The organism is Amphritea sp., assembly GCF_050300915.1.
Taxonomy (GTDB): domain Bacteria; phylum Pseudomonadota; class Gammaproteobacteria; order Pseudomonadales; family Balneatricaceae; genus Amphritea.
The window spans coordinates 1-57,671 of record NZ_JBNKYN010000023.1 but is presented as its reverse complement, the minus strand read 5'-3'; the positions used below and the strand labels follow the sequence as shown (position 1 = coordinate 57,671).

At 52.7% G+C, this 57,671-nt stretch carries 52 protein-coding genes and 1 pseudogene (1 of these 53 running past the window's edge); 17 read left to right on the top strand and 36 right to left on the bottom strand.

The annotated features are described in order from the left end of the window. Positions 1 to 533: the 3' portion of a phosphate signaling complex protein PhoU gene (gene phoU / locus ACQY8X_RS08430; protein WP_428034710.1), read on the top strand. The gene continues 202 nt to the left of window position 1, outside the view; only the last 533 of its 735 coding nucleotides appear in the window; its start codon lies beyond the left edge, outside the window; it ends in the stop codon at positions 531 to 533. A gap of 94 nt (positions 534 to 627) precedes the next feature. Here the strand turns inward: phoU and ACQY8X_RS08425 are convergent, their stop codons facing one another. Continuing rightward, positions 628 to 915 (bottom strand): hypothetical protein, encoded by a 288-nt coding sequence (locus ACQY8X_RS08425; protein ID WP_428034709.1) that lies wholly within the window; start codon positions 913 to 915, stop codon positions 628 to 630. Positions 916 to 1,143: 228 nt separating this feature from the next. On the opposite strand from ACQY8X_RS08425, the gene ACQY8X_RS08420 reads away from it, so the two are divergent. Further along, complete coding sequence (locus ACQY8X_RS08420; protein ID WP_428034708.1) at positions 1,144 to 2,658, top strand: diguanylate cyclase; 1,515 nt, start codon at positions 1,144 to 1,146, stop codon at positions 2,656 to 2,658. Positions 2,659 to 2,692: 34 nt separating this feature from the next. Here ACQY8X_RS08420 and ACQY8X_RS08415 read toward each other — a convergent pair whose 3' ends face one another. Next, positions 2,693 to 3,268, bottom strand: a complete 576-nt coding sequence (locus tag ACQY8X_RS08415) for a DUF1415 domain-containing protein (RefSeq protein WP_428034707.1) — start codon at positions 3,266 to 3,268, stop codon at positions 2,693 to 2,695. Positions 3,269 to 3,359: 91 nt separating this feature from the next. On the opposite strand from ACQY8X_RS08415, the gene ACQY8X_RS08410 reads away from it, so the two are divergent. The 4 genes from ACQY8X_RS08410 (at position 3,360) to phoR (ending at position 6,926) form a co-directional block, all read left to right on the top strand. After that, positions 3,360 to 3,902: a chorismate--pyruvate lyase family protein gene (locus ACQY8X_RS08410; protein WP_428034706.1), complete on the top strand. Its 543-nt coding sequence runs from the start codon at positions 3,360 to 3,362 to the stop codon at positions 3,900 to 3,902. A gap of 16 nt (positions 3,903 to 3,918) precedes the next feature. After that, positions 3,919 to 4,809: a 4-hydroxybenzoate octaprenyltransferase gene (ubiA, locus tag ACQY8X_RS08405; protein ID WP_428034705.1), complete on the top strand. Its 891-nt coding sequence runs from the start codon at positions 3,919 to 3,921 to the stop codon at positions 4,807 to 4,809. A gap of 104 nt (positions 4,810 to 4,913) precedes the next feature. Next, positions 4,914 to 5,609, top strand: coding sequence for a phosphate regulon transcriptional regulator PhoB (phoB, locus tag ACQY8X_RS08400; protein ID WP_428034704.1), 696 nt, complete (start codon positions 4,914 to 4,916; stop codon positions 5,607 to 5,609). Between the two features lie 9 nt (positions 5,610 to 5,618). Further along, positions 5,619 to 6,926: a phosphate regulon sensor histidine kinase PhoR gene (gene phoR, locus ACQY8X_RS08395; RefSeq protein ID WP_428034703.1), complete on the top strand. Its 1,308-nt coding sequence runs from the start codon at positions 5,619 to 5,621 to the stop codon at positions 6,924 to 6,926. Positions 6,927 to 6,987: 61 nt separating this feature from the next. On the opposite strand, the gene cysZ is transcribed toward phoR, so the two are convergent. Beyond that, complete coding sequence (cysZ, locus tag ACQY8X_RS08390) at positions 6,988 to 7,782, bottom strand: sulfate transporter CysZ (protein WP_428034702.1); 795 nt, start codon at positions 7,780 to 7,782, stop codon at positions 6,988 to 6,990. A 25-nt stretch (positions 7,783 to 7,807) separates the two neighbouring features. After that, positions 7,808 to 8,032, bottom strand: a complete 225-nt coding sequence (locus ACQY8X_RS08385; protein ID WP_428034701.1) for a hypothetical protein — start codon at positions 8,030 to 8,032, stop codon at positions 7,808 to 7,810. Between the two features lie 145 nt (positions 8,033 to 8,177). On the opposite strand from ACQY8X_RS08385, the gene ACQY8X_RS08380 reads away from it, so the two are divergent. After that, positions 8,178 to 9,122 (top strand): NADP-dependent oxidoreductase, encoded by a 945-nt coding sequence (locus ACQY8X_RS08380; protein WP_428034700.1) that lies wholly within the window; start codon positions 8,178 to 8,180, stop codon positions 9,120 to 9,122. 11 nt (positions 9,123 to 9,133) lie between these two features. On the opposite strand, the gene ACQY8X_RS08375 is transcribed toward ACQY8X_RS08380, so the two are convergent. The 9 genes from ACQY8X_RS08375 to ACQY8X_RS08335 all read right to left on the bottom strand — a co-directional run bounded on the left by ACQY8X_RS08375 (position 9,134) and on the right by ACQY8X_RS08335 (position 19,607). After that, positions 9,134 to 9,919 (bottom strand): hypothetical protein, encoded by a 786-nt coding sequence (locus ACQY8X_RS08375; protein WP_428034699.1) that lies wholly within the window; start codon positions 9,917 to 9,919, stop codon positions 9,134 to 9,136. Between the two features lie 13 nt (positions 9,920 to 9,932). Next, a complete protein-coding gene (locus tag ACQY8X_RS08370; RefSeq protein ID WP_428034698.1) occupies positions 9,933 to 13,697 on the bottom strand; it encodes a hybrid sensor histidine kinase/response regulator in 3,765 nt (1,254 codons plus the stop codon). A gap of 21 nt (positions 13,698 to 13,718) precedes the next feature. Continuing rightward, a complete protein-coding gene (locus ACQY8X_RS08365; RefSeq protein ID WP_428034697.1) occupies positions 13,719 to 15,863 on the bottom strand; it encodes a methyl-accepting chemotaxis protein in 2,145 nt (714 codons plus the stop codon). A 41-nt stretch (positions 15,864 to 15,904) separates the two neighbouring features. After that, positions 15,905 to 16,405 (bottom strand): chemotaxis protein CheW, encoded by a 501-nt coding sequence (locus ACQY8X_RS08360; protein ID WP_428034696.1) that lies wholly within the window; start codon positions 16,403 to 16,405, stop codon positions 15,905 to 15,907. A 13-nt stretch (positions 16,406 to 16,418) separates the two neighbouring features. Then, the gene (locus ACQY8X_RS08355; protein WP_428034695.1) at positions 16,419 to 16,781 is read right to left on the bottom strand and encodes a response regulator; all 363 of its coding nucleotides are present in this window, start codon (positions 16,779 to 16,781) and stop codon (positions 16,419 to 16,421) included. Positions 16,782 to 16,830: 49 nt separating this feature from the next. After that, on the bottom strand, positions 16,831 to 17,643 hold the full coding sequence (locus ACQY8X_RS08350; RefSeq protein ID WP_428034694.1) for a response regulator: 813 nt from the start codon (positions 17,641 to 17,643) through the stop codon (positions 16,831 to 16,833). 644 nt (positions 17,644 to 18,287) lie between these two features. After that, positions 18,288 to 18,734 carry a hypothetical protein gene (locus ACQY8X_RS08345; RefSeq protein WP_428034693.1) on the bottom strand — a complete coding sequence of 149 codons (447 nt, stop codon included), beginning with the start codon at positions 18,732 to 18,734 and terminating at the stop codon, positions 18,288 to 18,290. Between the two features lie 16 nt (positions 18,735 to 18,750). Beyond that, on the bottom strand, positions 18,751 to 19,011 hold the full coding sequence (locus ACQY8X_RS08340; protein ID WP_428034692.1) for a hypothetical protein: 261 nt from the start codon (positions 19,009 to 19,011) through the stop codon (positions 18,751 to 18,753). Then, positions 19,011 to 19,607: a YjaG family protein gene (locus ACQY8X_RS08335; protein ID WP_428034691.1), complete on the bottom strand. Its 597-nt coding sequence runs from the start codon at positions 19,605 to 19,607 to the stop codon at positions 19,011 to 19,013. Before ACQY8X_RS08335 ends, ACQY8X_RS08340 begins: the two co-directional genes overlap by 1 nt. 190 nt (positions 19,608 to 19,797) lie before the next feature. On the opposite strand from ACQY8X_RS08335, the gene ACQY8X_RS08330 reads away from it, so the two are divergent. Next, on the top strand, positions 19,798 to 20,352 hold the full coding sequence (locus ACQY8X_RS08330; RefSeq protein ID WP_428034690.1) for a TRAP transporter small permease subunit: 555 nt from the start codon (positions 19,798 to 19,800) through the stop codon (positions 20,350 to 20,352). Continuing rightward, positions 20,349 to 21,728 (top strand): TRAP transporter large permease, encoded by a 1,380-nt coding sequence (locus ACQY8X_RS08325; RefSeq protein ID WP_428034689.1) that lies wholly within the window; start codon positions 20,349 to 20,351, stop codon positions 21,726 to 21,728. The genes ACQY8X_RS08330 and ACQY8X_RS08325 overlap by 4 nt, the downstream gene beginning before the upstream one ends. Before the next feature lie 83 nt (positions 21,729 to 21,811). Here ACQY8X_RS08325 and ACQY8X_RS08320 read toward each other — a convergent pair whose 3' ends face one another. Next, positions 21,812 to 22,948, bottom strand: a complete 1,137-nt coding sequence (locus tag ACQY8X_RS08320) for a TRAP transporter substrate-binding protein (RefSeq protein ID WP_428034688.1) — start codon at positions 22,946 to 22,948, stop codon at positions 21,812 to 21,814. A 241-nt stretch (positions 22,949 to 23,189) separates the two neighbouring features. On the opposite strand from ACQY8X_RS08320, the gene ACQY8X_RS08315 reads away from it, so the two are divergent. Both ACQY8X_RS08315 and ACQY8X_RS08310 read left to right on the top strand, forming a co-directional pair. Next, positions 23,190 to 24,071 carry a MurR/RpiR family transcriptional regulator gene (locus ACQY8X_RS08315; RefSeq protein WP_428034687.1) on the top strand — a complete coding sequence of 294 codons (882 nt, stop codon included), beginning with the start codon at positions 23,190 to 23,192 and terminating at the stop codon, positions 24,069 to 24,071. A 210-nt stretch (positions 24,072 to 24,281) separates the two neighbouring features. Then, positions 24,282 to 24,488, top strand: a complete 207-nt coding sequence (locus ACQY8X_RS08310) for a PA3496 family putative envelope integrity protein (protein WP_428034686.1) — start codon at positions 24,282 to 24,284, stop codon at positions 24,486 to 24,488. A 61-nt stretch (positions 24,489 to 24,549) separates the two neighbouring features. Here the strand turns inward: ACQY8X_RS08310 and ACQY8X_RS08305 are convergent, their stop codons facing one another. The 9 genes from ACQY8X_RS08305 to ACQY8X_RS08265 all read right to left on the bottom strand — a co-directional run bounded on the left by ACQY8X_RS08305 (position 24,550) and on the right by ACQY8X_RS08265 (position 36,280). Further along, complete coding sequence (locus ACQY8X_RS08305) at positions 24,550 to 26,040, bottom strand: FMN-binding glutamate synthase family protein (protein ID WP_428034685.1); 1,491 nt, start codon at positions 26,038 to 26,040, stop codon at positions 24,550 to 24,552. Between the two features lie 132 nt (positions 26,041 to 26,172). Next, the gene (gene codA / locus ACQY8X_RS08300; RefSeq protein ID WP_428034684.1) at positions 26,173 to 27,429 is read right to left on the bottom strand and encodes a cytosine deaminase; all 1,257 of its coding nucleotides are present in this window, start codon (positions 27,427 to 27,429) and stop codon (positions 26,173 to 26,175) included. Between the two features lie 13 nt (positions 27,430 to 27,442). Continuing rightward, positions 27,443 to 28,660, bottom strand: a complete 1,218-nt coding sequence (locus tag ACQY8X_RS08295; protein WP_428034683.1) for a PucR family transcriptional regulator — start codon at positions 28,658 to 28,660, stop codon at positions 27,443 to 27,445. Then, entirely contained in the window at positions 28,660 to 29,916 is a 1,257-nt protein-coding gene (gene codB, locus ACQY8X_RS08290) for a cytosine permease (RefSeq protein WP_428034682.1), read from the bottom strand. Before codB ends, ACQY8X_RS08295 begins: the two co-directional genes overlap by 1 nt. A 372-nt stretch (positions 29,917 to 30,288) precedes the next feature. Then, positions 30,289 to 30,477, bottom strand: a complete 189-nt coding sequence (locus tag ACQY8X_RS08285; RefSeq protein WP_428034681.1) for a hypothetical protein — start codon at positions 30,475 to 30,477, stop codon at positions 30,289 to 30,291. Between the two features lie 120 nt (positions 30,478 to 30,597). Next, positions 30,598 to 31,050, bottom strand: a complete 453-nt coding sequence (gene secB / locus ACQY8X_RS08280) for a protein-export chaperone SecB (protein WP_428034680.1) — start codon at positions 31,048 to 31,050, stop codon at positions 30,598 to 30,600. Between the two features lie 114 nt (positions 31,051 to 31,164). After that, on the bottom strand, positions 31,165 to 31,665 hold the full coding sequence (locus ACQY8X_RS08275) for an acetone carboxylase subunit gamma (protein WP_091354115.1): 501 nt from the start codon (positions 31,663 to 31,665) through the stop codon (positions 31,165 to 31,167). 102 nt (positions 31,666 to 31,767) lie between these two features. After that, on the bottom strand, positions 31,768 to 34,101 hold the full coding sequence (locus ACQY8X_RS08270; RefSeq protein WP_428034679.1) for a hydantoinase B/oxoprolinase family protein: 2,334 nt from the start codon (positions 34,099 to 34,101) through the stop codon (positions 31,768 to 31,770). Between the two features lie 34 nt (positions 34,102 to 34,135). Next, a complete protein-coding gene (locus ACQY8X_RS08265) occupies positions 34,136 to 36,280 on the bottom strand; it encodes a hydantoinase/oxoprolinase family protein (RefSeq protein WP_428034678.1) in 2,145 nt (714 codons plus the stop codon). 348 nt (positions 36,281 to 36,628) lie between these two features. Here ACQY8X_RS08265 and ACQY8X_RS08260 point away from each other — a divergent pair, with 348 nt between their 5' ends. Then, complete coding sequence (locus tag ACQY8X_RS08260; protein WP_428034677.1) at positions 36,629 to 38,671, top strand: sigma-54-dependent Fis family transcriptional regulator; 2,043 nt, start codon at positions 36,629 to 36,631, stop codon at positions 38,669 to 38,671. Between the two features lie 33 nt (positions 38,672 to 38,704). Here the strand turns inward: ACQY8X_RS08260 and ACQY8X_RS08255 are convergent, their stop codons facing one another. The 7 genes and pseudogenes from ACQY8X_RS08255 to glmU all read right to left on the bottom strand — a co-directional run bounded on the left by ACQY8X_RS08255 (position 38,705) and on the right by glmU (position 48,941). Next, positions 38,705 to 39,895, bottom strand: coding sequence for a DUF1501 domain-containing protein (locus ACQY8X_RS08255; RefSeq protein ID WP_428034676.1), 1,191 nt, complete (start codon positions 39,893 to 39,895; stop codon positions 38,705 to 38,707). 2 nt (positions 39,896 to 39,897) lie between these two features. Then, a complete protein-coding gene (locus ACQY8X_RS08250) occupies positions 39,898 to 41,268 on the bottom strand; it encodes a DUF1800 domain-containing protein (protein WP_428034675.1) in 1,371 nt (456 codons plus the stop codon). Positions 41,269 to 41,575: 307 nt separating this feature from the next. Further along, positions 41,576 to 43,534: a methyl-accepting chemotaxis protein gene (locus ACQY8X_RS08245; protein WP_428034674.1), complete on the bottom strand. Its 1,959-nt coding sequence runs from the start codon at positions 43,532 to 43,534 to the stop codon at positions 41,576 to 41,578. 399 nt (positions 43,535 to 43,933) lie between these two features. Continuing rightward, positions 43,934 to 45,184, bottom strand: coding sequence for an ATP-binding protein (locus ACQY8X_RS08240; protein ID WP_428034673.1), 1,251 nt, complete (start codon positions 45,182 to 45,184; stop codon positions 43,934 to 43,936). Between the two features lie 322 nt (positions 45,185 to 45,506). Then, positions 45,507 to 45,716: pseudogene (locus ACQY8X_RS08235) on the bottom strand (Tn7-like element transposition protein TnsE); the annotation flags it as partial. Positions 45,717 to 45,731: 15 nt separating this feature from the next. Continuing rightward, a complete protein-coding gene (glmS, locus tag ACQY8X_RS08230; RefSeq protein ID WP_428034672.1) occupies positions 45,732 to 47,561 on the bottom strand; it encodes a glutamine--fructose-6-phosphate transaminase (isomerizing) in 1,830 nt (609 codons plus the stop codon). A gap of 12 nt (positions 47,562 to 47,573) precedes the next feature. After that, positions 47,574 to 48,941, bottom strand: coding sequence for a bifunctional UDP-N-acetylglucosamine diphosphorylase/glucosamine-1-phosphate N-acetyltransferase GlmU (glmU, locus tag ACQY8X_RS08225; protein ID WP_428034671.1), 1,368 nt, complete (start codon positions 48,939 to 48,941; stop codon positions 47,574 to 47,576). A 137-nt stretch (positions 48,942 to 49,078) separates the two neighbouring features. On the opposite strand from glmU, the gene ACQY8X_RS08220 reads away from it, so the two are divergent. From ACQY8X_RS08220 to ACQY8X_RS08200, 5 genes are all read left to right on the top strand, one after another. After that, the gene (locus ACQY8X_RS08220; RefSeq protein ID WP_428034670.1) at positions 49,079 to 49,822 is read left to right on the top strand and encodes a TrmB family transcriptional regulator; all 744 of its coding nucleotides are present in this window, start codon (positions 49,079 to 49,081) and stop codon (positions 49,820 to 49,822) included. A 95-nt stretch (positions 49,823 to 49,917) separates the two neighbouring features. Continuing rightward, positions 49,918 to 50,412 carry a hypothetical protein gene (locus ACQY8X_RS08215; RefSeq protein ID WP_428034669.1) on the top strand — a complete coding sequence of 165 codons (495 nt, stop codon included), beginning with the start codon at positions 49,918 to 49,920 and terminating at the stop codon, positions 50,410 to 50,412. Then, positions 50,405 to 51,094 carry a PspA/IM30 family protein gene (locus tag ACQY8X_RS08210; protein WP_428034668.1) on the top strand — a complete coding sequence of 230 codons (690 nt, stop codon included), beginning with the start codon at positions 50,405 to 50,407 and terminating at the stop codon, positions 51,092 to 51,094. The genes ACQY8X_RS08215 and ACQY8X_RS08210 overlap by 8 nt, the downstream gene beginning before the upstream one ends. Next, positions 51,087 to 51,749, top strand: coding sequence for a YqiJ family protein (locus ACQY8X_RS08205; RefSeq protein ID WP_428034667.1), 663 nt, complete (start codon positions 51,087 to 51,089; stop codon positions 51,747 to 51,749). Before ACQY8X_RS08210 ends, ACQY8X_RS08205 begins: the two co-directional genes overlap by 8 nt. 17 nt (positions 51,750 to 51,766) lie before the next feature. Beyond that, positions 51,767 to 53,506, top strand: a complete 1,740-nt coding sequence (locus ACQY8X_RS08200) for a flotillin family protein (protein ID WP_428034666.1) — start codon at positions 51,767 to 51,769, stop codon at positions 53,504 to 53,506. 83 nt (positions 53,507 to 53,589) lie between these two features. Here the strand turns inward: ACQY8X_RS08200 and ACQY8X_RS08195 are convergent, their stop codons facing one another. From ACQY8X_RS08195 to ACQY8X_RS08170, 6 genes are all read right to left on the bottom strand, one after another. Further along, on the bottom strand, positions 53,590 to 54,225 hold the full coding sequence (locus ACQY8X_RS08195) for a DUF799 domain-containing protein (RefSeq protein ID WP_428034665.1): 636 nt from the start codon (positions 54,223 to 54,225) through the stop codon (positions 53,590 to 53,592). Further along, positions 54,225 to 54,587: a DUF4810 domain-containing protein gene (locus ACQY8X_RS08190; RefSeq protein ID WP_428034664.1), complete on the bottom strand. Its 363-nt coding sequence runs from the start codon at positions 54,585 to 54,587 to the stop codon at positions 54,225 to 54,227. Before ACQY8X_RS08190 ends, ACQY8X_RS08195 begins: the two co-directional genes overlap by 1 nt. Positions 54,588 to 54,599: 12 nt before the next feature. Further along, positions 54,600 to 55,286, bottom strand: coding sequence for a CsgG/HfaB family protein (locus ACQY8X_RS08185; protein ID WP_428034663.1), 687 nt, complete (start codon positions 55,284 to 55,286; stop codon positions 54,600 to 54,602). 150 nt (positions 55,287 to 55,436) lie between these two features. Beyond that, the gene (locus ACQY8X_RS08180; RefSeq protein WP_428034662.1) at positions 55,437 to 55,862 is read right to left on the bottom strand and encodes a F0F1 ATP synthase subunit epsilon; all 426 of its coding nucleotides are present in this window, start codon (positions 55,860 to 55,862) and stop codon (positions 55,437 to 55,439) included. A 35-nt stretch (positions 55,863 to 55,897) separates the two neighbouring features. After that, positions 55,898 to 57,274, bottom strand: coding sequence for a F0F1 ATP synthase subunit beta (gene atpD / locus ACQY8X_RS08175; protein WP_428034661.1), 1,377 nt, complete (start codon positions 57,272 to 57,274; stop codon positions 55,898 to 55,900). A 37-nt stretch (positions 57,275 to 57,311) separates the two neighbouring features. Next, positions 57,312 to 57,671 (bottom strand): F0F1 ATP synthase subunit gamma (locus ACQY8X_RS08170; RefSeq protein ID WP_428034660.1); only part of this gene is annotated, 360 nt, incomplete at its 5' end.

The window sequence follows — 57,671 nt, the reverse complement described above, 5'->3', positions numbered from 1 at the left end:
TGATGATCGACGAGCAGTGCACACTGATCATCGCTCGGCGTCAGCCCGCCGCTGCCGACCTGCGTCTGATTATCTCAGTCAGTAAAGCGGTCAGCGACCTGGAACGGATCGGCGATGAAACCACCCGCATCTGTCGTTATGCCATTGAGCTGGCTAATGATGGCAAAAACGTCCGCGGTTATCAGGAAGTTCGCCACATCGGTAATCTGGTGCGCGATATGCTGCAAAACTGCCTCACCGCGTTTGCCCGCAGCGATGCCGAGATGGCCTATAAAGTGGCTAAGCAGGACAAAGAGGTAGATTCCGAGTATCGTACCGCGATGCGCTCACTGATGACCTACATGATGGAAGATCCGCGCTATATCACCAGTATCATGAATGTTATGTGGATACTGCGGGGGCTGGAGCGGATTGGTGATCATGCCCGCAATATGGCCGAGCACCTGATCTATCTGGTGAGTGGCACCGATGTTCGCCACAGCAGCCTGAAAGATATTAAGCGCACGGTCCGTGAAGTTGAGCAGAAAAAATAAACGCTTCGGGTAATAATTAAAAAGGCAGCTGAATGGCTGCCTTTTTGTTTTACAGATAGCAAAACCAGATACAGGACTTTTTTTATAATAGCGCTCAATGATCCGCTATACGCAGAGCAATCTTTCCGCCACTGATTGGCTGAGCACTAAGTTCAAGGCCATGCGCCTGATACCGGCCGGTATTTTTCAACTCATCCATAATAGCCTCGGGCAGCTCTCCGCCACACCAGCCCGGCGATATCTGTTTCATCGACAGCAGAAAAGCCGCATCAAGATCCCAGAAATCACCTTTCATATCGCAGACTGCTTCACCCGCTTTACGCGGTTTGCTATTCCGGCCCCCCAGCTTTCCCTGGGGTTGCCTCTTTAGATCAACTGGCACGCTTCCACCCTGTTTTCATTACGTTTCATTCAGCGTACAACTCAGCCCGCCAGCACAAGCTATTCCAGCCTTGTATGCCAGAGATCAATATTAACGCAATTAAAATAGCGGTTGTACTACACATTCAGTGTTTTACAAGAAAACTAACAAATTATTCAGTTCCGGCCGACCTCTGCCGATAGCTATGCAACGCAAATGAAAATCAGAGAGTCATAACGGGAAGCACTGATGGCTGAATATATCGTCTATGGTGATATCAATTGCCCTTTCAGCTATGCATTGCATGAGATGCTACATAGCCATAACCTGATGCACCGGGTTGACTGGCGCATGGTGGAGCACGACGCAATCTCCAACGCTTATCAGGGCAGTGCAGAAAACATGGCCGAACTGGCCAATAATATCTTTAACATTCGTAACCGGGCTCCGGATATAACCATCTCCCTGCCCAGCACCCTGGGCGACAGCCTGTTCCCCTCGCTCTGCATTACCGCCACACAACAGATTGATCCCGACCGCGCCGCAACCTTTCTGCGCACGCTGTACCGGGCACTGTGGATCAAGGGCAAGGATATCGCGTCGCCTGCCGTCATTTATGATGCGCTTGAAGAGGCAGGTCTACCTACTGAGCTGGATATCGACGGGGCCTGTGAAGAGACCCTGCTGTGCCGCCAAAACGAATGGGAAGATAGCCACTTAGGTCTGCAAACACCTGTCATCCAGGCGGAGGACGGTCGTCGCCTGGTGGGCTTTGTGAATCAGCAAGCGATTATCGACTTTATGCAGGGCGCAGAGATTAACCAGGATCTCTGCAGTAACCCCCGTCCGCACAGCCAGATGACGATCGCGATATACGGTGATGAGAAAATCACCGAAATCTGGAGCGCTCTTGCCACGCTGAGAGATGAAAGCAATATTCTGCTACCGCAGTCGATGCAAGCGCTCCAGGAGATGCTGTTATCACAGGAGCGCTGCCCCGATCTGATATTGCTGAATAACTCAGGCCACCTGCAGAACCTGAATGAGGTGTGCCGCGGGATATCCCATCTGATCCGCGAACAACGGGTTCCTATTGCCGTCATCGGTCACCCCATCAGTGATTCAGAGGAGGCTGAACTGTACGACCTGGGGATCTCCGATTACCTGATACAGACACGGGACCCGGTCATTATCCGTGCGCGAATCAATATCCTGCTACAGCTAAAAAGTGCCCACGATATGCTCTCGAAGGCTGCCAGTATTGACGCGCTCACCCAGGTATACAACCGTCGGGAGTTTGAGCGCTGCTTTGAAACAGAGTGGCGTCGGGGGCAGCGATCACGACAACCGATCTCTGTTATTCTGCTGGATATCGACCATTTCAAAGCCTTCAACGACAGCTTCGGTCATCTTGAGGGTGACAGTTGTTTACAACAGGTCGCCTCCACCATCCAGGCATCAGCCCGCCGGGCGCAGGATCTGGTGTGCCGTTATGGCGGCGAGGAGTTTGTCATCTTGTTGCCTGAAACCAATCAGGAGGGCGCCCGGATTCTGGCAGAGAAGGTGCGTCAGAAGATCATTGCCTTAAATATTCAGCACGCCCCTGCCTTTGCTAATCATCCGGTCTCCGCCAGTCTCGGAGTCGCCACCGCGATACCCGCCAATCGGGGGCTGTCTCCCAGACAACTGCTTCAGGAGGCGGATAACGCCCTCTATAAAGCCAAACATAATGGGCGCAATCGGGTCGAACTGTTCAGCCCTTAGGATTAGCGGCTTAATAGTGCCTGGTTTGCGCCGTCTAGCAGTAGTCCGCAAAGGGAGGAAAGCGTTCTATCAGCCCCTCCCGACCCAGTTCCCGCAGTCGTTTAATGTTGCGCTCAGGAATCTGCTCCGGATGCGCATAGTGGGTCAGCGCACGGCCCATCTCCGCCTCCCGGATAATATGGAAGGCGGGCCAGGGCGCACGATTGCTCCAGTGGCTCAGATCATCCTCAGGCACCCCGGCAAACAGATACGCGGGGTGAAAGCTGGCCAGCTGCAGCACACCATCCAGACCTGACTCGACCAGCAGCTCTTCAAACAGGTGCAGGTGATCCAGGTAAACATAAAAATCTTCCAGCCCGACAGGCACGATAAACAAGGTAGTAGAGATGTCAGTCTCACTGGCCGCCAGAATCAGCTCAACCTCAGCCAGAAAAGCCGCGACCAGTGGTTCGCCCTCCTGCGCCTCGGTAACCGCATAACGCAGCGAATTATCTTTCACTACCGGTGCGGCAAATGGGCAGAGGTTTAACCCGACCACCATTGTTTCAACCCACTGCCGGGTTATCTTTTCAACCTGCTCTGCAGAATAGTGTTGCTGTGCATTAACCATAACGTTCTACCTGATTCTGAACGGTGCGAAACCGATACTTTTAACCTCCGGTAGGGTACTATACGGGCAGTTTTTTTGCTGAGAAATTATTGTGCCTGCCGCTCTGACCCGCAACAGTTTGCATACCCGCTGGTATACCCTCAGACGCCCTGCAGCAACCGATGCACCGCTTAACTGGCGCAGATGGTTGCTCGACAGAGGCTCGCTGACACAACATCTGGTGCACGCCAGCCAGGGGCGCTTCCGGGTTGAAGTTGTGCGCCAGCAATGGGGCCGCGCCAGCCGTTCTGAAGCGATGACGCTGAACATTGCCACACGCCAACGGGTCCTCATCCGGGAGGTCCGGTTGATCGGCAATGATCAGCCCTGGGTGTTTGCCCGAACCATCATCCCCGCATCGACCCTGACCGGCAAGCAACGCCAGCTGAGCGCTCTGGGTTGCCGCTCATTGGGCAGCGTGCTGTTTCGCGACCCGACGATGAAACGCGGCCCTCTGCAGGTAAGCCGCCTACAGCTAAGCAGTGGTGAAACCGCCTGGGCGCGCCGTTCACTGTTCTTTCTGGCAAATAAACCACTTCTGGTCGCCGAGGTTTTCCTGCCGGCGCTGCAACAGGTAAACTACCGCAAAAAATGAATACGGACCGTTAACTATGCAACTGGGTAATCTCAAAATCAGCCCCGCCTGGCAACAGAAGCTCAACGCCTGTGGTGAACTGATGCGGGTGAGTAAACCGATCGGCACCTACCTGCTGCTCTGGCCTGCGCTATGGTCCCTGTGGATTGCTTCGGCGGGCATTCCCCCCATCAACTTACTGATTATCTTTGTGCTGGGAACATTTCTGATGCGCTCAGCCGGGTGTGTGATTAACGATTATGCTGACCGCAAGATTGATGGCCATGTGAAGCGAACCGCCCAACGCCCCCTGCCGTCCGGAAGAATCTCCTCTAAAGAGACGCTGATCCTGTTCGCCGGTCTGCTGGCCGCCGCATTTATACTGGTGCTGTTTACCAACCAGCTGACGATCTGGCTGTCCGTCGTTGCGGTGGCACTGGCTGCCTGTTATCCCTTTATGAAACGCTATACCCATCTGCCGCAGGTGGTACTCGGCATGGCATTTTCCTGGGCGATACCCATGGCGTTCAGTGCCACCCTGAATACGGTGCCCAAAATCGCCTGGCTGATCTATATCGCCGCCATTCTCTGGACCATCGCCTATGACACCATGTACGCGATGGTTGACCGGGACGATGATATCCGCATCGGGGTGAAATCCACTGCGGTACTGTTCGGCGATATGGATAAAGCCATTGTCGGCCTGCTGCAACTACTGACCCTGGCCATTCTGGTGATGATAGGTATCGATCTGGGCTTGTCTGTCTGGTTCTATCTGGGTCTGCTGGGGATGAGCGGATTCTTTGTCTACCAGCAATACCTCATCAGAGAGCGTCAGCGAGACGCATGTTTCACTGCATTTCTTAACAACAATTACGCGGGAATGACGGTTTTTATCGGCTTATTTCTCCATTATCTGACAACTTGATGACAAATAGCCTGACAGCGGCTACTTTGTCATATTTATGTAACAGTTTCATAATCTAATATGACCGTCTTAATACATAGAATGAATAGATGAGGTGATTGGTCATGACGTCGGGTAAACGCGTTCTGATTGTTGACGACGAGGCTCCGATTCGCGAGATGATCGCTGTTGCACTCGAAATGGCTGGATATGATTGTATGGAGGCCGATTCCGCTCAGGCTGCGCATCCAATGATCGTTGATTGCAAACCGGATATGGTTCTGCTCGACTGGATGATGCCAGGCATCAGTGGTATCGAATTTGCGCGCCGTCTGCGCAAAGACGAGATGACCTCAGATATCCCGATTATCATGCTGACCGCCAAAACCGATGAAGATAACAAAATTCAGGGGCTGGAAACCGGCATTGATGACTATATCACCAAGCCGTTTTCCCCCCGGGAACTGGTTGCCCGCCTGAAGACCGTGCTGCGTCGCACGACCCCCAAAGGGGTTGAAGAACCGATCACCGTTGATAGCCTCACCCTCGACCCGGTTTCTCACCGGGTCAGCTCTGAGCTGAAACCGCTGGAACTGGGGCCAACCGAATTTCGTCTGTTGCAGTTTTTTATGACTCATCAGGATCGCGCCTACACCCGCAGTCAGTTGCTGGATCTGGTTTGGGGTGGCAACGTTTACGTCGAGGAACGCACCGTTGACGTGCATATCCGTCGTCTGCGAAAAGCACTGGGGGACCGGCATGACTATCTGATCCAGACGGTTCGCGGTACCGGTTATCGTTTCTCTTCCCAGGTAGCCTGAGCCTAGCCTATGTACAACTCCAGTCATACGATAGCTGGCAACCTGCTGCTAACCGTGGCTGGCAGCCTGTTTCTGGGGTTTGTTATCGGTTATCCCGGCTGGACTCTGGCCGTTGCGTTGTTATTCTGGGGGCTGTATCAGGTTAAGCAGTTCAACCGTTTACAACAGTGGCTGATGCGCGAAGATCATACCGATGTTCCTGAAAGTAACGGCTATTGGGGGGAACTGTTTGATGAGATCTCCAGAGATCAGAAGCGCCAGATACAGCGGACGCAGGCGCTGCGCAATGTGATCCACCGCTTTCAGCAATCCTCTGCAGCGCTAAGTGATGCGATCGTCATCATTGATGCCCACAACCACCTGGAGTGGTGGAACCGGGCCGCCGAAAAACTACTGGGGATGAAAACCCAGACGGATCGTGGCCGTTCAGTGATGAACCTGCTGCGTGATCCGCGCTTTGTGCGCTATTACCGTAAAAATCATTATGATGACCCCCTGCAACTCACCTCTCCGGTACAGAAAGATAGGGTACTCGAATACCGTATTACCCGTTTTGGTGCCGGTGACCGCATTCTGGTCGCCCGGGACATCACCCGACTGAAACAGCTGGAGCAGACCCGTCAGGACTTCGTCGCCAACGCCTCTCACGAGCTGCGTACGCCACTGACGGTCATCCGTGGCTACCTTGAGACCTTTCTGGATCAGGAACTACCCCGCCCACTGCTACGGGGCCTGAGTCAGATGGAGAGCCAGTCCCGGCGGATGGAAAACCTGGTCGCCGATCTGCTGCTGCTCTCCCGTCTGGAAACCAGTGCTCATGTCTCCGATGAACTGCCGGTACCGATCCATTCGATGATCGCCCGCATCCGCGAAGATGGTCTGGTATTGGGGCAGGAGAAAAATCAGACGATCGAAACCGATCTGGAAGAGGCAACTTCGCTGCTGGGACAGGAGTCAGAAATATATAGCGCGATCTCCAACCTGGTGTTTAATGCGGTACGCTATACGCCAGCCGGAGGTGCAATCAAGCTGCGCTGGTGGAGCGATAAAGAGGGCGGGCATTTCGCCGTCAAAGATAACGGTCCGGGTATCGACAGCATCCACCTGCCCCGCCTGCAGGAACGTTTCTACCGGGTAGATGAGAGCCGTTCATCCGACAGCGGTGGCACCGGCCTCGGGCTGGCAATCGTCAAACACGTGATGCTGCGCCACGGAGGTAAGCTGACCATCAGTAGCCAGCTGGGCAAAGGCAGCACCTTCACCTGTCACTTTCCCAATGAGCTGGTAATTCCGGCGGCGATCAGAGAACAGGCGTAGCCGGGATAAAAAAACGCACCCTTGACCGGTGCGTTTTGATAACCGCTGAAAGCCTGCTTATCTACTTATGTTCCAGCCGTTCACGATCACTAGCCGCGGTGAGATCGATCTCACTTCCGTCGGTGTATTCCTCCACCCAGAAGATTGTCGCCCCCACCACACCCGCAGGCATAATCAGCAGGTTTAACAATGGAATCATCATGCCAAATGAGATCAGCCCGCCAAAGCCGACCGAGGTCAGCCTGCGCTGCTTCAGGGAGTCCTTCATCACCCGGAAGCTGACGCGGTTATTATCCATAGGATAATCGCAGTACTGAATCGCCATCATCCAGCAGCCAAACAGGAACAACAGCACAGGAGCCACGATCCCCAGCACCGGGATAAAAGTGAGAATCAGCAGAAACACTAAGCGGGGCAGATAGTAGAGCAGTTTAGAGAGCTCCCGGGCAACCGTCCGGGGGATCAGCGCCAGAATCTCCTTCCAGCCGGAATCGGTGACGGTAACCCCTCGTAAACGCTGTTCCACTTTCTCCGACAAGATACCATTGAACGGTGCGGCAATAATGTTGGCGACCACGCTAAAACTGTAATAAACCGAAATCAACACCAGTACCGCTATCAGCGGCCAGAGGATATAACGCAAAAAATCCAGCCATTGCCAGTCCGGCAGTATTGAACTGAGCAGATAGTCAATCCAGTAACCCATCTGATCAAACAGCAACCAGATGGCACCGGTAAACAGAAAAATATTGATTAGCAGAGGCACTATTACAAAGTGCCGAATTCCCTTTTCTGGCAACATCGCCAGACCACGCAAAAAATAGTTTGCGCCGCGTAACGGATTTCCTTTCATCATGTCCTCTATCAGTTAAACATCTGCATCAGGCAAAAAAGTGGTTATAAAACCGTACAATCACCGCGATTAACATCATCGACAACCCTATACGGTTAATCAAAAACTCCCGTTTGGTAAAGGAGATTGTGGCCTGCCAGAATATCAGTATCGATTTGAAATCGCTGGTTCTCAGCACATAGAGTATCAGTGACGCCAGAAATACACCAAGTCCGACCATCATAAACAGCTGTTCCACTACCGCCAGAGTCATTTTTCCATCACCATAAGTTACTTTCGAGAGGCCTAAGATTAACAGAAATAGTCGGCATTAGTGGCTGGTTTAGCCTATAACTTTATGTGAATATAAAAAACATCCTGCTCTTTTTTTCCTCTTCAATTTTTCACCGGAGTTTCTTATGCATGCGATATCAATACATCAGTTTGGCGGTCTTGAAGAGCTAAATTACAATAAACAATCCAGACCTCAGCTGAACACCGGGGAGGTTCTGGTAAAAACCACCGCTGTCGGGGTTAACCCAATAGACTGGAAAACCTGCTCTGGCGGCGGTGCCAGCGGTTTTGTAACCGAGTTTCCATTCATCCCCGGCTGGGAGTTCTCCGGCGTTATCGCCGATCCGGGCGATACCGCTTTTAATGTCGATGACGCCGTGTACGGGATGATCCGTTTCCCTCAGCCGGCCGGTTGTTACGCCGAATATATTGCCGCTCCGGCAGCGCAGATCGCCCGCCTGCCGGACGCGGTTGATCTGACCATGGCGGGAGGCCTGGCGACCGCCAGTCTGACCGCCTGGCAGGCGGTATTTGTTAAAGGGGATCTGCAACCGGGTCAGCAGGTTATGGTGCTGGGGGCTGCCGGTGGGGTGGGTCACTTAGCCGTACAACTGGCCAAATGGGCCGGGGCCCATGTGACCGGCACCGCGTCTCTCCACAATCATGAGTTTCTCGCCGAGCTGGGCTGCGAACGCGCTATTGATTACCATCATCAGAGCCTCGATGAGTTTAACAGCAGTATGGACCTGATTATCGACTGTGTCGGCGGTGAAACGGGTATCAGTGCACTTCCCTGCGTTAAGCCCGGAGGGGTTATGGTCACATTGCCGTCGGTGACCAAAGAGCAGGTCATCGCGGCTGGCGTGGCACAGCGGCGAAGGGTTGAGCCGATCCTCTGCGAACCCTCCGCTGAGCAACTTATAAAGATTGGGGAACTGGTCGCCGATGAGGAGCTGAAACTGCATATCGGCGAGACATTCCCCCTGGCAAAGGCCGCTGAAGCCTTTGCCCTAAGCCAGAGCGGTCATGTCTGCGGCAAACTTATTCTGACATGTGACCAACCAGCGTAATCCACTAAGTATTACGCGTCTGCCAGTGAGAGATAAGCCGACTGCAGCTGCTCCAGTTGCATAATCACTTTGACCACGGAACGGTCCACCAGTGCTGGCAGTAACGCCCCGGGGCGGGCCTTAGCTACGCTAAGAGCCTGCTCCAGCGAGGTGCTGAGCTGCTGTAGCTGAGCATTGATTTCAGCGGTGTTCTGCGGCAGCCCCTGTAACTCCGCCATGTTAGTGCGCAGATCCGCCGATATCGTGTCATAGGAGAGATCCGTCGCTGACGCCACACCCCAGGCGGTCATCGCGTAGATCACGACTAACTGCTGGCAAAGCAACTCCTGCTGTCCCACCAGTGTCAGCGGCTGCGCGCTGCCATCAGCTTTCGTCTGTAGCGCTTTATCCAGTAATAGATCCGCCTGTCTCAGGAGCGCATTATTAGCACTATACAGCTCGTTAAAGTTCTGCTTATTCGCTTTGCGCTGATACTGCTGGCGAACCTGCTGCCAGTTCTGGCTCATACTGGCAACCTGAGCCTGCAGGTCGGCAGCGGCAACCCCGCTCAGTTGCTGCTGTTGTACGGTAAACTGCTGAGCCGCCTGTTGCAGCGCTTCATCCGCTTTACGGGCTCGCACCCCCAGCGCAGACAGCAGATAGTTTTTCATCATCACCTGTGTCAGGGTGCGCTGATTCGCGGTAACACTGATCACTCCGGCCTGAGACGATATATCGGCAGCCCGGGCTACCCCCGCCAGACTGAGACTAATAAGTAGTGTCGAGATTGCTGCTTGGATAATTTTTTTCGTATTCATATCAATACTGTCTTCAGGCTGTTTGGTTGGTTGTTTGTAACAGGGTTTGCACATGGTCCAGCAGTGCATTTTCCGTCCAGGGTTTCGTTAGAAAAACACTCACCCCCGACTGTTCTGCCTCTTCCCGATGACGCTGGGTAGTTCTCGAGGTAATCATCAGCACCGGGATATCACTCATCCCTTCCCGGCCACGAATCATACTGGTCAGTTCCATCCCCCCCATGCGTGGCATTTCCAGATCGGTGAGTACCAGATCCGGACGTTTTTTACGCATCTGATTCATCGCATCCAGCCCATCAATTGCGGTACTGACATCATAGCCAGTATCCCGCAACAGACTGGATAAAGAGGTCCGTGCACTGACAGAGTCGTCCACCACCAGCAGTTTCGGCAGGCTCAGATCACTTTGTAACAACTGCGGAATAAACAGGTTCTGCTGGCCAGCGGATTTGTAACGAATTCTGGCCGGCAGATCGATAACCGCTGCAGTATCACCATTGGCCAGAATGGTTAATCCGGGAATCCCTGGCAGATCCGGCAGATAATCCCCCATCTGCTTAAAGGCCAGCTCCCGGTGGGCGATAACTTCACGCACCATCACCGCAACTCTTTCGCCCTGCCCCAGATTCACCAGCAATACCGGATGCACCTCTCCGGCCTTGTAAGGTATACCATGCTCACCGAGCAGCGCTTCCAGACCATACGCCCGAAATTGCTCTTCGCGGTATTCAAACAGCATTCCCTCAGGGCTTTCATGCAATCGGCCATCCAGTGAGATCAGCGTCTGTTCCAGACCATGACTGGCGAGGGCATAGATCGCTCTGCCTGCCCGCACCAGCAGTGTTTTAATCATCAGCGAACTGGATGGCATCGACAATTCAAATGTGGTGCCCTTACCCGGTTCAGAATGGATATCCAGAATCCCCTGCAAGCGCATGATCTGCTGATGCACAACATCCATGCCGATACCCCGGCCTGACAGCTGGCTGATCTCTTCCCGGGTGGAGAACCCGGGAATCAGAATCAGCCGCTCAGCATCATGCTTGCTTAATTGTGCCTCCGCACTGATCAGGCCCCGCTGGATAGCCACTTGGCGAATCCGGTCAGTATCAATACCGCAGCCATCATCACTGCAGTCAACCCGCACCAGATCCCTGTCCAGCCAGAAACGCAATACTATCTGCCCTTGTGGTGTTTTCCCGCCCGCCAGTCTCTGCTCCGGGGTTTCCAGCCCATGATCGATCGCATTACGAATAATGTGCATCAGCGGGTCAGTCAGCTGATTGAGAATATGGCTATCGACCCGCACCGACTCCCCATGAATCAACAGTTCAGCCTGTTTTCCCGTGCTACGACAGGCCTGCCGCACCACACGGTGCAACCGGGGTGTGATTGATTTCACCTCGACCAGACGGGTACTCAGCACCCGCTCCAGCGTCTCTTTCTGAATCCCACTCTGCGCGAGGTGCAACTCCCCGGTGCGACGGATATGCCGATCCATCAGCTGCTCGACCTCCTGAATATCAGCGGCAGCTTCCTGCAGACGGGAGATGCTGGTATGCATTTCGTTATAACGATCCATCTCCAGCGGATCGAAGCTGCTGCCAGCAACATTATTCGCCGGTTGCAGGGTAAACTGTTCATTCAGTTGCTGTTCCAGCTCAAACATAATGCGCTGCAGGGTCCGCTGACGGTCACGACTGAGACGCACATAACTGCGCAGCTGTGTGATCTGCTCGTGCAGCTGAGTATTCAGGGTGGAGCCTTCACCGGCAAGACGCATCAGACTATCCAGGGTTGCCTGTGGCACCCGGAAGAACGTCTGCTCCCGATTAACATTCTCAGCAGACTCGTCAGCCATTTGCTCCACGGGCTGCGGCAGCGGTTCTGCGAGCGCAGCAGAGGGGGGTGCTGCCGGGGGTAGCATGGGGCTGTCAGAGTTCTCGCTCTCCTGCTGTTGCAACCCCTGACTACGCAGACGGTAGTGCCAGTCCATTAACAACTGCAGCATCGCCTGCGAATTGTCCGGTGATGCGGACTGATTGATCACCGCTTCACACATCATCGCCAGGGTATCGGTAATCGCGGTCAGATCGTCACACAGGGGTTTCGCCGGTGACTGTCCCGCATCGGTAAACAGTTCAAGGATATCTTCCAGACGGTGGGTCAGGTTAGCGATGCCGGTGATACCGGCCATATTCGCCAGGCCTTTAATGGTGTGCGCCGCGCGCTGTGCCTCCCGCATCGCCTCCAGGCTGTGGCTGTCGGCAACCCGCTGCAGCTGCTCAGACAGCTGTTCTGATAACACCGGCAACTCATTAAACAGCATATCCAGCAGCTGAGGGTCCATATCGTCCGCAATACTCAGCTGAATATCGGTCTCGCTTGCCTGCTCCCGCTCGATGTTTTCGGCAGATTGCACCATCGCCATTGCCAGCAGCCCACCAATATAGCTGATCTGCTCCTCTGTCGGACTCGCAGGCAGTTCCAGCACTTCAAGCTGGTCAAGTAATACCTGTTGCCGGGCGCTGTCGTTAATATCCCCCATATAGCTGACCAGATCAGTCAGTAAGGCGCTGAGTTGTAGTAGCATCTGCGGTTGTAACTGCGCCGGATCACGCTGCAGCCAGTCGATATTCAGACTAATGCCCTGGACAATATTCGCCGCCCCTGACAGATGCACGGTGTGCATCGCCCGAATGACCGGCGCTAACAGCTTTTGCGAGCTATGCAGCAGAGCCCCGGCTCCATCAGTATGACTGCCATGCTGCTGCCACAGCGTTTCAAGCTGCTGCAGCGAACCGGTAAGCATCTGTAATACGGCGGGGTCCAGCTGTGGAGCCGGTTGTTGGAGCAGCTCCAGTGCCACCTGACAGAACGGTGGCGGCAACTCAGTTTCTGCTTCAGTCGCCTGCAATCCGGTCAGTACACCAGACTCAGGCTGAAGTGCTGGCTGAGGCTGGTCAGCGCAATCCGCCGGACTGGACGGATTCAGTCGTAACAGATCATCCAGCAACAGCGGTTGTAAAAAGTCCCGGTCATCCTCCGGCAGCGGTGCCTGCCAGCGCGGCTCGCTCATCAGTTGCAACAATGCTTCGACCGACTCAGGGCTTGGGTCTGTCAGCAGTGCTATCATCTGTTGCTGCAGCGTTATCCGCTGCGGATTATCAGATTCAGACTCCCACTGTTCTGCCAACAAGGCAAACAGATCGGCAAAACCGCTATATTCCGCTTCACTGGCATCTTCCACCTGCTGATGCAGCAGGCCAACAGCGCTCTCGGTATCAACCGCTGTCAGCCGCTGGAGCGACTCAATCCAGCCATGTGTCAGAGGGTTAGTCCGGGCAACCTGTTGCTCTTCTGCCGCGTCTGTCACCCTGATACAGGCGTTCAACTGCTGACAATCCTGTTGCAGCAGCTCTGCCAGAAATTCACAGTCCTCAGGTGCCAGCGGTTCCGGCCAGTGGCTGTCACTCAGACAGGCCAGCAGATATTGCCATATGCCAGGCTCCGGAGTATGGATCAGATCATCCAGTGCCTTATAAAAATCCACCAGCAAGACCCGTTGCTCCGAAGGCTCTTCAATCTGATGCAGTTGCTCCAGTTGCTCGGCAAACAGTGCTAAACCATCGGCAATACCGAGCAGTTCGGCCTCACTGAAGGGATCAACCAGCTGTTGCAGCGCGGCAATCAATTCATCAACATTCGGCTGAGCATCGCTCTGTTGCCGGAGTAACGCCAGAAACTGCTCTGCGGCGGTGATACTTTTACGAATCATGCTATCGGCCTGTCAGATTATTCAGGATACGACCGGGGCCGCCAGCTTGAATACACTGACCGACTGTTGCAGCTCCTGCGCAGCACTTACCAGTTCATCAGAGAGTTCTGACTGCTGCTGCATCTCTTTGTTTGTTGCCAGGGTAGACTCATCAATTTTGCCCGCCCGGACCCGCAGATCTTTCGCTACCCGGGCCTGTTTGGCCGAGTTTTGCGCAATCCGCACCACCGATTCAACCAGTGTCTGAGTGGTCGAGCGGGTTTCACTCATCCGCTCACCCGCTTCCTCCGCCAGACGGGTACCTTCAACCACGTCACTGATTACGGTGTTCATAACGTTGATGGTGTCGGCGGTCTCCAGCTGAATATTGTTCACCAGGGATTCAATCTCAGAGGTCGCTTCGCGGGAGTTTTCCGCCAGACGCTGTACCTCATCTACCACCACCATCAACCCGCGCCCGGCCTCACCGGCAGAGGCCGCATGCATACTCGCATTCAGCGACAATACATGGGTTCGCTCGGAGATGTTGTTGATCAGGTTTACAATTCCGCCAATCTCCTGGGAACGTTCACCCAGACGCTTAATCCGTTTTTCCGCTTCGTGAATCGTCTGGCGAATCTTGTTGATACTCTCAATTGTCTGAGATACAGAGCTCATCGCCGTTTCTGAGGTTTTAATCGCCTTCTGCGAGGCATTATTGGTCAGCACTGCCAGCTTTGAAATCAGCTCCATCGCTTTGATGGCCGAATCCAGACCCTGCAAGGTTTCAACGATCTCCTCCTGTTCACGGCTGGCGTAGGTGAGTACGGTTTCAGACTGCGACTTTACCTGTACCGAGGCATTTGCCACCCGGCGGGATACCGCATTTACATCGTTGAGAACCGTCTCAATCGAGGTTGTTAGCTGGTTGATCGAGTCCGCAATCGCCCCGGTAACATCCTCAGCAACCGGAACCCGCACGGTCAGATCCCGCTGGCTAATCTGGAATACGTTTTTAATCAATTCAATGATGGAGTTGTTAAGCTGGCGGTTTTCTTGTTCCTTCACCTGCAGCGCCTGCTCTTTTTCATCCAGCAAGGTATCCAGAACCTGGCCAAACTGCCCCAGTTCATCACGTGACTCCAGTTGACTGCGGGCATCAACATCGCCATCCCGGATGCGGTTAACCGTATCTTTCAGTTTAGTAACCGGGTCAATAACACCGTACTTGATAATTGACATACCAACAGCCATCGCCACGATCATCAGCGCCATCGAGATAAAGAAGTAGCTCACCATCGTCAGTGTTTCATCAGCCTGCAGGGCGCTGTTGTCAGCCTTCTGCTTATCGGCAAGTTTAATAATGCGGATAATCTGTGGGTCCAGTGCAACGACAATCGCAGATAACAGACGGAACAGACCTTCCCGACGTTCAAGACTGTACGACAACTCTTCGAAAAGCTGTTTAATTTCAGTCACCTTAGCCAGCACGTTGCGTCTTTGCGGTAGCTTTTCAGCGACCGCCGTTTCCAGCCCCCTCAGCATCGGCTCAAGCTGTTGCATGATGGTATCTTTGGAATACTGACCACGGCTGAAAATATATTCGTTGATCTCGCCGCTCAGGCTTTCGAACGCCTGAAAAAGAGCGGCATCATGTGTGGCAATCACCACCTTTTTAGTGCTCGCCAGCAGCGCCCTCATCTCACCAGAAAGCCCCTGGTCGGCAGTCAGACCGGAGGTGATGGCGGCTTCAGAAGCATCATAGAAAGCATCCTGGTAGTCATCGACAATTGCCTGCATCGACAGCACCTGCTTCTGAGCGTCGGCGCCGGGCAAGTATTGCTTCAGTTCAAGAAGACCCTGGTCTACGCCAGCCATCGCACCGTTGAACTGCATCAGCTGCATCAGGTCTTCGTTGGTCTGAAAGCTTTTCTCGTAGTAGCGCGCCCGGGTCAGGCTCGTTCCAATCTTATCCACCAGCTGCAAGAACCTATTCACCTGTTCAGAACGTTCCTTGGCCTGCTCATCGATCACGATGGTCTGGTAATAGGAGGCTCCCATGAAGATGAGTCCGATCACCATCAAAGCACCGGCAATCGCAAACTTGAACGGCATCCGCACATTGCGGAACTCCCAACTCCAAACCTGCTGTTCCTGTTCGGTTTTTATCTGCCTGAATGAACTCATACGTCTTGTTTCCCGTTTCTATAACTGCTCAATCCTGCGTGTCAGGCAGGGATAGCGGATTTAGTCTTGATGAAGCGCTGTTTTTGTCTGGAAAAATAGGCCCGGTGATCAAACTCGAACCAGAGGGAGTTACGATAGAGATACTGGCCACTACAGATCCCCTCCAGCAGATCGGGGCGAGGCTGCACTTCAGCAGCAACACTGGGGTTGGTGATCCCCTGAGGCGTCTCCTGCAACAACACTGCTGCGGTGGCTGGCTGTGCATCCAGCAGCAATAGCCAGCCATGCTTCGGATCAGTCACCCCCAGCCCTAATGAGGCGGCCAGGTCATACACGGGCACAACATCGCCACGATGATTGATAAACCCGACAAACCAGTCCGGCGTTTCAGGAATAGCGCAAAAGTGCTCACAGCGCAGTAACTCCGAACGGGTCTGGGCGGGCAGTAGTAACTGCAAAAATCCCACCCGGAAACCATGCCGCAGGTCGTATCTTTCCGCTGATAGCTCAACGCTATCCGAACTGATTGGCGATGGCTGCATCGATCACACTACCTCAGAGAAATGCATTAACCTGATCCATCAGTTCCTGATCAGAAAAAGGCTTGGCCAACATCGCTTTGGCCCCTTGTAACTGAGCCCAGACTTTATCCGCTTCCTGGTTTTTACTGGAGACAATAACCACCGGAATTTCGCGGGTCTCTTCCCCCGTGGTAATCTGTCGACAGGCAGCGAAGCCATCCACCTCAGGCATCACCACATCCATCAGGATAAGATCCGGTTTTTCCGCCAGCGCCCGGGCGACCCCTTGCTGGCCGTTCGCGGCAAGGATTATCTCAGCATCAACCGCACTGAGAACGTTACAAATGTGTTGTTGCTGTACTGGATCATCTTCAACAACCAGAATTTTTTTACTCATGACCGTTCCATTTCCATTAAAATAATCTGATTATCAATTGCGGGGCTGCTTACGCGCAGGCCCGCTTAAACTCATTAACCCAGGCAGACACCCGGCTGATAACCTTCTGAAACTCAACCGGCTCAATCGGCTTAGTCAGATAGGTCGAACATCCCGCCATTATCCCTTTCACTTCATCAAGGGGCGAGGTCTTCGAGGTCAGCATAATTATCGGCGTTTTTTTCAGCGAGGGGATCTCCCGCATCCGGGAACAGGCTTCAAACCCATCAATGCCGGGCATCATCACATCGAGAAAGATAAAGTCGAAATGTCCCTGCACAACTTTCTCCAGCGCCTGCTCACCACTATCCGCATACGCCAGTTCAACTGCTGCCGGAAGCTTTTGTAACTCCAGCGTCAGCGCCTGTTGCATCGCGCTATTGTCATCCACCACCAATACCCGGTAGCGTTCCTCACCAGTCTGTGACGCTGCCTCAACCGTAATCGACTCATACTTACTGAAACGCTGCTCAGCTGCCGCGGCGGCCACCTGTAGCTCTTGCGCATCAGTTTCTTCGTTTTCCGAGGTCATCTCATCCAGCGTGCGGATCACCCGTGAAGACACCAGCGGATAGCGGATATGCCCCAGACCAGCGTCTGTCGGAGCGTCTTTACTCACCTGTATGATGCGTGAGCGATAACCCGCCGACAGCTGCCCGAGCAAGGGGTCTGCCAGCGTTTCAGCACCGAACAACAGCAGCAGATCCGGCGGCGTCTGAGGATCAAAAGCGACCAGTTCATAGCGTTGGTTTCTCGATAGCTCAAGTATCCGTGCCAGCTTTTGCTGCTGATCAGCGGGAAAGCCTAAGGTTCCAATATTCATGGGGTTTCCTGATAAATCACAATACCTGCTCCGCCACAACAGACAGGAAGTTATAAAAAAACAGGATCTGTTAAACAAAAGAATAAAAAACAGCAGCTTGAAGAAGGCGCTGCGGAGGATAACGCTAAAAGCATTGCAAAATCGTTAAACGAATTCAGATCAACACTATCGCGACATAGTCCGCGGCGTTTACAGCAAGCTCACTTGCGACACCCTGAACGCTCCAACATGGCTGCTTTCATTAAAAGCGCATCCTAACGAGGCTTTTAATTCAAAATCCAAGGAAAACCAGCCACCTACTTTTAGTTGTACTTATTCTTTGTAAAACAGTGTTTTTTATATTGTTCAACCGACCATAACAGGCCTGCATCAAACGGTTGTATCAAACTACGGTGAAAGCTAATTGTTGACAAGCCCCAAATCGGGCAAAGGGAATCGAGGAAGCAGATGCAAATGCAGCTAAGCAATCGCTAAGCGGGCGCCATTATCTTCATGGATCACTTAGAAATCAAGCGCTAGACGGATAACAGATAGCACCTCAAGTCAATGACCTGAGGCAAGAATTCAGGCTTTAATAAACTACCCAAATTGGGCAATTATCTGCCAAAGCTGTTGACAATGGCTCCCTGCCACCGGGAGTACGCCTAATTTGCCACTCGGGTTGCGCTACACAACTGCTGTTGCTGTCGCATAATAAAGCGGCACCCTTTAGCCAACAGACCCAGCTCTGTGCACTGCTCTTTAACCCAGGCCTTGTCCTCTTCAGTGGCGGTATCGTGATAGGGAGGAACAGCAACGCACAGGCCTTCCGAAGCCTGGCTGTTCTCCCAGCAGGCTTTGAAGAAAGTACCGCCATCGACCGTGCAGCGATACTCCGACCCTTTACAACTTTCCACCCGCTGCAAGGCCTCCGCCAGGCAGCCGCTCTGGTCCGTTTGCGCACCGGCAGCGAGTCCCGCCTGACGCTGTTGCTCCACCATTACCTGATTCTCTTCGTTCCAGTTTTCCAACCACTCAGGCGCATTCAGCCAGGTGTAGAAAACCCCCACAATAATCGCCAGCAACAGCCCCAGCCAAAAACGTCGCATCATCCTAAAATCCTTTTCTTTAACGGCCCCGGACATAAAGCCCGAAGAGGCAACAACAGAAACCAGCAGCAGAGGCCAGCATCGTTAAATTCACAAACAGAGGGTTACGCATAGCAAACGGTACAAATGGGTGAGAGGTCGTCATATCACAGACCGACTCACCATAGTTAAATGAACCACCTGCAGAGAGACATTCGTTTACCACGCTCTGCTCTGACCAGAACACCCCCATCAATACCACACCAGGCAGTATCAGCAGCAACAAACCCAGGCGTAACATTACTCTTCACTCACCCCGATATTGCTGACACCCTCATTCGCAGCCAGTCGTTTCAGTTCACTGATGAATGAGGCGCTGGCACTCTTCATCCCCGCCAGACGGTTGATCACCTCTTCCTGAAAACTCTCTTCCTGCACCATCATTTCGTGGTGGGCGATGTAATGCAGCAACTCCTCATCGGACATATCCGCATCGGCAGTGACTTCAATAAAGGTGGCAACACACTCCAGCGACAGATTACCAATATTCGCGGCCTCTGTGTGATTGGGTTCCAGCAGGCAGTTAATGGTGGAGTACAGCGCCACCATCGCATCCAGTGCCGGGGAGGCCCCATACATATCAAACGTATCGAGATCTGGCATATTCTCTTCGACATTCGCCAGCTGAACTTCGAAGTTCATCTTCGCACCGGTATTGCCGAGTTTATTCCAGACGCCATCGAGAATACTGCGCACCTGATTGCGATCACCAAACTCAAGCAGCGTTGAAAACAAAGCGAAGTTAGGAAACATCCGCTCGGTCACCGCCACTGAGAAGGCAGCCAGTTGCCAGCCGTCGAGTACTTTCAGCTCTTTTTCCAGTGACCATTGTGACATCAGATAAACTCCCAAACTGTATTTGCCCCTATTGTACAGCGCAGGAATCATTTTGCAGCAGTTATGCACGATTTGCCGGTACCGGCCCGGCGACAATTTAAACTCAGAGCCATTACATTAATCCGCTGATTCGATGTGCTTTTTTACTGTATACTCCAACTGCAAAGTAAGCTCTTATCGGAATCAAACCATGAATAACAAGAATCCTATCGCTATGGTCGTTAGGGGACTGGACGGTTTCAGCGAATGGACCGGGCGTAGTATTGCCTGGTTAACTCTGCTGATGGTGCTGGTTACCTTTGTTGTCGTTGTGATGCGTTATGTCCTCAATACCGGCAATATTCAGTTGCAGGAATCCGTCATCTACATGCACAGTTTCGTCTTTCTGCTCGGGGCGGGTTACACCCTCAAGCATGACGGTCATGTGCGTGTGGATATTTTCTACCGGCCGCTGAGTGAACGGGGCAAAGCGGTGATTAATATCATCGGCACCCTGCTTCTGCTGCTTCCCGTGTCGCTGTTTATCTTCTGGATCTCCTGGGAGTATGTGCTGTTCTCATGGCACACCATGGAGGGCTCTCAGGAAGCCGGCGGTATTGACGCACTCTATCTGCTCAAGACCTCCCTGTTGCTGATGCCGGGGCTGATGATTTTACAGGGTATTGCTGAACTGCTGCGCAATATTCTGGTTCTTACCGGACAGGAACATCTGACTGAAGCCGATATTCAGGAGCACCCGTTATGATCGAGTTTTTACCACTGCTGCTGTTTGCGGGAGCCATCTTTGTTCTGTTGTTAGGTTATTCGGTCGCCTTTTCACTGGCGGGTACCGGCCTTATTTTCGCCGCCATCGGCATAATGACGGGACACTTTGAAGCCAGTTTTCTTGAGGCGGTGCCCAACCGTCTGTTCGGCATCATGAATAACGCTGTTCTGATTGCCGTCCCCTTGTTTGTCTTTATGGGCGTGATGCTGGAAAAATCAAAAGTAGCGGAAGAGTTGCTGGACACCATGGCGGCCCTGTTTGGTCCTATCCGCGGCGGTTTAGGCATCTCGGTTACCGTTGTCGGCATGCTGCTGGCCGCCAGCACCGGTATCGTCGGCGCAACGGTGGTCACCATGGGGCTGCTATCGCTGCCCACCATGCTGCGCCGGGGTTATGACCCCAAGGTCGCCACCGGCGTCATCTGCGCCTCGGGTACGCTGGGGCAGATTATCCCCCCTTCCATTGTTCTGGTACTGCTGGGAGATGTTATCTCCTCGGCATACCAGCAGGCGCAGCTGGATCAGGGCATCTACTCGCCCAAAACAGTCACGGTAGGCGACCTGTTCCTCGGTGCCCTGTTGCCGGGCCTGCTACTGGTGGGTGCCTATATCGTCTACCTGATATTTAAAGCGATCTTCCACCCGGCCACGGTTCCGGCCATCCCCCCGGAAGAGCGGGCGGCCATGGATAACATGTTTAAGCGGGTGATCTTCGCGCTGCTGCCACCGGTATTTCTGGTGGGGCTGGTGCTCGGCTCAATTCTGGGAGGCTGGGCAACACCAACCGAAGCCGCGTCTGTCGGCGCGGTGGGTGCGATGCTGCTGGCCATGGCACGACGCTGCTTCACCCTGCCGATTCTGAAAGAGGTGATGCGCACCACCACTCAGGTCAGCTCAATGGTGTTTATCATTCTTGTCGGCGCATCAATATTTTCACTGGTTTTCCGTGGTTACGGCGGCGATGATCTGGTGCGCAACTTCCTTTCCGACCTGCCCGGTGGTGTCTTTGGTGCCGTCGCGCTGGTGATGCTGGTGATCTTTCTGCTGGGGTTCTTTCTCGACTTTATCGAGATCACCTTTGTGGTGGTGCCGATTGTTGCACCGATTCTGTTGGCGATGGGGCTTGATCCGGTCTGGCTTGGGGTGATGATCGCTCTCAACCTGCAAACGTCGTTCCTCACGCCGCCGTTTGGCTTTGCCCTGTTCTATCTGCGCGGCGTGGCACCGGAAAGCATCTCGACCATGCAGATCTATCGGGGTGTCATACCGTTTATTATGATTCAGCTGGTGGCACTGATCGCATTGGCGCAATGGCCTGCACTGGCGACCTGGCTGCCTAATCTGGTTTATGGTTAAGCGACAACAGAGCAACACAAAAAAACCCGCAAGCGCGGGTTTTTTTTATAATCTGAACTCAGTCTCTAGCGTTGCATTAACGCTTACAGCGTCCGGGCGTTCAGATACGCCTGCTCAGAAACCGCATGCCACTTGATCGCCTGCTCGCGGAACTTAACAAACGACTCAAACACTTTCTGTGACATCGGGTCTTGCGACGCTTCTTCAGAAACCACCTCATCAGACAGCGTTTTAATCTGCTTCAGCACATCGTCAGGGAATGGTCGCAGCTCAACACCATATTCATTCACCAGCTGTTCCAGCGCGCGGTTATTCTTCGCCGTGAAGTCAGCCAGCATATCCTGATTCGCTACCCGCAAGGCATTACGCACAATAACCTGCAGATCTTCCGGTAGTTTCTCAAAGGCTTCCTTATTCATGAAGCACTCCAGCGTGGTACCCGGCTCATGCCAGCCAGGATAGTAGTAGTACTTAGCCGCTTTGTGCAGACCGAACGCCAGGTCGTTATATGGGCCTACCCACTCAGTCGCGTCGATGGCACCAGACTGCAACGATGGGAAGATCTCACCGCCTGGCAGCAACACCGGCGTACCACCGGCACGCTTCAATACCTCACCGCCCAGACCAGGAATCCGCATTTTCAGACCTTTCAGATCTTCAACAGAGTTAATCTCACGGTTGAACCAGCCCCCCATCTGCACACCGGTATTACCGGCAGCACCAGGGATCAGACCAAACTCAGCATAGACCTCTTCCCAGAGTTCCATACCGCCGCCATGATACAGCCAGGAGTTCATCTCCTGTGCGGTCAGACCAAAAGGTACGGCGGCAAAAAACTGCGCGGCGCGGGATTTACCTTTCCAGTAGTAGGAAGCGCCATGACCCATTTCCGCCGTACCTCGGGAAACGGCGTCAAATATTTCCAAAGCGCCAACCAACTCTTTGGCACCATACACTTTTACATGAATCCGGCCGCCGGACATCTGGCCGATCAGGTCAGCCAGGTAGTTAGCACCGGTTCCCAGACCGGGGAAGTTTTTTGGCCAGGTGGTGACCATTTTCCATTCAATCACTTCCGGCTTTTCCGCCACAGCGGGCGCTGCTGGCTGAGGCGCCGCAGGCTTACAATCGGCTACCTCTTTCTTCTCTTCTGTACAGGCTGCAAGGCCCGCAGCGGCAACTCCCAGACCGAGAACTTTGACAATATCACGACGTTTCACAAGGCTTCTCCCTAATCGTCATTTTTAGTTATATAACTGTCTATCTTTGTTGTTTTGTCATTTATAACCCACTGAACATAGCACCAAGTCATAATTGCTGCAATTTCAAATAGTAAGCGCAGACTCTTTGATTGATCCGCAAAACTAAATTGCCCCCGGAATGGGAGACGCATTTATTCTATTGATCAGAATTACTGATATACTCTGTTCCGTTATGCCTAACCTGAAAACGGAAACCAGCTTGCAGCCGCTTAATCTTCTTAAATCGATCGCTGACGCAAAGGCCAGTCTGCGCAAATCAGAGCAAAAAGTTGCCGATTACGTATTGGACAACCCATCCGATGTCATCCATATGCGGATTGTTGATCTGGCGTCTGAAGCGAATGTGAGCGAGCCCACTGTGGTACGTTTCTGTCGTGCGCTGCACTATGACGGGTTTCAGGACTTTAAACTGACTCTGGCTCAGGGGCTGGCGAGCAACGCCAACTTCGAACAGTTCTCCCTGAACAGCAAAGATACAGTCAGCGAGTTCAAGCAGAAAATCTTCGACTCTACGGTCGGTAATATGATGCGGGTTCGGGAAGAGCTGGATGCGAATACGCTGGAAGAAGCGATCAATGCGATAGCCAGTACCAACCGTCTTGAGCTTTATGGTTTTGGCGCATCCGCACCGGTATGTAATGACGCACAACATAAGTTTCACCGTCTGAAAATTGCCGCCTCGGCCTATTCAGACCCGCACATGCAGATGATCTCTGCCACCACGCTGACGGAACAGGATGTCGTCATCGCCATCTCTCAGACCGGGCGTACTAAAGACCTGCTGCATGCGGTCAAGCTGGTCAAGGATGCCGGTGTCACCGTAATATCCCTTTGCCCCAGCAATACACCGCTGTCTGATCTCGCCAGTATCGCCATCCATATCGATCTGGAAGAGGATAAAGACCTCAGCACGCTGATGTCTTCCCGGGTGGTTCACCTGGTGGTTATTGATGTGCTGGCCGTCGGTGTGGCGATGAAGCTGGGGCCGGGACTGCTGGACCATCTGAAGACGATTAAACGCAGCCTGAAAAGCCTGCGCCAGAATGATAAACGCCTGCCACTGCGAAAACCTGACGAATAAAAATCTGCGTAGTTTCCTCTTTCTGTAACATTTTTACGCCACTATCTGCCCCGTTAGCGCCTTTTATAAGGCATTTGACGCATTGAAATTCTCTTTTTTCTGGTATAAAAAAGAGATTCCCTGTTAATCAGAAATGCGAAACGGTCTGTTAGCCTGTCCTGCGTGAAGGCTTTCAGGTGGACTTTTACAGAGGGTATAGGAGTACTTGCTATGCTTATACGGAAAGATCAGGATCTGAACGAACTCCAGACAACGGTCTTCGATATCATCGTCGGTATTGAGGAGCATGAGAAGCAGGCTAAGCAGAAAATAGCCAGCCAGAAAAGCCTGGCGGTCAGACGCGCCATCGAAGAGCGCCGACAGCGCAAAGAGCTCGAATATCAGATTAATGATGAACTCTGGTTTAAAGATATCTGAACCTGAATCATAAAAAAGCCTGCATCCAGATTGCAGGCTCTTTTACTGTCCTTCTACTTTATTACAGCTCTGGATAGAGAATATCCAGGGGTACTGAGCGGCCACTGTCGATCACTATCGCGGCATGTTTACGCTTCAGTTTTCGCGGCTCCGGCACGCCACAGGAGTGCGCAATCATCTCCACCTCATGTACCAGATTATCATGGTAATGAGTGACTCTGACCGCTTTATCTTCTGGTACCAGCCCCCGCTGCAGATCCTTATCGTGGGTGGTAATGCCGGTCGGGCATGTGTTCTTGTTGCATTTCAGCGCCTGAATGCAGCCAAGGCTGAACATGAAACCGCGCGCCGAGGTGATGAAATCAGCGCCCAGACAAAGCGCCGCAGCGACATCAGTAGGGTTGATACACTTACCCGAAGCGATCACCCGGATGCGCTCTTTGAGGCCGTGCATAATCAATTTGTTAACCAGGATTGGCAGGCTCTCCCGTAATGGCAAACCGACACTATCCATCAATGGCATCGGCGCAGCACCGGTACCACCATCACTACTATCCAGGGTGATAAAGTCCGGCGCCTGTTCCAGCCCCCGGGCGATGACCCGTTCACAGAACTCATCCAGCCAGTCTGTGGAACCCAGCACCAGTTTGAATCCAACCGGTTTGCCGGTGACCTCACGAATATGACACACCATGTCCAGCAGATCATCAGCCGAATTAACCTCCGGATGCCGGTTCGGGCTGATCGAGGCAACCCCTTCAGGAATACCACGAATAGCCGCGATCTCAGGCGTCACCTTCTCTCCGGGCAACATACCACCTTTACCCGGTTTGGCCCCCTGACTCAGCTTGATCTCAAACATCCGCACCTGATTATAGGCCGCTTTCTCTCTCAGCTTATCGTCGCTGAGTAACCCCTGATCATCACGCATACCATATTTAGCGGTACCAATCTGGCAGACGATATCGCAGCCCCCTTCCAGGTGAAACGGGGATAAGCCCCCCTCTCCGGTATTCATCCAGCAACCGGCTTCCCGGGCGCCATTCGACAACGACAGGATGGCAGGTTTAGAGATCGCTCCATAACTCATACCCGAGATATTGAAAAAGGATTTTGCATCATAGGGCTCACGGCAAAATGGTCCGATCCGCAAGGGCTGATTTTTCACCGCATGCTCTTCCAGGGTGGGAAAGGGGCAGTTCAGAAAATAGTAGGTGCCCGGCACCCGCAGATCGCGGGATGAACCAAAAGCGATAGTGTTATCAATATTCTTTGCCGCCCGGTAACACCAGCTGCGCTGCGCCCGGTTAAACGGCATCTCTTCACGATCCATCGCAAAGAAGTACTGGCGGAAAAACTCCCCCAGATGCTCAAACATATAACGGAAACGGCCAAACAGCGGATAGTTACGCCGAATGGTCTGTTTGGTCTGATGCTTATCGATCTGATAAATAATCAGTGCGGCAATCAGCCCACCGACGAAGATCAACAGCAGGATGCCGCCCAGGATTGCTACGAATTCAATCGCAAAGCTACTGACGGGATCGATCATCTTCCGAACTCCTTGAGTGTGTTTAACCGCGCATCACAAAAATGCCAATGCCAATCCTATCCTGTTATACCGGCATTGCCTACGGTAACAATAATCAAATTGGAGGCTAAATTCAGATAATCTCAATCAGGGTCAGTCAACATCGGTAATCCACTCAGGCGTGACCACACGGGCAGGCTCGCGCTGCATAATCAGATCACCATTGCGTACCGATAACAGCACCTCACCCTGACGTCGAATCACCGAATAGTCATCTTCACCATCGAGCAGAATAAAGCTGCCGGGCTTACCGACGGCGATACCATAGCGATGATCAACATTGAGTGTTCGGGCGCTGTTAACAGTGATCAGATCCAGTGCTTGACTGAAGTCGGCATAGCCCATCATCTGACAGATATGCAAACCAAAATCGAGGGTACGCAGCAACTTACCATTTCCCAGTGAGTACCAGGGGTCAAATATGGAGTCCTCGCCAAAACAGACATTGATACCGGCAGCATTGAGCTCTTTCACCCGGGTCAGGCCACGACGTTTGGGATAGCTGTCAAAACGGCCCTGCAGGTGGATACTCTCAGTGGGGCAGGAGACAAAATTAATGCCTGATTTTTTCAGCAGGCGGAACAGTTTTGAACAGTAGGCGTTATCGTAAGAGCCCATTGCGGTGGTGTGGCTGGCGGTAACTTTCGCCCCCATATTGTTGAACAGAGTTTCGGCCGCCAATACTTCGAGAAAGCGTGAGTTCGGGTCATCGGTTTCATCACAGTGGACATCCACCAGCCGGTCATATTGCTGCGCCAGTCCGATCACCTTCTTCATCGACGCTTCACCCAGCTCACGGGTATATTCGAAGTGGGGAATCCCCCCCACCACATCGGCACCGATCTGCAACGCCTCCTCCATCAACCCGAGCCCGCCCGGAAAAGAGAGCAAGCCTTCCTGGGGAAATGCCACCACCTGAATCTCTATCTTACCGGCCAGCTCATCGCGCAAAGCACACAGAGTACGCAGCCCCACCAGACTGGGATCGCTGACATCGGCATGGGTGCGGATGTACTGCACGCCGTTCTGCACCAGCAGCTCAATGGTTTGCAAAGCCCGGCGGCGGATGTCCGTTTCATCAAGCAGGGGTTTGCGCTCGCCCCAGCGTTCGATCCCCTCAAACAGGGTGCCACTCTGGTTCCAGTTGGGTTCACCCGCCGTCAGCGCTGCATCCAGATGGATATGAGGCTCGACAAACGGCGCACAGGCCAGCTTGCCATCGGCATCAATCTGACCGGCTGTCGCGCTTACCCGGGCGCTTTGCTGGCTGATCGCTGAGAAATAGCCATTATCGATCTCCAGGGTATACAGCGCCGTACTCTGTCGCAGGCGAGCGTTGACAATCTCCATAGGTATTCTCGCGTTAACTCTCTATATTATGATGTTGAAACAGAATCTGCTCGATCAATAATGCGCTTTGCAGATTCAGCCGGGCAAAGGGGTCATTCAGCGGGCAATCGATCAGTTGCTCAATCCGTTTTAACCGGTGACTGAGGGTATTCCGGTGAATTCCCAACGACTCAGCCGCCTGCTGCTGGTTGCCAAAATAGTTCATAAATTGAGTCAGGGTCTCCTTGAGCATAGTCGAGCGAGGATCACGGGCAAAGCACAACGACCCCAGTTGCTGCTGACAAAACTGTGCCAACACGCTACGTTGTGGTATGGCATCAAACAACCGGGCAATCCCCAGCTGGTCATAAAAAAACAGCGCCTGATCCTGCTGCACCGCAAACTGCACCGCATGCCGGGCCTGTTCGGCAGCTTTCGCAATGGTGCTCAGCCCCGGTTGCAGATCACTGACACCGGCAAACACCTCAAGATCGGGCCTTAACCGTTCAAGGGCCTGGGTCAACTCCTCAGAGAGTGCCGGAGAGTGCGCCGCGGTGGTTGGCCAAATAGCTAACAGATCCTGTTCATACTCAAGCACCGGCCAGTCAATCCCCCTGCGCATCAGCAACTCTGTCAGCTGCTCCCCAAGCAGCGCTCGCTCATGGATAAACTTCCACTGATCCGCCGGATCATCACGACTCAGACGCTGGCTAAAACCTTTCAGCCGCAACGCCAGCACCGCATAGGGCCGGGTATCACTCAACCCCAGATCAGCCGCACGCAGATGGATCAGCTCCGGCGTATCCGCATAGCCATTGATCAGACGGGTGAGGAACAGGCGGGTCGACTGGCCAATCAGATTATCCTGCACGATGGCATTACTGATCACCTCAGTCACCTGCACCATCGGCAGTGAATAGGGTTGCTCAAACAGCGCAAACCCCAGTTCATTTGCCAGTGCTTTCACGCTCGTCGGAATCGAGCGAATGAACTCTGATCCTGTCAGGACCACAATGCCGGCGGCCTTGTGTTCAACCGCCTCACGCATCAGCTGTTGCAGATTTTGCTCGCTACGCCGCTGATTAATGCCGGTAACAAAGATCAGCTCTCCACCCCGCAACCACGGCCCCAGGGTCTCATCTTCCGCGACATAGGGCCAACGAACAGAGATTTGGCTGCCACGTAACCCTGCCACCAGACAGATACTTTCAAGGCCAGGCAAACGGGGAATATCCGCACAGAGTATTGGCATCAGTTTTTCACAATATCAGGGGACGAATTGGCAAACGGCAGCCGTAGTAAAACGATATAGCTGACCGCCGCCACCACGACCCCAACCACCGGCGGCAACATCGACGAGCTATAGGCAGCGAGAGAACCGATGCCATAGGCCGCCAGCCCCAACCAGTTGAACGCAGGCAGATTCTGCGTTGCCAGCGTGGGGTAGTCACCTTTATGGTTGAACCAGAAGTCAGCCATAATCACACCGCCAATTGGCGGAATAAAGGTACCCAGCAGAATCAGGAACGGGATCAGCAGGTTATACATCCCTCCCACCGCCAGCACCGTACCGATGGCAGCGCCAACAACGGTGACCAGACGGCGTTTATCCGTACGCAGCAAATTACAGCCCGCCACGGCGAAGTTGTAGATGGTATTATCCTGAGTCGTCCAGATATTCATCAGTAGCATCAGCACCGCCAATACCACAAATCCCTGGGCAATCATCACATCGACAATATCCGCCTGCTGGTAAATCATGGTCCCCAGCGCACCGGTCAGCACCATCAGACCATTACCAAAAAAGAATGCAACCAGTGTCGCGATCACGGCAATCCTGGGCGTTTTGGCAAACCGGCTCCAGTTAGTTGCCTGCGTGCCACCACTGACGAAGGTTCCAATAATCATGGTGACCGCCGCAGCCCAGCTGAGGCTCTCCGTTGGCGACTGCAACATCAAGCCACCGAAACCGCCGATATCGATCATTCCGGTATACAGGCTGATGAGAATAAACAGCATCATTGAAGGCACCGCAAACCGGGATAACCAGTCAAGACCACGGTAACCAATCATAGCGGTGATACAAAAGGCCATACCGAAGGCGATCATCAGGGGAGTTTCAAAGCTGGCAGGCAGTCCGGTGGTTTTCACCAGTACGGTAGACACCGTCGCAGTCCCCCAGGCGTACCAGCCGATCTGGGTAAAACCCAGAATAAAATCTGACAATTTACTGCCGAGCTCACCAAAGCAGAAACGCCCCATCAACACCGAGTTAAGGCCACTTTTACAGGCAATATAAGCAAGCATAGCGGCGTAGATGCCGAGCAACAGGTTGCCCAGCATAATCACCAGCATCAGTTCGCCGAAAGAGAATGCCTTACCCAGGGTTCCACCGGCCCACATGGTGGCGGTGAAAAAGGTAAAACCGAGCAATAGCACAGATGTAGAGAGCAGGCCCTTACGATCAGTTTCAGGCACTTCACTCAGTGGATAATCCGATGGTTCCATATCAGGCTCCGCTAAATTTTTCAGGTTGATTGAGTTTTTTATACAACCTGCTAGCAGCAAAGCTTATACCACTCCAAAGCGAAATGGGTAACCTATCCTGCCGCTGTTCCTGCTGAACTTTACGATTAAAGTATAACAGTGCAACATGCACAAACAGATAGATTTGATGATGATCGATGATTTTAATAATGCATTATTTTGGCGCATTTATATTATATTCGCCCTATTTAATCCCAATATTCAGGGAGTTTATGCAACAACATGGAAACCCGGATAACAGATCTGCACAAAGAACCTGCTTAGTAATTCCTTATTACGGAACGTCCTGATCTCCTCAGCCACGGCATTTTATTGCGGTCAGAACGGTCTGGGTTAATGCTGGGCAGAGTCTGCTTTTTCACTGTTACTGATCTGCTCGGCAAGCTTCTGATCAAAGCGGTTTGCTGCCCGTTGCAACAGACAAACGCCGGATCGCAATACTCTGCAAACGGTGTTCTGCCACAGCGATAGTTGGCGGCAGGAGTGAAGCTTCAGCAATAAAAGACGTCGACTTTCTGACATTGTTAGCCTCCATCTGCCTGATCGACAGAGATGAAAGGGGTACCATCCTTGGCTGCTTCTGTGGAACTATTTCCCCAGGGCCCCCCGATAAGCGAAAGCCCTCAGATAACCCGGTGACGGTTATGCCGATTTGCGATTCTGTTCGGCGTACAGCGCATCGAAGTTAACCGGCGCCATCATCAGTGGCGGGAAACCACCCTTAACCATCAACTGGTCGATGGTTTCACGAATATAAGGGAACATCACTGCGGGGCAGGCCGAACCCAGCGCCTCCGCCTGCTGTTGTGCGGGAAAACCGGAAATCATAAACATCGCGGCCTGATCAACCTCTGCCACAAACGCCAGCTGATCCTGGTTTTTCGCCGTGACCGAAACTGACAGCAGCACCTCATAAAGGCCTTCTTCAATCTGTTCAAAGGCGGTGTTGAGATCCATCGTTACCGTGGGCTGCCACTCTGAGCGGAACACCCTGGCTGAGTTGGGTGATTCAAACGATGAGTTTTTGACATAGATCTTCTGCAGGGCAAAGAAGGGTGAGTCTGCGCCCTGATGCTGTTGATGGTTATCTGACATAGGAAACTCCATTGAGAGTAAAGAGGGGTAGCAAAAGGTTGAGTAACGAATGCGCGGTGAGGAAAACTTCCGGCCAACGGCGACCGGAAGTGTGTCCTATTCAAGCCGCTTCAATTACGCGTTAACCGGGGCAGGCAGATCCAGCCAGTCAAACAGCGCCGGAATATCGGGCTGGAAGTCATGAATCACCGGATACCAGGGGGTTGGCGCTTCGATATCATGCATCACACCACAGGTCGGGCAGTAGTATTCACGGTAGACCTGCCAGTTGGTGTCAGGCGCCATCAGCTTGGGATAAACCTCCTGCATCTTCTCCTCATCATCGCGCACATACACCAACGCATTGAGTTTCCAGTTAGTGCGGTAGTCACCAAAGTCATGGCCACAGGAACACTTGGTCACCAGGGTTTTATCGGCGGTGGTTTCGGCCAGATAGAGGTGCGGGCCAAACGCCATGATGATCTTATCGTCCCAGGACACCTGGTCCTGCAGTACCGACATATAGTTGGCATAACGCTCTTTGTCCTTAGGCATGGACAGCATCATGTGCAGGGTATCCCAGTCGAGGCTGCCTTTAACCAGATCGGACACCTGTTTTTTTGTGAAATTTGACATAATCGGTCTCTCTTTATTGTTTTTAGATTCGAGTTTTTAGCGTTGAGTTAATAGCTATATAAGGTGATCAGGAGAGGTGCCGGGCACCCCTCCGTCAGCCTTTTACTGCTCAGTCATGATTACCGGATGCACATCAGGCAGTTCGCTCAGGTCCATGTGGTGCTTGGCACCAAACATTGGAATACCCAGCTCCTCCTCTTTCAGCTCCCAGCTGGCCGGCAGATCCCAGAATGTTTTGAACTCATTGAGGAACCGCTCTGACAGGTAGAAGCTGGAGGCGAACATCTGCTGCACCTGTACCGAAGCGTCCTTATCGATAATCCGCTGACGCTCAGATTCCATCCACTGACGGGTAGGTTTACCCCGGGCGATCCGGGCTTGACGAATCGCGCCACGCTGGGCAACTGTTTTTTGCCCATCAACACTCCAGGTGCCATCTTTATCCTGCGAAATCACCACGCCGTAGACCTTTTCGGCAAACTCCGGCAAGACGAAGTTCTGATTCAGATCGTTTTCAACATCGGCAATAGCACGGTCCAATGGATCACCAAATCCCGGGCCGCCGCGCAGATAGTTCAGGTAGAGATCGCCATTTTCAAAGATCGCTTCGGTGGTAATACACTGCTTATCCCGCTTCACCAGCGCATCAGGCCCCAGGTGCTTCTCAAGCTCGCACTGGCCCGGATCACGGTCTTTACCCAGCGGCAGAGATTTACCCTCTTTGATCCGCTCCAGCAGGCCGGTATTGTGAGCTTCGAAACGGTAACCGGTTGCCGCCGGGTAGCCCCCCATCAGCCCCCAGTCGCTGTTCATATAGCCGTTGCCCATGAAGAACATGGTCCAGTCGGCAGACCCCCAGACCATCCGCAGGGTTTCAAAGCCCAGACCACCGCGATACTTACCGTAACCACCGGTATTGGTCTTGATGGTGCGGCCCATATAGAGCAGCGGCTCGGCCAGCTCCCAGATCTCGATATCACCCATATCGCCCTCAGGGTTCCAGATAGCGGCGGCATGGTTAAGACCATCTTTGACCGCACAGGCACCGGTACCACAGGCAGCCGTTTCGAAGCTGTTAACCGCATGGATCTCGCCCTCCTGGTTGATACCGCCACCCTGTAACCAGTTACAGGGGTTTGAGTTACCGGCATTCACCTCTTCCAGATAGCCACGGCCAAAGTAGGTGCGGCTGATACCTCTCCAGAGGGAACTCCATGAGGACACCAGAAAGTGCCAGGCATCCGCATGGGCGGTACGCCGGTCATCCGGGTTGGTCCAGGTGCCTTTTGGCAGACGGAACTCGGTGGCATAACGGGCACCATCGTTGATCCGCTCGGTAGGTACCAGTGACTGGGTCATCATCACCCAGATACCACTGGTAAAGGCGACCGGGTTGGCGTTGTAGGTGTGCCAGCCCCAACGACTGCAACCTTCAAAGTCGAGTCGCCAGGTGGCGTCCGGTTTGACGGTAATCTCACAGGGGGCGTGCATAATGGTGTCAATTTTGGCAAACGGTGATGGCACCGCCACATCTTCATGGGCATAAGGCACATCGACGAACGCCACGGTTTTGATCTTACCGGGAATGGTCATCGCTTTGATCCGGCTCACCAGACCCCGGCGACCATCCTCAATCACCTCGGTGGCGAACTTCTCATAGGCTTCCATCCCCTCTTCGCGCACCGTCTCTTCCACCAGGTCACGAATCATGTGACAACCGGCAATCCGGGTTTTCTCATCCAGAATCCAGTATTTCGGCGTGCGTACGTTGCGCTGGCTCTCATGCAGCCAGTCGCGCAGCGGCGTATCATTAACACCTGTTTTGCGGCAGGTGATCTGCACCCCATCACCGAAACGCTGAATCTGGCCATTGGACATGGAACCCGGACCCACCGCACCCACATCGATCACGTGAGTGACACCACCAACCCAGCCGATCAGATGACCTTCGTGGAAGATCGGTACAATCGTGGCGATATCACAGGGGTGGACGTTACCGATCTGACAGTCGTTATTGGTGAACATATCGCCGGGGTTAATCCCGGGGTTAGATTCCCAGTTGTTCTGAATCATATATTTAATGGCCGCCCCCATGGTGCCCACATGAATAATGATCCCGGTTGAAGTGGCAATACAGTCACCGGCGACGTTATAGAGGGTGAAACACAACTCGCCCTCCTGCTCCACAATCGGTGAGGCGGCAATTTTCTTGGCGACCTCGCGGGAGTTAACCAGACCGGCACGCAGCTTGGAGAAGATCCGCTCATAACCAATCGGATCAGACTCTTTAAACTCCAGCTTTTCCAGCCCGTTGTAATGGCCGGTCTCTTCCGTTCTTTGCAAAATCAGATTGCGGTGGTCATTCAGTGTCAGTCCGCTGGGTAACAAACTGGCTGCTCGGCTACCTGCCCCATTTATTTTTTCTTGAATAGTCATCTGTTTTCCTCAATTTCTTGTATTTATTATCGGATTACTTGGATTCAATCAGGTGGAATAGACGGTTCACATCCAGAAAGGTCTCGAAGCCGGGTGGCACCACATAGGTAGTGGCATCAGACTCAATCACCGCAGGTCCCTTGACCTGATTACCCGGCTGTAGCAGCTCCATTTTGAAAATGTCGGCATCAACCCACTGCTTCTCGTAATAGAACGGACGGGTGCCCTGACGGGACTCAGCGGATGGGGTTGGGCCGGCATCCGGCTCGACCGGAATGTTCGGTTTCTTGGTGACCACCGAACCCCGCATAATCGCACCGGTAATGCCATATCCCAGCTCAGGAGAGCGGGCCGCATCGGCATAAACACGGGCATAGGTATCGTTGAACGACTGCACCAGAGCATCCCAGTCATCCGCACCGGACAGGGCTGTCAGCGGCGAGTCGATCTCCAGATCGTTCAGCTGACCGAGATACTGCATGGAGTATCCGGGTGTCAGCGTCACCTCCTCATCCTTGAAACCATTAATGCGGAACTCTTCCAACACCTTGTTGCGCAGCTCATCCCAGGCCGCCTGCAAAGTAGTGGTGGCCGCAGCGATGTCGTCCTGGCTGGACTCTTCGGTGATACCGATATCAACACTCTTGTCATAGCGGTATTCGAAGTCAGCCGTGGCACAACCAAAAGCGGAAAAGCCCGCAGCCCATGCCGGTACGATAGTTTCCTTAAAGCCCAACCCTTTGGTGTAACCGTAAGCATGCACCGGGCCGCCGCCACCGTAGGAGAAACAGACAAAGTCGGTCGGGCTGTAACCCTTACCGGTAATCATCGCCCGCAGATGCTGCCGCAGTGACAGATCCAGCAGCTCGATAACACCCGCGGCCGCATCCTCAACGGACAGTCCCAGCGGATCAGCGATCTGACGTTTAATTTCACGCTGGGCACGCTCAACATCCAGTTCCAGAATCCCGCCGAGGAAATTTTCCGGGTTAAGATAACCGAGAATAATATGGCAGTCGGTGACGGACACCGTATCCACGCCGCCTTCTGGCCAGCAGGTGCCAACGCGATAACCGGCGCTGTCAGGTCCCAGCTTGATCGCGTTCGCATGGGGATCGATGCGCACGAAACTACCGGCGCCCGCACCGATGGTATCCATCGCCACCAGCGGCAAAGACAGCACCAGGCGCGCCATATCGCCATCTTTATGGATGGCAAAGTTGTTTTTGGTGATCAGCGCCATATCGAAACTGGTGCCGCCAATATCGGAACAGGCGATGTTTTCATAACCCAGCTTTTCGCCCAGGTATTTAGCCCCGATAACGCCACCGATAGGACCGGACACCAGCGAGCGGGCCAGCTCTTTCGCTTTCCAGCTGATGGTGCCGCCATGGCTGGCCATCACCCGCAGGTCAAACTGACCGCCCACCGCTTTCATGCTGTCACTGATCGTGCCCAGCGTTGCCCGTGATGGCTCCGCCGCATAGGCTTCCAGAATGGTGGTGTTGGTGCGATGGCTCTCTTTACGTACCGGGTAATAATCCACTGATGCGAATACCGGTATATCCACCCCCATTTCCCGGGCGACCTCTTTACAGGCATCGCGCACCGCTTTTTCATGGTCTTCGTAGAGATAGGAGCTCAGCAGACTGATAACAATTGCCTTGCAACCCTGTTCAATCAGCTCCCGGGCCGCTTCACGGGCTTCATGCAGACGCACTGCGATCACCACATTGCCTTTGGAATCGACCCGCTCGGTCACCCCGCGGGTATCTTTGATATCCACCAGCGGCTCATCATAACGGTGAGTATTCAGGTGGATCCGGTCTTCAAAGGCATAACCCAGATAACTCTGGATCGCCCGTCCCATGCGATGAAAATCTTCAAACCCTTTACTGACGATCAGACCGGTGCGCAGTCCTTTACGGCCCACCACCCGGTTAAGCATAGCGGTACCGGAAAAGACACAGGTGACCATCTCCGGAAACACGTCCTCAACCTTACGGTCCCAGTGCGCCAGCGCATCGGTGCTGGATTCGAGAACGGCCTGTGATTCATTGATATTACTTTGCGCTTTGCCGACGACAAACTCCCCGTCGGCCCGTACAAAAAATGTATCGGTCATAGTGCCGCCGGCATCTATCCCAAGAACTTCGACTGGATTAGTTAGTTGATTCAAGATCTTGTCCTCATTTTATTTTTATTGTTGCCTCTTACCCGGTGAGATTCGCCGCGGTAAGGATCTGCAATCAGCTCAACCACCGGCCAAACTGATCTGAATGAACAATTGCACCGGCTGTGCCAATAGATTGTTTTTCAGTGAAAACAATTAGTTAAAATAAAAAAGAGGAAAAGATAGCGAGGTCGCAGAAGAGAATGGTTCGATAATCGGACGGTCATCGACCGTTATTCAAACGCTTTCTGCAAGCGGTGGAATAAAACCTGTTTCGGCATACGCCTGGCGCATCAACAAACCAATACCCGCACAAAAAATAGACAATTGAAAAACGTAGACAGTAGGTTCAGAATGAACCGACGTATCCATAACTATAAAAATAACGGTATGAATGCCACGAATCTGAAATCCTCCCTGCGGGGTTCTGCTGCGGTCGAACATCCCAGAAAAATCGCCAAAGCACGGGAAGCCCTGCTTAGTAAAGGCTCGCTATCTGATGACTCGGTGCGTCCGTTAATTCAGGCGTCCTGGCAGCGTTGCGTGTCTGACGCGGTCAATCCCCTGGTTGCCAATAAAGCGATTGAGCTGGATGAACAGCAACTGGAGTCGGTCAGAGAGAGTTACCGTGAACTCATCTGCGCCTCCGAACCGATCCTGCGGGATGCCAAAGACCTGCTGGCAGAATCCGGTACGATTATGCATCTGGTCGCGCCGACCGGGATGATTTTATGCTCCCACGGCGACGACCATACCCGCGATCTGGCGAATGATTTCAGCCTGGTGCCCGGCGCCAACTGGAACGAAAGTGTGGCCGGAACCAATGCGATCGGCACCGCACTCAATGTCGGTTCCGCCGTTCAGGTGCACGCTTATGAACACTTCTGTGAAAACATCAACAACTGGACCTGCTCTGCCGCAGTGATTCGTGACCCGTTCGAAAACAAAATTCTCGGGGCGGTGAATATCTCCGGTCTGAAAAACACCCTGCATGACTACTGTCTGGCGCTGGCGGTGTCCGGTGCCCGGCGCATCGAGGGACAGCTGGCGCAGTTGCAGATGGCCAAGCGTGACCTGCTGTTAGGTATCACCCTGGAGCGCTTCAGCAGCGCCGGCAACGATGGCTTACTGTTACTGGATCTGCATGGTCGCCTGGTGCGCACCAATCATCAGGCCGACCGGGTGATAGCAGCACGGAATCTGAAAATAGACCTGCATGCCATCAACCCGATTCTCACCCTGAACGAACAGGGACGCTTTGCCGAGCGCTCCGAGCCGATCCTGAACCAGCTTGAGCCTCACTGGGTTGAGCCGCTCCTGCATCAGGGCGAACAGATCGGTTATATCGCGGTTATCCCATTTCCCACACCAAAGCGCACCGCCCCGGAGCAGCCCCCAGGTGCAGAGCAACTAGCCGCCAGCGAGAGTAGCAGCGGATTCTCCAGACTGGTCGGCCGTAACCCACTGTTTCTTAAATCGATTCAACAGGCGTCACGGCTGGCTAAAGCGCCCATTCCGGTATTGCTACAGGGTGAAACCGGCGTAGGTAAAGAGCTGTTTGCCAGTGCGATGCATGAGATGAGCCCCGCCAGCAGCAAAGAGTTTATCGCCCTCAACTGCGGTAGTTTATCCCGTGATCTGCTCGCCGGAGAGCTGTTTGGCTACGTCGATGGCGCCTTTACCGGCGCCCGACGAGGCGGCATGATCGGTAAAATTGAAGCGGCCAGTGGTGGCACCCTGTTCCTCGATGAAATTGGCGAGATGCCGCTGGACCTGCAACCGATGTTTCTGCGGGTGCTGCAGGAGTCAGAGATCTGTCGCATCGGCGAAACCCAGCCAAGAAAGGTTGATTTTCGTCTGATAGCCGCCACCAACCGGGATCTGGCGCAGGAAGTTGCCGAAGGGCGTTTCAGGATGGATCTGTACTATCGCATCTCATCAATGACCCTGACGATTCCACCGTTAAGGGAGCGCAGCGATGATGTTGTCTTGCTGGCAGAGCACATTCTTACCAGTCTGGCAGCGCAACATGGCGGAATCAAAAAACAGCTGAGCCCGGAACTCCGCGCCCTGCTCGAAAAGTACCACTGGCCCGGCAACATCCGCGAACTGAGTAATCTGATCACCGCGGCCTATTTCCTTACCGACAATGATCGGCTCAGCCCTGATGACCTTCCGGCAAATATGCTGGGCCATGCAACAACAGCGCCCGGGAGCACCAGCGCTGATAAAGACGCTTATAACCCGCTGGACCAGGCGGAAAAAGAGGTGATCTGCCGGGTGATTCAAGAACAGGGAGGTAATCTCACCCGCGCCGCCCGACAACTGAATATCGCCAAAAGTACCCTGTATATCAAACTCAGTAAGTATGGGATTGACCGCTCAACCTCAGGATAATCAGATGTAGCGGAGGGTAATATCGACCTAAATCTACCCGGTGCGAACCAATCCACTTACCTGATCCCGGTATCCAGGAAAGACCTGCTCCTCAATGAAGCCCCGGTCCAGCCCCATATGCTGATGCAGCACACCCGCAAACAGAGCCCGCATATCCAGCGTCGGCTTAAGGTCGCGCCCCTCATAGAGTTTCGCTTTCGCCAGTCCCGGCCAGTCACTGTGCACCCGGCCACCGTTAACCGCGCCACCCAGCAGAAAGGCTGCGCTGCCAACGCCATGATCACTGCCAAAGGTGCCATTAACGGCAACCGTCCGGCCAAACTCGGTGACAACCAGCACCGCCGTCTGATTCCAGACAGGCCCCATATCCTCTTTAAAGCGTGCTAAAACGTTGTCCAGTTCACGAAACTTGTTGGCCAGCGGGCCTTTGGTTGTCCCCTGTCGGGCATGGGTATCCCAGCCACCACTGTCCATCACGGCGACTCTCGGGCCATCGGTCCGGCTCAGAAACCGGGCGGCCGCCTTCGCTACCGTCGCCAGGTTGTTAACACCTTTCAGCTTGCCCCCCATCGAACTGATCATCTCATCTGCGTTGAAACCCGCCTGCAGCTTAGGGCCAAGATAACGGTCATGCTCATACAGCGCCATTAAGCGTTGCAGCGTTGCGTCATCCGGATCAGGCAGACGGTCTGGTGCCCAGGCTCCCACCGGAGAATCACCCTGGACAATACGCGGCATACCAGCACCTAATGAGTAAGCATATTGCTCCGGGGCTCGTCCCCGGCTTAACCCACTCAGAGCCCGATATAACCAGCCACTGTCATGACCGGATGGATCAGTCAATCCGGTTTCCAGCACATCCTGGGCATAAAAATGCGAGCGTTTCGCGTAAGGCGGGGCGATCGCCTGAAGCAACAATGCCTCACCCTGACGATACATCCTTGCCAGATTTTCAAATGCCGGGTTTAAACCAAAGAAGCCATCAAGGTCGATCACCCCATCGGTAGTACCTGGAGAACCCAGCGCGAGTTTACCCCGGGCGGACTGATAGGCAGGATCCGCGTAAGGGGGCACTGCGGCAAGACCATCCATCCCTCCTCTGAGAACCAGTACCACGAGCCGGGGGTCCGAGCTATGACCCGCCAATGCTATTGGCGCAGTGAAGCCCAGCGTCAAAATACCGCAGGCTTGAATAAACTGACGACGATTAATTCCAGTACCCATAACTATCTCCACTGAAAATCAGGTGAGGCCAGCATCAGCCCGGCTGCCTGGGCCGGGCTTTCAGCCCGACTCATGGCCAGCTGCAGATCAGTTGCATCAGCAGGGAGCATCGCTATTGCCTGCTCAATGCGGCGTGGCCCCATGCTCGCTGCAGCGCCCATTGCAAGCCCCCACTCAATCCGTTTTTTCAGTGCACTGGAAGAACTCCAGTAGCGGGTATCATCTGGCCAGCCAGCGGGTGAACCCGCGAAGAACGGACGCTGATTCATGGTCATCAAGCCGGAACGGACAAGATTCTGTATCCGCCCTTTGAGCGGCAGATTGAAAGCTCTGACCACGGAAAGGACATATTCATAAGGTGCTTTAAATTTCTGATTTGCCGGATCCCAAGCCGCTTCAAGATTCACCAGGGTGCGATGCAGGGCCGGCAGGTGCCCCTGACTCTCAAGAAAGCTCCGCTCCAGAATACTGATAGCGTCTGCCGGCGGATTATCTGCAATAAAGTGTTTCGCCAGTTTGGTTGCCAGAAAACGGGCGGTGGATGGGTTCTGAGCCAGATCCCTCAGGGCGGCCCGGCCCTGCTCCAGCCCGGCAACATTATATTCTCGACCTAATAACGTCTGCGGCCCCGGCTCATGGTTTTGCTTAAAGAAGTAGAACTCACCCGGCTTTATCCTGGGGTTAGTACCTTTTAATCCACCAAAGCCCCAGCCCGTAATCATTTTCGCCAGCGCCTGCACATCCTGCTGCGAATAACCGCCACTCACCCCGAGGGTGTGCAGCTCCATAATCTCGCGGGCAAGATTCTCATTCAACCCGCGTTTAGTCTTTTTACCACCCGGCGAGGCGGGTCCAATGGAGTTATTATTATCCAGATAAAGCAGCATCACTGGATGGGACTCAACCGCCAGCAACATATCTGCAAACGAGTTATCCAGATTCCCCCGGATCGCTTCATTCTCGAAGGCAACACTCGCCAGAGCGATTGCCCGCTTGCCCTTATGGGATACGGTAAAATGGTTAGCGTAAAACTGCACTAAACGCTCTCTGAAAGGCGTTTTTGTCCGGGCCGCATACTCAAACCGCTGACGAAAATTATCCAGTTCTCTGGCTCTGAAGGTTTTTTGCAACGCTTGTCGCTGTGCAGTTGCTTTATCTACATCGGCGACCTCGTTCAGCAACTTCCGATTTTCCTGAAACGTTGAAAAAGCGATTAAACTGCTCGTAGCATCGGGAACCTGAGGGCCAGGATCCTGCGCCTCCAGCTGTTGCAGCAGCCACCCTTTTGGATCAGAGGAGCAGGCTTGCAGATCAAGCGGCCCCAGTCCTAATCCAAAGCGACTCATAGCGCGATATTGAGAAAATGTTGTCACCCCGGCTCTCCCATGGTCTGCGGCAAGCGATCACAATTTAAAATGGATGATAAAAACTTATCGCTGATTCGTTTTCTCGATTAAACCATCACTGCCAGACAAAAAAACCGGGCGATGCAGCCCGGTTATACTTTACGCTTCTGTAACAGTACCGAATAAATTATCGCTGCCATTACGGTTGGGACAGCTGTCTGGGGGATCAGTTCAGGCGATTACCGGGTTTCCTCTCTGGGTAAGGTCGGCGAGGCGGAACAGGTTCCTGCTCCGCGGATGCCGCGTTACCATTGACTAGTGCGATTTAACCGCTTCAGACTTTAAACAGCCCCACCTGCCCATGCATCCCTTCAGAAAGCGTATGCAACTGACGGGATCGCTCCAGTCGGGTATCAGCGTTGTCAAACATCTGATCGGCAATCATTTTAATCTGGCTGGTGTTCTCAGCAATACCACTGTTTACCATACTCTGTTCCTCTGTTGCCGTGGCGATCTGAGCAGACATATCACTGATATTGTTCACCGAATCGGTTATCAGAACCAACTGTTCATAAGCCTGATTAGCCTGTGCAACAGAGTTTTGCGCCATTGTTTCACTGCTGGCCATAATCGCTACCGCTTGCTGCATGGTTGACTGCAGTGTCGCGATCATATTGCGTATATCATCGGTGGAAACGGTGGTTTTTTGTGACAGACTGCGAACTTCATCTGCGACTACTGCAAAACCACGACCATTATCGCCTGCCCGGGCCGCTTCGATCGCAGCATTAAGCGCTAACAGGTTGGTTTGCTCTGCTATTCCCTGAATCGTCCCCAGAATCGAGTTGATCTGCTGCGAGTGCTCACTCAACTTCAGGATAACCTGTGATGCCGTGCTCACCTCACCCGCCAGATCCCCGATTGAATCCCGGGCTTTCATCACCACCGCCTGACCCTGCTGACTAAAGCGGGCACTTTCACTGGCGGCATGGGAGGTATTTTCAGCATTCACAGCAATATCCTGTGTCGCCGCCGACATCTCCTCTACCGAGGTCGCCACCAACGTAATCTGATCCAACTGCAGTTTGACCTCATCCATCGAGTTACGGGCACTCTCTGCGGCGGCATCGGCACTGCTTTTCAGATCACCCGACAGGCCGACGATCTGTTGTATGATCGATTGCAGTTTTTCAATAAACTGATTGAATGACCGGGACAACTCACCGACCTCATCATTTGAGGCGATCGGTAACCGGGTGGTCAGATCCCCCTCGCCTTCAGCGATGCTTTTCAAAACCGCAGCCACGCTGTCGATCGGCCGGGTAATCAGCGTGGAAAAGAAAGCACCGATAATGATAAATAGTGCGATCAGAAGCGCGGCAATAACCAGCGATAACCAGGCAATATTGTTAGCCGTCTGATAAACCTCACTGGAGGGTACCAGCGCCACGAAACGCCACCCCAGCGCTGGGGATTTCACTACTTTGGCGAGATAGTGCTCGCCGTTTCGCTCTACCTCCAGCAAACCAGAGTCCACCGATACCAGCTGCTTAAACAGCGGGCTGTTCAGCTCACCGATTTTTTTAAAGTTATGCTCAGGAAACAGTGGATCGACTAACACCGTACCGTTGTCTTCAATCAGCAGGATATGCCCACGCTCACCAATTTTAATCTGCTGCACAATCTCCGTCAGCTGTTTCACGGAGACATCCATCGACTGCACCCCGATAACCTTGCCTGAATTGTCAGTAATCGTCTTCGCGGTACCAACAAAGGTGGCATCGTCACCCGCCCAGTAATAAGCCTCGGTACGCACCACCTCACCAGGATTTTCCAGAGCTTTTTTATACCATGGACGGGGACGCGGATCGTATGCCTTTTTAATGGCAACATCGGGCCACTGAATGTATCCACCGTCAGCACGACCGGAATACACATAGGCCAACCCGGGGTGGGTTTGACCAAACTTCTCATAGACGCGGAACAGCTCCGCCTCCTTTCCCCCGGCACTCAGATGCGATTTAAAACTGCCAGGCCCATTAAGAAAATTGGATAAGTTAAAACTGTTATCTTTAACCAACGGCAGATCCGCCACAAAAGTGACATTATCGGCAATGGCTTTGAAAAAGATGTTAAACGCATTATCGATCTGAGTGATCTCTTTACTGCTGCTGGTTTCAAAGTTATCCAGCGCCGTCACTCTGGCTTCATATATTGAAAATGAAGAGATAATAAGGATTGGCACAATGACCGAAACGGTAATAAAGGCCAGCAATTTAGTACGAATTTTCATAGTACGGCTCGGGGAATCGTTATTGTTGCGTCAGAAACATCATCCGTGACCGCTAAAGATCGAATCAGCCTGATATCGGTCATGTAACAAAGGTGATTATTACAGAAGCCGCCAAATTGTACTTTACTATGGCAACCAGATTGGGTAACAAAACCGACGTTCGTGCAGGGGGAAAATACCCTCCAGAAAGACAGGGCCTGAAAACGAAAGCGGTGAATGTTTCGAAATCAGACCCGGAAATGACTCGTTGTCGTCTTCCCGCTCTTCTTCGCGCTGATCGAAGACTTTTAAAAATAACATCCAGCTAACAGGCCAAGGCGTTGAGCATCACCATCGACACCGTCGTCTGTACGCATGATCTCTTGAATGCTTTTAATGATTCCGCTCAGGTTGATGGCGTTATCTCTTTATAAAGTCGTTTTGCCACAACCAGCTCATGGGGCCCGCAATGCAGTGTTCGGTTTGCAGGGGGATGGCGTTATTGCCGCAATACAGCAACACACCTCCTTTAAAGTTTTTACCCGCTTGGACGGCTAGCCGTTTTAAGCCTTCGCCATCTTTGGCTTGAATACTGGCAGCCTTTTTGACTTCGATGCCGTAAACATCGCGCCCCTGCTCAATCACCAAGTCAACCTCGACTTGGTCTTTATCACGGTAATGGCTGAGACGTATGGGCTCACCCAGCCACTCGGCTTGCGTTCGAATCTGCTGAATAACAAAGCTTTCGAGTACGGGCCCAAAATCGGTGGAAAAGCTGTGCCATTCGCTCGGTTTTAGATTGTTCATAAACGCCGCCAAACCACTATCAGCCAGGTGCAGCTTAGACGCTTTTACCAGCCGCTTCGATTGATTGTTGTGCCACGCGGGTAAACGATAGACTAAAAATAGGTGCTCCAGAATACTGATGTACTTTTCCGCTGTTTCGCGGCGCATCTTAAGGTCGGTTGCAATGCTGCTGATATTCAGCAAGTTACCCGTGCGCAGGGCCAGTAATTCGGCCAGACGCTGCAGTTCGTCTTCGTCGCGAATATTTGCTATGTCTTTGACATCGTTCTGAATAATGGTTTGCAGGTATTGGCGATACCATTGCCGCGCACGACTGGCTGAACGCGTTAGGGGTTCTGGATAGCCTCCCTGACATACGCGTTCGGCAATGCCGGGCAGCTCCTGCTGGGTTTGGCTGATGCGGGATTTAAGCTCGCCATTAAACAGGGCTTCTAAAAAAACGGGGGTCTTTTGCTCTTTTTCCAGCTCAGTTAAAGAGTGTAGGTGCAAAATCTCAACCCGGCCTGCGAGCGACTCTTTCACCTTGGGTAACAACAATAAATTAGCGGAGCCCGTCAGTAAAAACCGGCCAGGTTTGCGATTACGATCAACTTCGGCCTTGATCGCCAAAATCAGCTCTGGTGCTCTTTGGATTTCATCGAGCGTAACTTGCTCAGGCAAGCTTTGAATAAAGCCGGTTGGGTCCTGTAGGGCGGCGTTCAGAATGACGTGATCGTCAAAGGTCAGGTAGTGCCGCGTGGGCGCTACTTGCTGACACAGGGTCGATTTACCCACTTGGCGCGGACCTAATAGGCATACGACGGGCGTATCAGCCAATGCTTCCTGTAATTTCGATTGGATTGGGCGAGGTAACAATGATGACATAGATTTCAGCTTCGTCCATTTACCGGTCATTATAGCGGCTATATACCGACTTTACCATCGTCTACTTGTCTATTAAATGTCAGGCCAGTTGCCTATTTAGCACCCCATTTAACTCGCTTTATCAGTATGGAGAGCGCTTTAAGCATGCGCACTTCGCGTGTCAGCGACATAGTTGTTATGTCACCTACTTGGTAGGTAACTTAAACACTTCGACCAACCCAATTGGCAATCCTCTGCGCCAAAGGGCAATCGCCTCAAATGGCAAGGAGCCAGGATACTTTGATTTGGGATGAGGAATACCCGTGTATTCTCCTTCTGCCAGTTAGGCCTTGAAGTAATCTCTCGGCCAGCCTAAGGCGTTCTTCATGATATGCTGCAGAATTGCTTTCTCGCTTTCTGCCACCCAGCCAGAAGATGACGTCAACAATTGAGTTGATAGCTTAGCTACCCCATCAGAAGTATCAATTTCTAGTATCGTATATCCCTTGCCCTTATTCTCCAGCTCTATAATTGCTATACAACGAGGGCTCTGTGAATCACTTAACCATCACTCCACCGTCACCGATTTTGCCAGATTCCGCGGTTGATCTACATCGGTGCCCTTCAGACAAGCGACGTAATAGGCCAGCAGTTGCAGCGGTATTGAGTAGATAATCGGTGCCATCACCGTTGGTACGTCTGGCAGGGTGATCAGTTCGAGATCATTCCCGGGTTTCACCTGGGCTTTGGAATCGGCGAACAGAAACAGTTTTCCGCCCCTTGCACGCACCTCTTCCAGATTTGCCTGCAGTTTTTCCAGCAAGGAGTTGTTCGGTGCTATTGCGACGACTGGCATATCCTCGTCTACCAGCGCCAGAGGACCGTGTTTCAGCTCACCGGCTGGGTAGGCTTCTGCATGGATATAGGAGATCTCTTTCAACTTGAGAGCACCTTCAACGGCAACAGGATAGATAGTCCCTCGCCCCAGAAACAGGGCGTGATGTTTATCGACAAAATGCTCGGCCATTTTCTGAATTTGTGGGTCCAGCGCCAATACCTGCTCAGTGAGGTCAACCAGTTGCTCCAGCTGGGCAACGATCTCCTGCTCATCTTTAAAGCCGTAACGACGGGCCAGCACCAGGGTGGTCAGCATCAGCACCACTAACTGACTGGTAAAGGCTTTCGTCGATGCAACACCGATTTCAGGACCAGCATTGGTCATAATGGCCAGATCAGACTCCCTGACCAATGAACTGCCTGCCACATTACAGATTGACAGAAAGCCAAGATAATCCTGCTCTTTCGCTTCCCGCAATGCTGACAGGGTATCTGCGGTTTCACCGGACTGGGAGATGGTGATAAACAGAGTGCCAGGCATACACACCGTTTTACGATAACGGAACTCGCTGGCCACTTCGACCATACAGGGGATGCCCACCAGTTTTTCGATCCAGTAACGGGCCACCACACCGGCGTTATAGCTGGTGCCACAGGCAACGATCTGCACCATTTTCACCTGGTCAAACAGTTCAGATGCTCCGCTGCCAAATACCTGTTCCAGCACATGCCCCTGATGAACCCTGCCCTCAAGCACCCGGGCAATGACATCCGGCTGCTCATAGATCTCTTTGAGCATATAGTGACGATAGGTACCTTTATCGGCCGCATCATGACCATGTTCAAAGCGCTGAACTTCACGCTCAACGGCCTCGCCTGAACCGTTCTCAACCTTGATCTCTGAACGGGTGATCGATGCAATATCCCCCTCTTCCAGATAGATAAAGCGATCGGTCACCTGTAACAGCGCCAGCGGATCAGAGGCGATAAAGTTTTCTTCGATACCCACACCGATCACCAGCGGGCTACCCATGCGGGTTGCCAGTAGCAGATCCGGTTGTTGCTGATCAATAACCGCCAGTGCATAAGCACCATCGAGACGTTTCAAGCTCTCTTTCAACGCCGCTTCCAGGCTTTTGCCGGCAATCACTTCCCGGTGGATCAGGTGGGTAACTACCTCGGTATCGGTGTCGGATAAAAACTCATAACCGTCAGCTATCAGCTCTGCTTTCAGGGTGGTGTAATTTTCGATAATACCGTTATGCACCACAGCGATACGGTCAGCGGACAGGTGGGGGTGGGCATTACGCTGTTCCGGCTTGCCGTGGGTCGCCCAGCGGGTGTGAGCAATCCCCAGATAACCCGGCAGCGGTAACTCACTCAGGGCCGCATCCAGTTGTGCCACCTTACCCACCCGTTTCAGGTGCTCAAGCTGGCCGGTCTGGCTATTCAAAACCGCCATTCCAGCAGAGTCATAACCGCGGTATTCCAGTCGCTTAAGCCCTTCCAGCAGAATCGCTGAAATATTCCGGCCAGCGATAGCCCCAACTATTCCACACATAATTCCGCTTCCTTATGATTTTTTAACCGGCCGCAGCCAGTTATTCAGATTAACCTGCTTTGCCCGGGTGATCGCCAGTTGCTCTGGCTGAACCTCTTTGGTGATCGTAGAACCTGCACCGACGGTCGCACCCGCGCCAACCTTAACCGGCGCCACCAGCGCGGTATTCGAGCCGATAAAAGCGCCATCGCCAATCTCAGTGGTCGACTTATTCACACCATCGTAATTACAGGTGATGGTGCCGGCACCGACGTTGACATCCGCACCTACCTCAGCATCACCGATATAGCTCAGATGATTTACCTTACTGCCCTCGCCGATATTCGCTTTCTTGGTCTCGACAAAGTTACCGATTTTGGCGTTGTTCGCCAGATGACTGCCGGGACGCAGCCGGGCAAAGGGACCGATATCACAGTTATCAGCCACCACCGCCTGATCCAGCATGGAGTTCGCTTTGATATAAGTACCGGATCCGATCACCGAGTCCTTAATAATACAGTTGGCTTCAATAGTAACGTTATCACCAATCTCTACCCGGCCCTGCAGGATCACATTGATATCGATGGCTACATCATGACCTACACTGACCTCACCCCGCACATCGACCCGTGCCGGATCCGCCAGAGATACCCCATCCAGCATCAAAGCTTCAGCCTGGCAGCGCTGATACCAGCGCTCCAGCTCAGCCTGCTGCAGGCGGTTGTTAACCCCCTGCACTTCCTGTTCGATGACTGGCTGAATCGCCTGAATCCGCACTCCCTGCTCCGCAGCCATCGCGATAATATCGGTGAGATAGTATTCTCCCTGAACATTATTCGAGGAGAGCTGCGGTATCCACTCGTGTAACAGCCCCGCAGGCAGCGCCAGAATACCGGTATTTACCTCAGTGATCGCCCGTTGCGCATCACTGGCATCTTTATGTTCAACAATCGCGATTACATCACCGGCATCGCTGCGCACAATCCGGCCATAACCGGTCGGGTCTGCCAGATTCACCGTTAATAAGCCAAACTGTCCACGCTCAGCGATCTTCACCAACTCGACCATAGTTTCTGGCCGGGTAAGGGGCACATCGCCATAGAGAACCAGTACCACCCCGTTGTCAGAGATATTTGGCATAGCCTGAGCCACCGCATGACCGGTACCCAGCTGCTCAGACTGCAGTGCAAACTGTACAGACTGTCCTGACAGCGCAGTTCTGACGGCGTCAGCCCCATGCCCAACCACAATATGAATTCGGGCATTTTCCAATGAGATGGCGCTATCAATCACATGCTGCAACATCGGTTTACCACCAATAGTATGCAGTACTTTAGGCAGAGATGATTTCATCCGGCTACCCTGGCCTGCGGCCAGAATAACGATATCAAGAGTATTCAAAACAGAGGTATCCCTGATTAATTACAGCAATGGCCGATCCGGCGACCTGCTGCTGTTGACACAAACAGTAATTTAACCGAACTTTAATCTAACTGGTCTTAGATGCAATATTAAATGTCAGAGAAAAATTGACAATTATGAATAATGAGCTGTTTGAACTGCTGGGCCTGACACCCCGGGAAATCACCCTTTACCGCGCACTGCTCTCCCTCGGGCCCAGTGCGATCCGCACCGTTGCCGAAAAAGCGGGAATCAACCGGGGCACAACCTACGACGGTCTGAAAGAGATGCAACAGAAAGGGCTGGTGACCTATCTGCCTAAAGGCAAACGGCGTCTGTTCTCGGCCCGCGAGCCAGAAATACTGCTACAGATGGCAGAAGAGCGCCGTCACTCTCTCAACTCGGCGATTGATCAACTGAAAAACCGTGTGGTACCGGAGTTACACCACCTGATGCCCGACTTTAATACCGCCAATGTCAGTTACTACGAAGGTGACAGCGGCATCGAACAGGTGCTCAGGGATATACTGACCACCGTTGAAGCGCAACAACCAAAAAGCTATTCCGTTTTCTCTTCAAAACCGATCCGGCAACACCTTTACCGCCCGTTTCCAAACTTTACCGCCCAACGGATTTCCAAAGGGATAGAGGTGAAGGTCATTGCTATCGGTGATGGCGGTGAAGATGCTGAACTCAGCGCCCGTAAGTGGATTAAAACCGAGGGTCGGGTTGATGCTGCCTATATCGCCGTTTACCCCCCCAAATGCGCGATTATCTCCCTGGCATCGGCCAACTACCCAACCGCCGTGGTGATTGAGTCAAAAGAGGTGGCTGCCGCCCAGAAGATTATTTTTGACACATTATGGGGGCTGCTGTCATAAAAAATAATTCAGTTTTGCTTGCTGTTTACGTTTGTATACTGATATAAATATCTCAATTCTGGATGGAAGCTAATTGATGCAAATGGAGCTTTGCAATGAAATCTATCCCTATCAGTGTTCGCCTCTCCCCCGCTGAAGCCGCATTTCTGGCTGACTTTACCGCACCTGATGCGGTCACCCCCAGTGATAAACTTCGTTTCATCATTAATAAAGTCCGTAAAGAGGAACACGCGCCGCATTCGCTAACAGACTCCAGGCAAAGAGTCTCGGGATATCTCGCTCCTGCGCTAGAGGTGATCGAGCAGACTGAATCCCGCTGCCATCATCAATCCACTATATTGGCTGCCCAGCACTACTGGCTGGAAAGATCTCTGTCATCTCTGCTGTTCCATGCAGGCAACATTCAACAGTCCGACGAGTCTATTCAGCTATATGAGCGGGAGTGTCTCGAACTTCTGATGAATTCCACCGAACAACTGCTACGCCTGCTAAGACCACCACTCACCAGCAGTCATGCCCCTGAAATGTTCGACAAAATGCGCCACAAACTAAATGAATTAATCAATGTCCAAGGAGTGAACTATGAATGAGTCAATTACCAGCCGGGTTGGCCGCATAATCAGTGGAAGTCTCAATGCACTGGTTAACTCTATAGAAGATTCAGCGCCGGAAATCATTCTTGAGGAGGCGCTCAGAGAGGTAGATAGCGCGATCGATCAGGTCAGGGTTGAACTGGGACAGATCACCGCAAGAAAACACCTCGCCAGCACCCGCTTAATGGAAACCAGCAGCTTACATGAAGAGCTGAGCAGCAAAATACAGGTGGCTCTGGCCGAAGGCAGAGATGACCTCGCCGAAGCAGGCATAGCCCATCAGCTGGATATCGAAGCGCAGATACCGGTGCTGGAAAAATCGATCTCGGAAGCGGGTGAAAAAGAGCAAGAGCTGGATGGCTACATCCAGGCACTGACGGCTAAAAAACGCGAAATGAAGGAGGAGCTGCAAAAACTTCTTGCGTCAAAAAATGTATCGGCTATCCCGGATCATCAAAACGCAGATAACAGCAGCTCTGATATTGCGGCCAAAGTGGCTAAAGCCGAATCCGCATTTGAACGGATTATTGAAAAACAAACCGCCTATTCCACAGTAACCAAAAGCAGCGCTGAAAATGCGGCAAAACTGGCGGAACTGGACGAACTTAACCGCAACAACCGTATAAAAGAGCGCCTGGCGTTGCTCAAATCAAACAGTGAAGACAGCGGAAATGTTTGAGTTTCTGACGTTAAGCGGCAACTTCCCCTTTACACTATCATTGACAGTCATGGTGGTGCTGGCCCTGCTTGAGGGAGCAGGTTTAGTTGTAGGGCTGGCATTTTCCTCCATGCTGGAAACCCTGTTGCCGGATCTCAGTGTCGATATTGATGCAGCGGATATCCCCGATAGCGGCATCCTCAGCCGAGTGCTCGGATGGTTTTATATCGGCCAGGTGCCGTTTCTGGTTTTGCTGATTATCCTGCTAACCTATTTCGGTCTTGCCGGTCTGTTTGTCCAGAGTCTGTATCGCACCCTGACCGGCCACCTGCTTTACAGCTGGCTGGCGATTGTACCGGCAGCCGTACTGACACTCCCGCTGACGCGGGTTTCAGCCAAAGGGATCGCCCGAGTATTACCCCGGGATGAGTCTGAAGCAGTATCCAGTGATAGTTTTATCGGCAGAGTAGCCGTCATTACCACCGGAACGGCCAGGGTCGGCAGCCCGGCCCAGGCAAAGATCAAAGACCAGCATGGTCAGACCCATTACCTGATGGTTGAACCTGATAAAAACCAGCCCGATCAGCCTCAGGGATCTCAGGTACTGATCATTAAGCAGCAACAGAGTTGCTTTATCGTCATCCCCAATACCAACCCAAATCTCGTTAATCAATAAAAGGAATTATCAGCGCTATGTACTTCGACCTCACAGAACTGGGCACAGTGGCTGCCATTATTATTATCAGCCTTATCGCCATCGGTTTAATAATGGCGCGGCTCTATCGACGTGCCTCAAAAGAGACCTCTTTCGTCCGCACCGGTTTTGGTGGACAAAAAGTGATCGTCAATGGCGGTGCTATCGTTTTGCCCGTGCTACATGAAATCATTCCGGTCAATATGAATACCCTCAGACTGGAAGTTAAACGGGCCAATGAGCAGGCACTGATCACCCGCGACCGGATGCGGGTCGATGTTCTGGCAGAGTTTTATGTCCGCGTTCAGCCTACCGTTGAGTCTATTGCCAATGCCGCCCAGACATTGGGTATGCGCACTATGGAACCTGAAGCCCTGAAAGAGCTGGTCGAGGGTAAGTTTGTTGATGCCCTGCGCGCTGTAGCTGCCGAGATGGCGATGTACGAACTGCATGAACAGCGGGTCGACTTCGTGCAAAAAGTGCAGCAGGTGGTTTCTGAAGACCTGTTAAAAAACGGCCTCGAACTTGAATCCGTGTCTCTCACCGGTCTCGACCAGACAGGTAAACAGTATTTTAATCCGGATAACGCCTTCGATGCCGAGGGTCTGACCAAACTGACAGAGGCGATTGAAGAGCGCCGCAAACGCCGTAATGAGATCGAGCAGGAAACCGAGGTCAGCATTGCGACCAAAAACCTTGAGGCAGAAAAACAGCGCTTAGAGATTACCCGGGATCAGGAATATGCCCGACTGCAACAATCCCGCGAGGTCGAAATCCGTAAAGCGACCATCGAAGCGGAGATTATGCGCGAGCAGGCTGAGAATAAACGTGCCGCAGAACAAGCCCAAATTCTGGCCGAGCAACAAACAGAGCAATCCCGCATCAGTTCTGAACAGGCCGTTGAAGAGGGCCGTATCGGCATGGACCGCCTGTTAAGGGAAAAAGAGATTGAAAAGAGTAAAGCGATTGAAAGTGCCGAAATCGAAAAACGCCGGACATTAGAGCTGTCTGAACAGGACAAATCGATCGCTATCGCACAAAAATCCACGGCGCAATCGGTTGCCGAAGCCGAAGCAAGCCGCGCCCGCTCTGAAGCGGTAAAAGCGGATGAACAGGTTATCACTGTCAGAGAAACAGAGATCGCTGAACGGGAGAAACAGATAGAGCTGGTTGAGGCCGCGAAAGAGGCAGAGCGCAATGCGATCAGTATCAAAGTGGGTGCTCAGGCAGAGAAAGATGCTGCCGAGGATCATGCAGAAGCGGTACGTATTCAGGCCCATGCCGATGCGGACAAGCAGCTGATCAATGCGGAAGCACAAAACAAATCTGAAAAGCTTGCCGCCGAAGCCGCCGAGATCCGTAACCGCGTCGATGCCGAAGGTAAACGCGCTCTCAATGAAGCAGAGAACCTGCTTGCAGCTGAGCAGATCGCTCGTCAGATCAAACTGGCGATCATTGAACGTCTTCCGGACATTATTCGTGAAAGCGTTAAACCGATGGAGCAGATCGACGGCATTAAAATCTATCAGATTGATGGCTTAAACGGCGCTGGTGCAGGCTCAGGCACATCTGAAGCGGGTGAAGGTCAATCCTCCAGCCTGGCAGATCAGATGGTTAGCAGTGCCCTACGGTACAAAGCCCAGGCCCCTCTGGTAGATGGGCTGCTGGAAGAGATCGGTCTGAAAGGTGACTCTCTGAATGGTTTAACATCAGGCCTCGCTGACAAAAGAGCCGACTAAATCGGAGAGTAGCGTCATTTCTCCGGCCATAAAAAACCACCTTCACCGGTGGTTTTTTATGGCAATAAAGTTATCAGATGCGCTTACTGAGCCCGGTAAGGCCCATTGAGCAACCCCTGACCCGGATTGTTAATCGCAATATTATTCGCTGCCCGGGCGACTGTCGGGGTTTGGTCTACCATCGTACCAACCACCTGATCCACCACCGCCTGCACCAGCATACCGACCAGGCCGCCACCATTGTCCCCAGAGCCCTGCGCATAGGACACCCTGGTTTCCCACAGCGTGGTGCCTGTTTTAGCGTCCACAAGCGTCATATTCGCTTTAACGACGGTGGTTGAAGAGAGAATCTCATACTTCTGCCCCCAGTCTTCAATCACAATATAGAGAATGGCATCCGGGTTAAGGTGCTCGGCAAACTTATCCAGTGGTACATCATGCATATCTGCCGGTGACTGCAGTCCATTTTCCTGCAGAAACTGGTTAATCACTGCTACTGGAAAGACGTAATAACCCTTTTCCGCCAACGGTCTCGACAATGTCGACAGATAGATATTCGACGCATTGATCTCAACGGAGTTATTCATCGGTGGAATCACCAGAATAGAACGGGGCTTACTGGCCTGCAACGCGGAATAATCATAGCTTCCCTGGGTCGCACAACCGCTGCTGAGCAACGCCAGTAACATCAAAGATCCACACACTATTGAGCGTATCATCACTGATTTCCTCCCTGTTGCTGATTCTTCAGTAATGTATCAACCATAATGGTTGCTTCAGGATACAGCGACTTCTCTTTCTGCAATGCTGCCTGCGCCAGTCCGGCTTTACCTTCAGCGGCGTACATCATCCCCAGATGGGCGTACAACCCCGGAGGAACCTGTTTACCCAGCGCATCGGAGGTCTGGATGTCCTGTTCCAGTTTTTCGATCTGCAACGCTGCCGGTGCATTACCAGGTTCAACATACATCTCGTAAATCATTGCTTCATACGAGCCCCAGTAATAGAGGCTGTTATCCTGGGTGGCACACCCGCCCAGCAGAACGCCGCAGGCTAATAAAAATGTTGCTAATAGTTTCACTCGACACATTCCTTATTGTTCGATCTTCCAGATACCATTCTGCATGTCGGTGACCAGATTATTCACCGCTTCCATAATGGCAAAATTCAATACTTTGCCATTCAGGGTGGCGTCATAACCCGCCGCGCCGCCAAAACCAACTACTTCACGATTTGACAGTTCATACTCCCCGGCTCCCTGAGTCGAATAGACAATTTGCGAGGAGATAACATCGACAATATTGAGTGAAACTTTGGCATAGGCGGTCTGGGTTTTGCCCTTACCCAAAATACCAAACAGTTGCTTATCACCGGTAACTTTACGACCAAACTCAGTGACATCACCGGTAACCACATAACGGGCGCCCTGAATCTGTTGTTTCACGCCACTCAGGCCAGCCTCTTGCTTGAGATCAGCCATACTCTGACGATCGACTACATTAAAGCGGTTGGTTTGTTGCAGATGTGTTTTGAGGATAGTTTGTGCCTGGTTACCCAGCCGGTTGTTATCCGCGGAAAACATCCCTTGCAGGTAGTTTGAACGATTATCAAAGTTACCCACCACCAGTGTGGTGCGCGGGCCCTGATAGGTTACACGATAAGTTTCAACTTTCTGTGGCTCAATTTCCCGATGACTCTCTGTGGCACAGCCCGTGACTAAAACAGCACTGCAGAGAACAACAGCTGATGTTGCAGCCAGTCCTTTGTGTTTAAAAAACATACAATAAATCCTTTTTTAAATTGATCTGCAGCAGCCAGTGAGGTCCGCTTCAGACCGGGACAAATTCAGAGGTTAATTCTCCTCCCTCAAAACCAAAAAAAACAGCCCGGAGGCTGTTTTTTATTCGAGTAGCAGTTCAGTAAGAGAGGATTACTTACCCATCTTCTTACGAATCTGCTGAATAGTACGCAGTTGTGCTGCAGCTTCGGCCAGTTGGGCAGTCGCACGGGAATAATCCAGTTCGCTGCTCTTATCAGCCATCACATGTTCAGCATGCTTCTTCGCTTCTTCAGCAGCTGCTTCGTTGATGTCACCCGCACGCAGTGCAACGTCCGCTAAGACAGAGACTTTGTGTGGCTGAACTTCGATGAAGCCGCCAGAAACGTAAAAGACTTCCTGCTCACCACCCTGTTTCTTTAGCTCTACAGGACCTGGTTTCAGTTCCGACAGAAGCGGAGCGTGACCCGGGTAGATACCCAGATCACCCAGGCTACCTGTCACTGAAACGAACTCGATAAGACCAGAGAAGATCTCTTCTTCAGCACTTACGATGTCACAATGAACAGTCATAGCCATGTTGTTATCCTTTTTAAAAGGTTAACTAAGCGCACTTACATGCTCTTAGCTTTTTCAACCACTTCGTCGATACCGCCAACCATGTAGAACGCTTGCTCAGGCAGACTGTCATAATCACCGGCCAGGATACCCTTGAAGCCAGCAATAGTGTCTTTCAGAGAAACATACTTACCTGGAGAACCGGTGAATACTTCAGCTACGAAGAACGGCTGAGACAGGAATCGCTGGATCTTACGAGCGCGGGTTACTACCTGCTTATCTTCTTCAGACAGCTCGTCCATACCCAGAATCGCGATGATGTCTTTCAGCTCTTTATAGCGCTGCAGTACACCCTGCACCTGACGGGCAGTGTCGTAGTGATCCTGACCAATAACCAGTGGATCCAGCTGACGAGAGGTGGAATCCAGTGGGTCTACCGCAGGGTAGATACCCAGCTCGGCAATCTGACGAGACAGTACAACTGTCGCATCAAGGTGCGAGAAGGTGGTTGCTGGTGATGGATCGGTCAAGTCATCCGCAGGTACGTATACCGCCTGGATAGACGTGATAGAACCGGTCTTGGTAGAGGTGATACGCTCTTGCAGAACACCCATCTCTTCCGCCAGTGTTGGCTGGTAACCTACCGCTGAAGGCATACGACCCAGCAGTGCAGATACCTCGGTTCCCGCCAGGGTGTAACGGTAGATGTTGTCAACGAACAACAGTACGTCACGACCTTCGTCACGGAATTTCTCAGCCATTGTCAGGCCAGTCAGCGCTACACGCAGACGGTTACCTGGAGGCTCGTTCATCTGACCAAAAACCATGATGGTTTTATCCATAACGCCACTTTCTATCATTTCTTGACGTAGTGCAGTCCCCTCACGAGTACGCTCACCTACACCCGCGAATACGGAGAAGCCAGAGTGCTCGATCGCGATGTTACGGATCAGTTCCATCATGTTTACGGTTTTACCTACACCGGCACCACCGAACAGACCAACTTTACCACCCTTCGCGAATGGGCATACCAGATCGATTACCTTGATGCCGGTTTCCAGCAGCTCGTTAGAAGCCGCTTGCTCAGCATAGGAAGGCGCCTTACGGTGAATAGGCATACGCTCTTCTTCACCAATCGGGCCACACTCATCGATTGGGTTACCCAATACATCCATGATACGACCCAGTGTTGCTGTACCCACAGGTACAGACACTGGCGCACCAGTATTTACTACTGTCAGACCACGGCTTACACCTTCGGTCTGACCCATAGCGATTGCACGTACAACACCATCACCCAGCTGCTGCTGAACTTCAAGTGTCAGGCCTTTGGCCTCAACAGTCAGTGCATCATAGATCTTCGGTACACTGTCACGTGGAAATTCCACGTCGACTACTGCGCCGATAATCTGAACAATACGTCCGCTACTCATGTTCGGATCCTCTTAACATTTAAACCTGTTAACTGCCTTATACAGCAGCAGCACCACTTACGATCTCAGAAATTTCCTGGGTAATCGCAGCTTGACGAGCCTTGTTGTAAACCATTTGGAGCTCATCGATAAGGTCACCGGCGTTGTCGGTTGCGTTCTTCATCGCCAGCATTCGTGCTGCCTGTTCACAGGCATTGTTCTCAACCACGGCCTGATAGACCAGGGACTCAATGTAACGAACCAGCAAGCCGTTTAACAACTCGCGTGCATCGGGTTCGTAGATATAATCCCAGTGATGGTTAAGACGGTCATCATCGTCTTCTGCTTTCAGCGGAAGAATCTGCTCTACCTGTGGCTGCTGTGTCATGGTATTAACGAACTCGTTAGATACCACATA

Coding starts and splice junctions, on each gene's coding strand:
- ACQY8X_RS08420 (WP_428034708.1), top strand. CDS start 1,144: ATGGCTGAATATATCGTCTATGGTGATATCAATTGCCCTTTCAGCTAT.
- ACQY8X_RS08415 (WP_428034707.1), bottom strand. CDS start 3,268: ATGGTTAATGCACAGCAACACTATTCTGCAGAGCAGGTTGAAAAGATA.
- ubiA (WP_428034705.1), top strand. CDS start 3,919: ATGCAACTGGGTAATCTCAAAATCAGCCCCGCCTGGCAACAGAAGCTC.
- phoB (WP_428034704.1), top strand. CDS start 4,914: ATGACGTCGGGTAAACGCGTTCTGATTGTTGACGACGAGGCTCCGATT.
- phoR (WP_428034703.1), top strand. CDS start 5,619: ATGTACAACTCCAGTCATACGATAGCTGGCAACCTGCTGCTAACCGTG.
- cysZ (WP_428034702.1), bottom strand. CDS start 7,782: ATGATGAAAGGAAATCCGTTACGCGGCGCAAACTATTTTTTGCGTGGT.
- ACQY8X_RS08385 (WP_428034701.1), bottom strand. CDS start 8,032: ATGACTCTGGCGGTAGTGGAACAGCTGTTTATGATGGTCGGACTTGGT.
- ACQY8X_RS08380 (WP_428034700.1), top strand. CDS start 8,178: ATGCATGCGATATCAATACATCAGTTTGGCGGTCTTGAAGAGCTAAAT.
- ACQY8X_RS08375 (WP_428034699.1), bottom strand. CDS start 9,919: ATGAATACGAAAAAAATTATCCAAGCAGCAATCTCGACACTACTTATT.
- ACQY8X_RS08370 (WP_428034698.1), bottom strand. CDS start 13,697: ATGATTCGTAAAAGTATCACCGCCGCAGAGCAGTTTCTGGCGTTACTC.
- ACQY8X_RS08365 (WP_428034697.1), bottom strand. CDS start 15,863: ATGAGTTCATTCAGGCAGATAAAAACCGAACAGGAACAGCAGGTTTGG.
- ACQY8X_RS08360 (WP_428034696.1), bottom strand. CDS start 16,405: ATGCAGCCATCGCCAATCAGTTCGGATAGCGTTGAGCTATCAGCGGAA.
- ACQY8X_RS08355 (WP_428034695.1), bottom strand. CDS start 16,781: ATGAGTAAAAAAATTCTGGTTGTTGAAGATGATCCAGTACAGCAACAA.
- ACQY8X_RS08350 (WP_428034694.1), bottom strand. CDS start 17,643: ATGAATATTGGAACCTTAGGCTTTCCCGCTGATCAGCAGCAAAAGCTG.
- ACQY8X_RS08345 (WP_428034693.1), bottom strand. CDS start 18,734: ATGATGCGACGTTTTTGGCTGGGGCTGTTGCTGGCGATTATTGTGGGG.
- ACQY8X_RS08340 (WP_428034692.1), bottom strand. CDS start 19,011: ATGTTACGCCTGGGTTTGTTGCTGCTGATACTGCCTGGTGTGGTATTG.
- ACQY8X_RS08335 (WP_428034691.1), bottom strand. CDS start 19,607: ATGTCACAATGGTCACTGGAAAAAGAGCTGAAAGTACTCGACGGCTGG.
- ACQY8X_RS08330 (WP_428034690.1), top strand. CDS start 19,798: ATGAATAACAAGAATCCTATCGCTATGGTCGTTAGGGGACTGGACGGT.
- ACQY8X_RS08325 (WP_428034689.1), top strand. CDS start 20,349: ATGATCGAGTTTTTACCACTGCTGCTGTTTGCGGGAGCCATCTTTGTT.
- ACQY8X_RS08310 (WP_428034686.1), top strand. CDS start 24,282: ATGCTTATACGGAAAGATCAGGATCTGAACGAACTCCAGACAACGGTC.
- ACQY8X_RS08305 (WP_428034685.1), bottom strand. CDS start 26,040: ATGATCGATCCCGTCAGTAGCTTTGCGATTGAATTCGTAGCAATCCTG.
- codA (WP_428034684.1), bottom strand. CDS start 27,429: ATGGAGATTGTCAACGCTCGCCTGCGACAGAGTACGGCGCTGTATACC.
- ACQY8X_RS08295 (WP_428034683.1), bottom strand. CDS start 28,660: ATGCCAATACTCTGTGCGGATATTCCCCGTTTGCCTGGCCTTGAAAGT.
- codB (WP_428034682.1), bottom strand. CDS start 29,916: ATGGAACCATCGGATTATCCACTGAGTGAAGTGCCTGAAACTGATCGT.
- ACQY8X_RS08285 (WP_428034681.1), bottom strand. CDS start 30,477: ATGTCAGAAAGTCGACGTCTTTTATTGCTGAAGCTTCACTCCTGCCGC.
- secB (WP_428034680.1), bottom strand. CDS start 31,050: ATGTCAGATAACCATCAACAGCATCAGGGCGCAGACTCACCCTTCTTT.
- ACQY8X_RS08275 (WP_091354115.1), bottom strand. CDS start 31,665: ATGTCAAATTTCACAAAAAAACAGGTGTCCGATCTGGTTAAAGGCAGC.
- ACQY8X_RS08270 (WP_428034679.1), bottom strand. CDS start 34,101: ATGACTATTCAAGAAAAAATAAATGGGGCAGGTAGCCGAGCAGCCAGT.
- ACQY8X_RS08260 (WP_428034677.1), top strand. CDS start 36,629: ATGAACCGACGTATCCATAACTATAAAAATAACGGTATGAATGCCACG.
- ACQY8X_RS08255 (WP_428034676.1), bottom strand. CDS start 39,895: ATGGGTACTGGAATTAATCGTCGTCAGTTTATTCAAGCCTGCGGTATT.
- ACQY8X_RS08245 (WP_428034674.1), bottom strand. CDS start 43,534: ATGAAAATTCGTACTAAATTGCTGGCCTTTATTACCGTTTCGGTCATT.
- ACQY8X_RS08240 (WP_428034673.1), bottom strand. CDS start 45,184: ATGTCATCATTGTTACCTCGCCCAATCCAATCGAAATTACAGGAAGCA.
- glmS (WP_428034672.1), bottom strand. CDS start 47,561: ATGTGTGGAATAGTTGGGGCTATCGCTGGCCGGAATATTTCAGCGATT.
- ACQY8X_RS08220 (WP_428034670.1), top strand. CDS start 49,079: ATGAATAATGAGCTGTTTGAACTGCTGGGCCTGACACCCCGGGAAATC.
- ACQY8X_RS08215 (WP_428034669.1), top strand. CDS start 49,918: ATGAAATCTATCCCTATCAGTGTTCGCCTCTCCCCCGCTGAAGCCGCA.
- ACQY8X_RS08210 (WP_428034668.1), top strand. CDS start 50,405: ATGAATGAGTCAATTACCAGCCGGGTTGGCCGCATAATCAGTGGAAGT.
- ACQY8X_RS08205 (WP_428034667.1), top strand. CDS start 51,087: ATGTTTGAGTTTCTGACGTTAAGCGGCAACTTCCCCTTTACACTATCA.
- ACQY8X_RS08200 (WP_428034666.1), top strand. CDS start 51,767: ATGTACTTCGACCTCACAGAACTGGGCACAGTGGCTGCCATTATTATT.
- ACQY8X_RS08195 (WP_428034665.1), bottom strand. CDS start 54,225: ATGATACGCTCAATAGTGTGTGGATCTTTGATGTTACTGGCGTTGCTC.
- ACQY8X_RS08185 (WP_428034663.1), bottom strand. CDS start 55,286: ATGTTTTTTAAACACAAAGGACTGGCTGCAACATCAGCTGTTGTTCTC.
- ACQY8X_RS08180 (WP_428034662.1), bottom strand. CDS start 55,862: ATGGCTATGACTGTTCATTGTGACATCGTAAGTGCTGAAGAAGAGATC.
- atpD (WP_428034661.1), bottom strand. CDS start 57,274: ATGAGTAGCGGACGTATTGTTCAGATTATCGGCGCAGTAGTCGACGTG.